This window comes from Niallia circulans NBRC 13626, assembly GCF_001591585.1.
Taxonomy (GTDB): domain Bacteria; phylum Bacillota; class Bacilli; order Bacillales; family Cytobacillaceae; genus Niallia; species Niallia circulans.
The window spans coordinates 57672-115342 of the sequence record NZ_BCVE01000007.1 but is presented as its reverse complement, the minus strand read 5'-3'; the positions used below and the strand labels follow the sequence as shown (position 1 = coordinate 115342).

The 57671-nt window shown below is 35.3% G+C and carries 48 protein-coding genes and 3 other annotated features (1 of these 51 only partly in view); of the genes, 42 read left to right on the top strand and 6 right to left on the bottom strand.

Annotation, left to right across the window (positions count from 1 at the left end):
- Positions 1-62 precede the first annotated feature (62 nt).
- Entirely contained in the window at positions 63-1238 is a 1176-nt protein-coding gene (locus BCI01S_RS11070) for an ROK family transcriptional regulator (protein WP_061798707.1), read from the bottom strand.
- Between the two features lie 307 nt (positions 1239-1545).
- Between BCI01S_RS11070 and BCI01S_RS11065 the strand changes: the two genes are divergently transcribed.
- Entirely contained in the window at positions 1546-2529 is a 984-nt protein-coding gene (locus BCI01S_RS11065; protein ID WP_061798793.1) for an aldo/keto reductase, read from the top strand.
- A 223-nt stretch (positions 2530-2752) separates the two neighbouring features.
- Here BCI01S_RS11065 and ytvI read toward each other — a convergent pair whose 3' ends face one another.
- Positions 2753-3877: a sporulation integral membrane protein YtvI gene (gene ytvI, locus BCI01S_RS11060; protein ID WP_061798705.1), complete on the bottom strand. Its 1125-nt coding sequence runs from the start codon at positions 3875-3877 to the stop codon at positions 2753-2755.
- A 191-nt stretch (positions 3878-4068) separates the two neighbouring features.
- Here ytvI and BCI01S_RS11055 point away from each other — a divergent pair, with 191 nt between their 5' ends.
- From BCI01S_RS11055 to BCI01S_RS10955, 20 genes are all read left to right on the top strand, one after another.
- Complete coding sequence (locus BCI01S_RS11055) at positions 4069-4536, top strand: DUF441 domain-containing protein (RefSeq protein ID WP_047941879.1); 468 nt, start codon at positions 4069-4071, stop codon at positions 4534-4536.
- Positions 4537-5046: 510 nt separating this feature from the next.
- Positions 5047-6162, top strand: coding sequence for a citrate synthase (gene citZ / locus BCI01S_RS11050; protein ID WP_047941881.1), 1116 nt, complete (start codon positions 5047-5049; stop codon positions 6160-6162).
- Between the two features lie 213 nt (positions 6163-6375).
- Entirely contained in the window at positions 6376-7644 is a 1269-nt protein-coding gene (gene icd / locus BCI01S_RS11045; protein WP_047941882.1) for an NADP-dependent isocitrate dehydrogenase, read from the top strand.
- A gap of 186 nt (positions 7645-7830) precedes the next feature.
- A complete protein-coding gene (mdh, locus tag BCI01S_RS11040; protein ID WP_047941883.1) occupies positions 7831-8766 on the top strand; it encodes a malate dehydrogenase in 936 nt (311 codons plus the stop codon).
- 225 nt (positions 8767-8991) lie between these two features.
- On the top strand, positions 8992-9708 hold the full coding sequence (locus BCI01S_RS11035) for a response regulator transcription factor (RefSeq protein WP_047941884.1): 717 nt from the start codon (positions 8992-8994) through the stop codon (positions 9706-9708).
- Positions 9709-11463: a two-component system histidine kinase PnpS gene (gene pnpS / locus BCI01S_RS11030; RefSeq protein WP_061798703.1), complete on the top strand. Its 1755-nt coding sequence runs from the start codon at positions 9709-9711 to the stop codon at positions 11461-11463. It begins immediately after the preceding gene.
- Between the two features lie 933 nt (positions 11464-12396).
- Positions 12397-15021 (top strand): DNA polymerase I, encoded by a 2625-nt coding sequence (gene polA, locus BCI01S_RS11025; RefSeq protein ID WP_053215650.1) that lies wholly within the window; start codon positions 12397-12399, stop codon positions 15019-15021.
- Between the two features lie 126 nt (positions 15022-15147).
- Positions 15148-15975 (top strand): DNA-formamidopyrimidine glycosylase, encoded by an 828-nt coding sequence (mutM, locus tag BCI01S_RS11020; RefSeq protein ID WP_047941888.1) that lies wholly within the window; start codon positions 15148-15150, stop codon positions 15973-15975.
- A 78-nt stretch (positions 15976-16053) separates the two neighbouring features.
- On the top strand, positions 16054-16689 hold the full coding sequence (gene ytaF, locus BCI01S_RS11015) for a sporulation membrane protein YtaF (RefSeq protein ID WP_047941889.1): 636 nt from the start codon (positions 16054-16056) through the stop codon (positions 16687-16689).
- A gap of 146 nt (positions 16690-16835) precedes the next feature.
- A complete protein-coding gene (coaE, locus tag BCI01S_RS11010; protein ID WP_047941890.1) occupies positions 16836-17441 on the top strand; it encodes a dephospho-CoA kinase in 606 nt (201 codons plus the stop codon).
- A 112-nt stretch (positions 17442-17553) separates the two neighbouring features.
- A complete protein-coding gene (nrdR, locus tag BCI01S_RS11005) occupies positions 17554-18009 on the top strand; it encodes a transcriptional regulator NrdR (RefSeq protein ID WP_047941891.1) in 456 nt (151 codons plus the stop codon).
- A gap of 105 nt (positions 18010-18114) precedes the next feature.
- Positions 18115-19521, top strand: coding sequence for a replication initiation and membrane attachment family protein (locus BCI01S_RS11000; protein WP_047941893.1), 1407 nt, complete (start codon positions 18115-18117; stop codon positions 19519-19521).
- Positions 19522-19542: 21 nt separating this feature from the next.
- A complete protein-coding gene (gene dnaI, locus BCI01S_RS10995) occupies positions 19543-20472 on the top strand; it encodes a primosomal protein DnaI (protein ID WP_047941895.1) in 930 nt (309 codons plus the stop codon).
- A 516-nt stretch (positions 20473-20988) separates the two neighbouring features.
- Positions 20989-21834 carry a sporulation protein YtxC gene (gene ytxC / locus BCI01S_RS10985; protein ID WP_047941897.1) on the top strand — a complete coding sequence of 282 codons (846 nt, stop codon included), beginning with the start codon at positions 20989-20991 and terminating at the stop codon, positions 21832-21834.
- Between the two features lie 71 nt (positions 21835-21905).
- Positions 21906-22146, top strand: a binding site (T-box leader).
- An 82-nt stretch (positions 22147-22228) separates the two neighbouring features.
- On the top strand, positions 22229-24166 hold the full coding sequence (thrS, locus tag BCI01S_RS10980; protein WP_047941898.1) for a threonine--tRNA ligase: 1938 nt from the start codon (positions 22229-22231) through the stop codon (positions 24164-24166).
- A gap of 188 nt (positions 24167-24354) precedes the next feature.
- Positions 24355-24492: a sequence feature (ribosomal protein L20 leader region), on the top strand.
- A 150-nt stretch (positions 24493-24642) separates the two neighbouring features.
- Positions 24643-25146: a translation initiation factor IF-3 gene (gene infC, locus BCI01S_RS10975; protein ID WP_016201804.1), complete on the top strand. Its 504-nt coding sequence runs from the start codon at positions 24643-24645 to the stop codon at positions 25144-25146.
- Positions 25147-25161: 15 nt separating this feature from the next.
- Positions 25162-25362 carry a 50S ribosomal protein L35 gene (rpmI, locus tag BCI01S_RS10970; protein WP_016201803.1) on the top strand — a complete coding sequence of 67 codons (201 nt, stop codon included), beginning with the start codon at positions 25162-25164 and terminating at the stop codon, positions 25360-25362.
- Between the two features lie 26 nt (positions 25363-25388).
- The gene (rplT, locus tag BCI01S_RS10965) at positions 25389-25745 is read left to right on the top strand and encodes a 50S ribosomal protein L20 (protein ID WP_031534824.1); all 357 of its coding nucleotides are present in this window, start codon (positions 25389-25391) and stop codon (positions 25743-25745) included.
- Between the two features lie 67 nt (positions 25746-25812).
- Positions 25813-26079 carry a DUF1294 domain-containing protein gene (locus BCI01S_RS10960; RefSeq protein WP_082138309.1) on the top strand — a complete coding sequence of 89 codons (267 nt, stop codon included), beginning with the start codon at positions 25813-25815 and terminating at the stop codon, positions 26077-26079.
- A gap of 68 nt (positions 26080-26147) precedes the next feature.
- The gene (locus tag BCI01S_RS10955) at positions 26148-26723 is read left to right on the top strand and encodes a TVP38/TMEM64 family protein (protein WP_047941900.1); all 576 of its coding nucleotides are present in this window, start codon (positions 26148-26150) and stop codon (positions 26721-26723) included.
- Positions 26724-26853: 130 nt separating this feature from the next.
- On the opposite strand, the gene BCI01S_RS10950 is transcribed toward BCI01S_RS10955, so the two are convergent.
- Entirely contained in the window at positions 26854-27207 is a 354-nt protein-coding gene (locus tag BCI01S_RS10950) for a hypothetical protein (protein ID WP_047941901.1), read from the bottom strand.
- Between the two features lie 281 nt (positions 27208-27488).
- On the opposite strand from BCI01S_RS10950, the gene BCI01S_RS10945 reads away from it, so the two are divergent.
- On the top strand, positions 27489-28574 hold the full coding sequence (locus BCI01S_RS10945) for a M42 family metallopeptidase (RefSeq protein WP_047941902.1): 1086 nt from the start codon (positions 27489-27491) through the stop codon (positions 28572-28574).
- A 91-nt stretch (positions 28575-28665) separates the two neighbouring features.
- On the opposite strand, the gene BCI01S_RS10940 is transcribed toward BCI01S_RS10945, so the two are convergent.
- The gene (locus BCI01S_RS10940; protein ID WP_047941903.1) at positions 28666-29778 is read right to left on the bottom strand and encodes an AI-2E family transporter; all 1113 of its coding nucleotides are present in this window, start codon (positions 29776-29778) and stop codon (positions 28666-28668) included.
- 277 nt (positions 29779-30055) lie between these two features.
- Positions 30056-31216 carry an ROK family protein gene (locus BCI01S_RS10935; protein ID WP_061798701.1) on the bottom strand — a complete coding sequence of 387 codons (1161 nt, stop codon included), beginning with the start codon at positions 31214-31216 and terminating at the stop codon, positions 30056-30058.
- Between the two features lie 275 nt (positions 31217-31491).
- On the opposite strand from BCI01S_RS10935, the gene xylA reads away from it, so the two are divergent.
- Entirely contained in the window at positions 31492-32799 is a 1308-nt protein-coding gene (xylA, locus tag BCI01S_RS10930; RefSeq protein WP_047941906.1) for a xylose isomerase, read from the top strand.
- A 182-nt stretch (positions 32800-32981) separates the two neighbouring features.
- A complete protein-coding gene (xylB, locus tag BCI01S_RS10925; RefSeq protein ID WP_047941908.1) occupies positions 32982-34481 on the top strand; it encodes a xylulokinase in 1500 nt (499 codons plus the stop codon).
- 224 nt (positions 34482-34705) lie between these two features.
- On the opposite strand, the gene sspI is transcribed toward xylB, so the two are convergent.
- Positions 34706-34912 carry a small acid-soluble spore protein SspI gene (sspI, locus tag BCI01S_RS10920; protein WP_047941909.1) on the bottom strand — a complete coding sequence of 69 codons (207 nt, stop codon included), beginning with the start codon at positions 34910-34912 and terminating at the stop codon, positions 34706-34708.
- A 185-nt stretch (positions 34913-35097) separates the two neighbouring features.
- Here sspI and BCI01S_RS10915 point away from each other — a divergent pair, with 185 nt between their 5' ends.
- From BCI01S_RS10915 to uvrC, 18 genes are all read left to right on the top strand, one after another.
- Complete coding sequence (locus BCI01S_RS10915; protein ID WP_061798699.1) at positions 35098-35844, top strand: TrmH family RNA methyltransferase; 747 nt, start codon at positions 35098-35100, stop codon at positions 35842-35844.
- Positions 35845-35924: 80 nt separating this feature from the next.
- Positions 35925-36176, top strand: a binding site (T-box leader).
- Positions 36177-36241: 65 nt separating this feature from the next.
- Complete coding sequence (gene pheS / locus BCI01S_RS10910) at positions 36242-37282, top strand: phenylalanine--tRNA ligase subunit alpha (protein WP_061798697.1); 1041 nt, start codon at positions 36242-36244, stop codon at positions 37280-37282.
- A 16-nt stretch (positions 37283-37298) separates the two neighbouring features.
- Complete coding sequence (gene pheT, locus BCI01S_RS10905; protein ID WP_047941913.1) at positions 37299-39713, top strand: phenylalanine--tRNA ligase subunit beta; 2415 nt, start codon at positions 37299-37301, stop codon at positions 39711-39713.
- Between the two features lie 687 nt (positions 39714-40400).
- Entirely contained in the window at positions 40401-41681 is a 1281-nt protein-coding gene (locus BCI01S_RS10900; RefSeq protein ID WP_047942147.1) for an ABC transporter substrate-binding protein, read from the top strand.
- A 235-nt stretch (positions 41682-41916) separates the two neighbouring features.
- Positions 41917-42900 carry a carbohydrate ABC transporter permease gene (locus BCI01S_RS10895; RefSeq protein ID WP_217275553.1) on the top strand — a complete coding sequence of 328 codons (984 nt, stop codon included), beginning with the start codon at positions 41917-41919 and terminating at the stop codon, positions 42898-42900.
- Positions 42897-43745 carry a carbohydrate ABC transporter permease gene (locus BCI01S_RS10890; protein ID WP_047941915.1) on the top strand — a complete coding sequence of 283 codons (849 nt, stop codon included), beginning with the start codon at positions 42897-42899 and terminating at the stop codon, positions 43743-43745. The genes BCI01S_RS10895 and BCI01S_RS10890 overlap by 4 nt, the downstream gene beginning before the upstream one ends.
- 93 nt (positions 43746-43838) lie before the next feature.
- On the top strand, positions 43839-44855 hold the full coding sequence (locus BCI01S_RS10885) for a LacI family DNA-binding transcriptional regulator (RefSeq protein WP_047941916.1): 1017 nt from the start codon (positions 43839-43841) through the stop codon (positions 44853-44855).
- Positions 44856-44924: 69 nt separating this feature from the next.
- Positions 44925-45884 (top strand): ROK family protein, encoded by a 960-nt coding sequence (locus BCI01S_RS10880; protein WP_144546659.1) that lies wholly within the window; start codon positions 44925-44927, stop codon positions 45882-45884.
- A 463-nt stretch (positions 45885-46347) separates the two neighbouring features.
- A complete protein-coding gene (gene zapA, locus BCI01S_RS10875) occupies positions 46348-46611 on the top strand; it encodes a cell division protein ZapA (RefSeq protein WP_047941918.1) in 264 nt (87 codons plus the stop codon).
- An 8-nt stretch (positions 46612-46619) separates the two neighbouring features.
- On the top strand, positions 46620-47162 hold the full coding sequence (locus BCI01S_RS10870) for a CvpA family protein (protein WP_047942150.1): 543 nt from the start codon (positions 46620-46622) through the stop codon (positions 47160-47162).
- A gap of 148 nt (positions 47163-47310) precedes the next feature.
- Complete coding sequence (polX, locus tag BCI01S_RS10865; protein ID WP_047941919.1) at positions 47311-49026, top strand: DNA polymerase/3'-5' exonuclease PolX; 1716 nt, start codon at positions 47311-47313, stop codon at positions 49024-49026.
- Between the two features lie 188 nt (positions 49027-49214).
- On the top strand, positions 49215-51566 hold the full coding sequence (locus tag BCI01S_RS10860; RefSeq protein WP_047941921.1) for an endonuclease MutS2: 2352 nt from the start codon (positions 49215-49217) through the stop codon (positions 51564-51566).
- A 38-nt stretch (positions 51567-51604) separates the two neighbouring features.
- A complete protein-coding gene (locus BCI01S_RS10855; protein WP_047941922.1) occupies positions 51605-52012 on the top strand; it encodes a DUF350 domain-containing protein in 408 nt (135 codons plus the stop codon).
- Between the two features lie 224 nt (positions 52013-52236).
- The gene (locus BCI01S_RS10850) at positions 52237-53919 is read left to right on the top strand and encodes a long-chain-fatty-acid--CoA ligase (protein WP_047941923.1); all 1683 of its coding nucleotides are present in this window, start codon (positions 52237-52239) and stop codon (positions 53917-53919) included.
- The gene (locus tag BCI01S_RS10845) at positions 53900-54658 is read left to right on the top strand and encodes an electron transfer flavoprotein subunit beta/FixA family protein (RefSeq protein WP_141232338.1); all 759 of its coding nucleotides are present in this window, start codon (positions 53900-53902) and stop codon (positions 54656-54658) included. Before BCI01S_RS10850 ends, BCI01S_RS10845 begins: the two co-directional genes overlap by 20 nt.
- A gap of 13 nt (positions 54659-54671) precedes the next feature.
- Entirely contained in the window at positions 54672-55631 is a 960-nt protein-coding gene (locus BCI01S_RS10840) for an electron transfer flavoprotein subunit alpha/FixB family protein (protein ID WP_047941924.1), read from the top strand.
- Positions 55632-55762: 131 nt separating this feature from the next.
- Positions 55763-56077: a thioredoxin gene (gene trxA / locus BCI01S_RS10835; RefSeq protein ID WP_047941926.1), complete on the top strand. Its 315-nt coding sequence runs from the start codon at positions 55763-55765 to the stop codon at positions 56075-56077.
- 301 nt (positions 56078-56378) lie between these two features.
- On the top strand, positions 56379-57671 hold the 5' portion of the coding sequence (uvrC, locus tag BCI01S_RS10830; RefSeq protein WP_047941927.1) for an excinuclease ABC subunit UvrC. Its footprint extends 480 nt past the window's final position; 1293 of the gene's 1773 nt are visible here — the first part of the coding sequence; it begins with the start codon at positions 56379-56381; its stop codon lies beyond the right edge, outside the window.

Genomic DNA, 57671 nt, shown 5'->3' with positions numbered 1-57671 from the left:
CGAATAATAAAGCCAGAATAACTTAATATATATATGCTTCATCTAAATCTAAAGAGGTATTATTATTCTGGATGAAGCATAAATTTTAAAAAATTCTCAGTTGAAAAGGCTGCAGCACCTAATGCAGAGGAAGCAAAATTGATATCAGAGAATTGGATAGCAAGCTGGGAATGGTGAAAGGGTAGAGTATAATTGTTAATTATTTTTTTCACTTGTGGCTCTATCCATTTTTTAGCTAGGGTAAGTCGATTGCCAATAATGATTTGCTCTGGATTGAAGATATGAATAATATTAATAATTCCAGCACCTAGATGATAGCCAACTTCATTAAATAAATGGATAGCTTGGGTATTTCCTTGGTCGGCAAGCTCAATCAAATCATTCAAATAAACCTGACCATTTATGCTTAACTTTAATTCGACAGCTTTGTTAAGTAGATATTGTTCGGAAGCATAAAGTTCCCAGCAACCTTTATTGCCGCAGCGGCATTCTAATCCATCCTTTTGAATGGTCATATGGCCGATTTCTCCAGAATATCCGAGTGCTCCTTTATACAATTCTCCATTAATGATAATTCCAGCGCCAATTCCAATGGCTGCACTTACATAGATTAAATTTTGATAAGGCTGACCTACTCCGAATTTCTTTTCTCCATAGGCCCCAGTGTTTGCTTCATTTTCAACTAACACAGGAAGATGGAATTCTTCTTCCAGCTGGCTCTTTAGTGAAACATTATTCCAACCTAAGTTTGGAGCGAGGAGAATGTCACCGTCCATATTTGTAATCCCTGGTACCCCAATCCCTATGCCAATTACTCCATAAACAGATTTAGGAGCAGCGTTTATCAAAGTAGTAATAATCTTTTTTATTGTCCGGAGTGTATCTTCATAAGATAAATTTTCATATTTTTCATTTATACGGTATATGATATTCCCTTGCAAATCAGTTAAAATTCCTAAAATGTAGTTAACACCTAAGTCAATACCAATGGAATAACCGGCCATCTCATTAAATAGCAGCATAACAGGTCGTCTTCCGCCATTAGATTCACCATGTCCTGATTCATAGATCAATTGTTCGTTAATAAGCTCTGATACTAAGGAGGAAACAGTCCCTTTTGTTAATCCTGTTTGCTGGGCAATATCTGCTCGAGAAATAGGAGCAGTGTTTTTGATTAAATTTAAACAAAGTGACTTATTTTCTTTTTTTACTAACTGCTGATTCCAAGTAATATGCATCCTGTTCGCAATCCCCTCGTATTCTATTTTTTCTGCACTTCATAGGATATCATTTCTTTCTGAAAGGTCCCTCTACTAATTGATTAATTATACTACAGTTTATCTATTAACCAAACAGAGGTGATTGATAAAGTTGGTTTGTTTATTTAATATACAAACTTATATGCAATTGATATAATTTCTATAGAAGTGGTTATCTATTTAGAGAAAAATAGGGTATTTTACTTGAGGAAATTCTAGCTTCTTTTTTATAGTGGCCATTCAAGAAAAATCAAAAATATCATAGCTGGTGGAGGTGCTAATGGAAATGAATTATAGAAATTTAGGGGATACAGCTCTAAAAATCAGTGAAGTAAGTTTCGGTACATGGGCTATTGGTGGTTCATGGGGAAAAGTCGATGATACAGAGGCATTAAAATCCTTACATATGGCGATGGAAAAAGGCGTAAATTTTTTTGATACGGCCGATGTGTATGGAGATGGACATAGCGAAGAGCTTCTTGCTAAGGCAACGAAGGGGAAAGAGAATCAAATTCATATTGCCACTAAGTTTTGTCGTGGCGGCGATATTTTCGCAAATGAGACTTATTCGGAGGAAAGGGTACGCCAGTACTGTGAAAATAGTTTGAAGCGATTAAATAGAGAAACAATCGATTTATATCAAATCCATTGTCCACCAACAGAAATTTTAAAAGATGGGAGAGTTTTTGAAGTGCTTGATAAATTACAAGAGGAAGGTAAAATTCGCCATTATGGAGTAAGTGTCGAAACAGTGGAAGAAGGACTTATATGCTTGCAGAATCCTAACGTTAAGGCTCTACAAATAATTTTTAATATTTTTCGACAAAAGCCACTTGAGTTATTGATTCCTGAAGCAAAGAGGAAGGGGGTCGGTATTCTTGTGCGCCTTCCGTTGGCTAGTGGATTGCTTACTGGGAAATTTACAAAGGAGCATACTTTTGAGAAAGATGATCATCGTAAATTTAATGAGAATGGGGAAGCTTTTAATGTAGGAGAAACATTTGCTGGACTTGGATTTGAAAAAGGCGTTGCATTAGCAGATGAGCTTGCTTGGATTGGAGAAAGTCGTCAATCAATGGCAGCGGCAGCATTACGCTGGATATTGGATCAACCGAGTATTTCTTGTGTCATTCCTGGTTTCAAAAATCGTCAGCAAATCAATGAGAATTTAAAGGCATTAGAGGAAAAACCATTTAATACAGAGGAATTACAGAGATTGAGAACATTTTATGAGGAAAAGGTCAAAAACGCTATTAGAGGTCCTTATTAAATGGTTAACATACTAAGTATAGAAAAGGTGGGGCAAAACAAAGCGGCTTAGATATAGTCCTATGAAAAGTGAAGTATATTCAGTCTGCGGCTCGTTACTACAAACCTTTTTTAATGAATAAAAAATCAAACAATTATACGAAGTGTTTTTTAGCATCTCCGTATAATTGTTCGGTATAAATTGGTTGGAATGTTAATATTCCAGCTTCTTTTTTTATATGCGTTTATTTTGGTATTTCACTATCCCCTTTAATAAATTTCCATATATCATGAAATACATTTGCTCGGTGCAGGGAAGTCACGATAACGAGGGAAACTGGACCAACAATAAGTCCGATAAAACCAAAAAGCTTAAAACCAACAAATAAGGCAATTAAAGTAGCTAATGGATCAAGTCCGATATTGGAAGAAAGGATTTTTGGCTCCATGATTTGTCTTTGAACTAAAACAATAATATATAGCACGGACAATCCAATTGCCAGCACAATCTGCCCTGTGATAATTTCGTAAATAATCCATGGAACAAAGATTAACCCTGTACCGAGATAGGGGATAATATCTACAATTCCAGTTAACAGTGCAATAGTAATAGCATAATCCACTCGAAGTATTAACAGACCAATTAGAATAATGACAGTCGTAATGGAAACAAGCGTTAATTGGGCTTTTAAAAAACCAAACAAAGCTTTTTTTAATTCAAAGAATACTGTTTTACCACTATTTAACCACTTGGAAGGAAAGAACTTTCCAATTTTTAATGATAACCGTCCCCAGTCCTTGCTGATAAAAAAAGTAGCTAATAGAGAAAAAATGAGGACGCTTGCTGCATTTGGAAACCAGGACAGGAAAATAGGAATATTAAGAAAGAAGGATTGTAAAAAATCTCCCATTACCGTTCCAACTTGTTCGCCCACTTTATCTATATTTGTCATAATGGTATCTTGTTGACCAGTACCGAGATTATTGAACGTTTGAGAAATTTTATTATATAATGGAATAATTTGCGCTGCGAACAAATCTTCTATGTATCGAATAATGATGTCTATATGTTTGGGAACAACTTCTCCAAGATAGGCAGCTCCTGCTACAATTTCAGCAATTAGTAAAGAAACCAAACCAGCAAAAACGGATAAAATGAGTAAAATACTTAAAACAACAGCAAAAGCCCTTGGTAATTTGCATTTGAATTGTAGAAAATTAACGAGTGGATTCATTAAAAAAGCAATCAGAAATCCAATAATAAAAGGATAAGTTACTTTGGATAAATAAAAAAAGCTAACAAATAATAGGAATGTAGCTGCTATCACTATGATAAACCGAATTGTTCGGTTAAGATAAGTTAAATTCAAAGTCAATCCTCCCGTTTTTAGTATAATAGAAAATGGGTCATTAGTGATTAGGAACTAGATATAGATTATATATATTCCTTTTTATTTATATTCTCTATACTTATGCTTTTTTAATCGAAATTCCTGCTTTTTAATTTAAATAAAGAAGAGAGAATTTTTAAGTCAATTGCTTTCGAAAAGGAGAGTTAGTTATGTTTTTATTTAGCCAGCCATATTTATTTCTATATTTGCTGTTAGCAATTGCTCTTATAGCTAAAAACAATTCCTTGATTATCGCAGTTATTTTCTTATTAGTGCTGAAACTAATTGGGGTAGATAGTAAGTTATTTTCATTGATTCAATCTAAAGGTATCAATTGGGGCGTAACGATTATTACGATAGCTGTTCTTGTTCCGATAGCCACTGGAGATATTGGTTTTAAAGATCTTACAGCTACCTTTAAATCACCGTATGCATGGATAGCTTTAATTTCTGGAATTATGGTTGCTCTGCTCGCAAAAGGAGGAGTTAGTTTACTAGCCGATTCTCCAGAAATTACAACAGCACTTGTTCTAGGAACTATTTTGTCTGTATCGGTTTTCAATGGAGTGGCAGTAGGACCATTGATTGGGGCGGGAATAGCGTATGCAGCCATTAAAGTAGTCGAGTGGATAACCTAATCCGCTCTCTTATTCTAATTTACCGTTGTAAGATAAAAGACAGGCTATAGGAATTTATGGTATAATTTTAAAAAGAAAGAAATATAGTGTAAAGGAGAATTAGAAAAAATTTTTTTTACTATATCTACAGTTTTTAAGTATAAAATATGAGACATTTTGAAGTTTTTTGTTTATAATGAATGTGTAGTTACAGTTTATCTCATCTATAACGTACCAAATAGTTTATTTTTTTAATTGAAAATGTAAGCATTTTCAATTAGTTTATGCTCACTTTAATTTTTGAAAAAAACTCCCTCCATCTTTTTATAAAATAAATCCGAATTACATTATTAATTGATTTTTTGGTACATATTCAGTTAATCTAACAAAATAGTAAACATTTATTTAAGATGAATTCCATTGTTTTGTTTTACAGATTTTCACAATATTGGTAACTACAACAGGGACAATACTGGGAGTTTGAATGAGTTGTACTAACTATTAAAGAAAAGTTGTAAAGGAGAGATATGTATGGCTGTTACAAAAGGGCTTGAGGGGATTATTGCTACAACATCTTCTATCAGTTCCATTATAGATGATTCACTTGCTTATGTGGGTTATGATATTGATGTGTTAGCAGAGCATTCCAGTTTTGAAGAAGTAGTGTTTTTATTATGGCATCAAAAGTTGCCAACTGATACGGAACTGGCAAAGCTAAAACAAGAATTGGCAGATAATGCTGAATTACCTGTTTCTTTGATTGAACAAATGAAGCTAATGCCATTAAATAACGTACATCCAATGGCAGTACTTCGTTCAAGTGTGTCTTTACTAGGAGCGTATGATGAACACGCCGATGCAATGGATTCTGAAGCAAACTATTTAAAAGCTGTAAGACTTCAAGCGAAAATTCCGACTATCGTAACAGCTTTTTCAAGATTAAGAAAAGGGCTGGAACCAATTTCGCCAAGAAAAGATTTAGGATTTGCTGCTAATTTCCTTTATATGCTTAATGGCAAAGAACCAGAGGCGATTGCTATTGAAGCCTTTAATAAAGCACTTGTACTTCATGCTGATCATGAATTGAATGCGTCTACATTCACTGCAAGAGTGTGTGTAGCTACATTGTCTGATGTATATTCTGGAATTACTTCAGCTATTGGGGCATTAAAAGGACCGTTGCATGGCGGGGCAAATGAGGCAGTAATGAAAATGCTGAAAGAAATCGGAAGCATTGAAAATGTGGAGCCATATATTCGAGAAAAGATGGCCAACAAAGAAAAAATAATGGGATTTGGCCATCGAGTATATCGAAAGGGCGATCCTCGTGCCAAACATTTAAAGGAAATGGCAAGAAAATTAACACAATTGACGGGTGAACCTCAATTATATGATATGAGTGTTAAGATTGAGACACTGTTAAAAGAAGAGAAAAATTTAGTTCCAAACGTAGATTTCTTTTCAGCTTCTGTTTATCATAGTTTAGGTATTGATCATGACTTATTCACCCCGATTTTTGCAGTAAGCAGAGTTTCTGGCTGGCTGGCTCACATTCTGGAGCAGTATGATAATAATCGCCTTATTCGACCTAGAGCAGATTATATTGGGCCAGAGCGTTTGGAATATATTCCAGTTCAAGAGCGATAAAAAAAGGATATAATTTCCCATAGAGTAATAGAATAATATATACTTAATGATGGGTTAATTTACTTTGCGTATTGGCGTTTTCCTTTTTTATTCGTCAGAATAGTAAATATAATTAGCTTATAAAAGCTTGTTATAATAAATTTATTTCATTCTTTTTCCAATGAACGTTGTTACATTGGAAAAGGAAACTATTTTTTACGGAGGGATAGAAACATGCAAGGAGAAAAAATTACAGTAGTAGATGGAGTATTAAATGTACCAGCAAATCCGATTGTACCTTATATTGAGGGAGATGGAATTGGACCAGATATATGGGCAGCATCATCAAGAGTTTTGGATGCAGCTGTTGAAAAAGCATACAATGGGGAAAAGAAAATTGTTTGGAAAGAAGTATTAGCTGGTGAAAAAGCATTTAATGAAACAGGGGAATGGTTACCTTCTGAAACATTGGATGTAATTAGAGAGTATTTAATTGCTATAAAAGGACCATTGACTACACCAGTTGGTGGCGGTATTCGTTCTTTAAACGTTGCCTTGCGCCAAGAATTGGATCTTTTTGTTTGTTTACGTCCAGTAAGATGGTTTGAAGGAGTTCCTTCTCCGGTAAAAAGACCTCAAGATACAGATATGGTTATCTTCCGTGAAAATACTGAAGATATTTATGCAGGAATTGAATATGAGAAGGGCTCAGAGGCTGCTTCTAAATTAATTAACTTTTTACAACAAGAGATGGGAGTTAATAAAATTAGATTCCCTGAAACATCTGGAATTGGAATTAAGCCGATATCAGAAGAAGGAACAAGTCGTTTAGTAAGAGCTGCGATTAATTATGCGATTAAAGAAGGTCGTAAATCGGTAACTCTAGTACATAAAGGAAACATTATGAAATATACAGAAGGCGCATTTAAAAACTGGGGTTATGAATTAGCTGAAAAAGAATTTGGAGATAAAGTATTTACATGGGCCCAGTATGATCGTATTAAAGAAGAACAGGGTTCTGATGCAGCAAATAAAGCGCAATCTCAAGCAGAAGCAGAAGGTAAAATCATTATTAAAGATTCTATTGCTGATATTTTCTTACAACAAATTCTTACTCGTCCAAAAGAATTTGATGTAGTTGCGACAATGAATCTAAACGGAGATTATATTTCTGATGCTTTAGCAGCACAAGTGGGTGGAATCGGTATTGCTCCTGGAGCAAATATAAATTACGAAACTGGCCATGCTATTTTTGAAGCTACACACGGAACTGCTCCTAAATATGCTGGTTTAGATAAAGTAAATCCATCTTCTGTTATTCTTTCAGGTGTTCTATTGCTTGAACATTTAGGCTGGACTGAAGCTGCACAATTAGTGATTCAATCCGTGGAAAAAACAATTGCTTCCAAAGTTGTTACATATGACTTTGCTCGTCTAATGGATGGTGCTACAGAAGTGAAATGTTCCGAGTTCGGTGATGAATTAATTAAGAACATGAATTAATAACAAATTGAAGAAGAGATTGTCTCATCTCTTCTTCCTTTTTGTCCAAAATAGAAGATTTACGGTATTGGATTAGAATGAGATAAGCTGGGAAAAGTATTTACTAAATAGAGTAAAAGGGGACTCTGCTTAGTATCTGCTTATTGGGGGCTTCATTCATTCTCGGTCTAATAAGGGGGAAATAATATGGTTAAACGTAAGAAAATTTCCATCATTGGTGGAGGCTTTACTGGGGCCACAACTGCTTTTTTGCTTGCTCAAAAAGAACTTGGTGATATCGTATTATTAGATGTTCCGCGAAATGAAAACTCCACAAAGGGAAAAGCATTGGATATGTTTGAAGCAAGTCCTGTACAAGGGTTTGATGCAAATATAACGGGAACTTCCGACTATAAAGATACAGCTGATTCTGATATTGTCGTAATAACTGCTGGTATGGCTAGAAAGCCGGGTATGAGTAGAGATGATCTTGTGCAGACAAATCAAGCAATTATGAAATCGGTAACTAAGGAAATTGTTCAATATTCGCCTAATTCTGTTATTATCGTGCTCACTAATCCTGTTGACGCTATGACATATACTGTTTATAAAGAATCGGGCTTTCCTAAAAATAGAGTAATTGGGCAGTCGGGTGTTTTAGATACAGCACGCTTTCGAAGCTTTGTGGCAATGGAGTTAAATCTTTCCGTTAAGGACATTACAGGATTTGTATTAGGCGGACATGGTGATGATATGGTTCCGCTTATACGGTATTCCTATGCAGGTGGTATTCCATTAGAAGCACTAATTCCAAAACATCGCTTGGATGAGATTATTGAAAGAACAAGAATTGGCGGAGCGGAAATTGTAAATTTACTTGGAAACGGAAGCGCTTATTATGCTCCAGCAGCTTCTGTGGTAGATATGTGTGAAGCTATAATTAAAAGTCAAAGACGTATCCTACCTACCATCGCTTATTTAGAAGGAGAATATGGCTATAACGATCTTTATCTAGGTGTACCTACAATTCTTGGCGGAAACGGAATCGAACAAATTATCGAACTGGAGTTAACAGAGGAAGAAAAGGCAGCTCTAGATAAATCTGTTCACTCCGTTCGTAGTGTATTGACAGTATTAAATTAAGTATAAAAGTCGGCAGCTCGATAAAAAAGAGCTAGCCGATTTTTTGTATTTCATTTAATCAATAAAGCTTGATGCTTTATCAGAGACGAATACGAAAAGGTTTAAGTACTATTTCCTATTTGTAAACAGGAAATAAATGTTTTTTCCATTTTTAGTGAACAATATATTATAATGAAAATAGGTATAAGGGGACTTTAGGGGAATTAACATATTTGGAGGCTGTATATGAAGAAAAAGGTTTTAGTTGTAGATGATGAACAATCTATCGTAACTCTACTTAAGTATAATTTACAACAGGCAGGTTATGATGTATTAACTGCCATGGATGGAGAAGAAGGATTGAATCTAGCACTAACTGCTAATCCAGATGTCATCTTACTAGATTTAATGCTGCCAAAAAAAGATGGGATGGATGTTTGTAAAGAATTACGCCAACAGAAAGTGTTAACTCCTATTTTAATGTTAACAGCTAAAGACGATGAGTTTGACAAAGTTTTAGGGCTTGAACTAGGTGCAGATGATTATATGACTAAACCTTTTAGCCCCCGTGAAGTCATTGCTCGAATTAAAGCTGTATTAAGACGAATTCAAATGCAAGTGCCAGCAGCCTCGGATGAAGTAGACGAAGAAGAGGACGATGGTATAAAAATAGGCGAACTAAGAGTTCTTCCTAATTATTATGAAGCATATTTCAAAGGAGACTTATTAGAGTTAACTCCGAAAGAGTTTGAGTTATTATTATATCTTGTAAAAAATAAGGGAAGAGTTCTTACAAGGGATCAACTATTAAGTGCAGTTTGGAATTATGACTTCGTCGGAGATACAAGAATTGTAGATGTACATATTAGTCACTTACGTGAAAAAATTGAAGAGAATACGAAAAAACCAATATATATTAAAACGATTCGTGGATTAGGTTATAAGTTAGAGGAACCAAAGTAAATGAAGAGCTTTAAATCTCGATTAATGGCGAGTGTTTTATTTACTATATTTATCGTGTTTTTGTTCGTAGCAATATTTATCGAATCATATAATAAAAAGACGTTTATGGACTCCTTTGACAGTCGATTGAAACGAGAAGGCACTTTAATCGCAAATCAAATAATGCAAAATGGCGAAGGGTTAGACATTAATAATCGTTTATTACAAGAATATAGCGAAGCATTAGATATACAAATTACTGTTATGGATGAAACTGGAGAGATTCTCTTCAACGAAGGAGAACTGCAGACAGATACAGAATATGAAAATCGAATGCAGAGACTGCTTTCAAATGAAAAAGCTAAAGCGGTAACTATTAATGGAAATCCTAACTTTCATTTTTATCAACAAAAGTTAACTGGTGAAGAGGGGAGATTAGGATATCTATTAATTGGTGCAAAAATCGAAGAAATAGAAAATGCTTATCAGCACATTAATTGGATTATTTTTGCTTCATTTTTCTTGTCGCTTTTAGTGATTTATTTAATTGGCTATAAATTAATTTATCGTTATATAAGACCCATTGAGTCGGCTACTAAAGTTGCTGTCGATTTAGCGAATGGTAATTATCATGCGAGAACCTATGAAGATCGAGTAGATGAAACAGGAGTACTTAGTTCTTCGCTAAATAAAGTAGCTAAAGATATGCAAGAGATGGTAAAAGCACAAGAAATTCAAGAAGATCGTTTAGGAACATTGATTGAGAGTATTAGTAGTGGATTACTATTAATTGATAGCAGAGGATATATCAATTTAATCAATAAATCCTATAAGGATATGTTCTTTGTCCGTTCTGCTGATTATCTCTATAAACAATACTACAAAGTCATTCCATACAGACAAGTGATGGATCTAGCGGAAGAAATATTTATGACTGAGCATAAGGTAATCCGAGAAATGACCCTTGAAATTAAAAATGAGAAAAAAAGTTTCCAAGTATACGGAGTGCCTATTATAGGGACGAATGACCGATGGATGGGGATTTTACTTGTTTTTAATGACATAACAGAATTGAAAAAGCTCGAGCAAATTCGTAAAGACTTTGTAGCCAATGTCTCACATGAATTAAAAACACCTATTACTTCTATTAAAGGCTTCTCGGAAACACTTCTTGACGGTGCTATGGAAGATAAAGAGACGTTAGAGGAATTTTTACGAATTATTTTAAAAGAGAGTCACCGATTACAGACGTTAATTCAAGACCTTCTCGATCTATCAAAATTGGAACAACACCATTTTGCCTTAAATAAAGAGGAGTTTAATCTGGTGGAAATTCTCAATAAAGCGACAAAAATGTTGAAAGGTAGAGCAGAAGCGAAAAATATTAAGCTATTTTTTCCTCAAGCGAATGAAATTATTCAAATTGAGGGTGATAGAAGTAGATTAACGCAAGTTTTTCTAAATCTTATAACGAATGCGGTCATCTATACCCCGAATGATGGAGAAATCACTGTCTATGTCGTGGAAAAGAAACGGAAAATCGAAGTGAAAATCCAAGATACTGGGATTGGAATAGAGCAAGAAGAAATTCCTAGAATATTTGAACGCTTTTATCGGGTGGATAAAGCGCGAAGTAGAAATTCTGGAGGTACTGGATTAGGACTGGCGATCGTGAAGCATTTAGTAGAACTTCATAGAGGAACCATTCAAGTAGAGAGTAAAATGGGAGAAGGAACGACCTTCACTGTTATTTTCCATAAGGAATTTCCATTTTAGGAAATAGACTGGAGATTAAGTTTTTTAACCAAATATAATCCCAAACGATTATACGTAAAGTGCTGAAAATTTCGTATAATTGTTTGGGGTTTTAATTATTTTCAGAAAGAAGATTATCCTTTATCTCAGTCGATAGTCTCCAGTTTGTACACCGATAAACATCCTCCTCCGCTTTTCTACTTGTCTAGCTCTAGGTACCAGCGCCAGCTAAACTTCACGATTATCCCTACGATAAGTCAACATCCATTCACTAGCGTTCATGGTGTATCCTTTATCTTGAGAGAATCGCTCCAGTTTACAAGGCGCTAAACGGTACCTTCCGCTTTTCATTGTCTAGCTGCGGAGCCTATCGGTTAGCAAACTTCCGACGATCTCCCTACGATAAGTCAACATCGACTCTCTATCGTTCGTCGTGTATCCTTTATCTCAGTCGATAGTCTCCAGTTTGTACACCAATAAACAGCCTCCTCCACTTTTCTACCTCCTTTACATTGTTTTTACATTTGGTTTATGGTGGGTTTACACTTTGTTGGTACAATTATTTTTGAAGTCCCCCTTATCCATTTGGTTAAGGACTTAAGCTGAAAGCTACCCCGCTTTTGGCTTCCCCTTTTAATAGTGGGTATGGCAGGAAAGGAATCGTAAATGATTGGTGGTAGAATTGTGATCCTCTAATCCATGCCAGTGTCGATATACCTAAATTGTTTTTTTCTTCTGTAAAAATAGCGGAGTTTGTTGTTAAAAGATGTGTACTGCACGCATATTTCCTTGTAGGGTGAAATATGCACGTGTCTAGTAAGACCTCTTTTATCACAATCTCTGCTTTTTTACATTTATGAATATGTCATGTAAAATAAATAGTATTGAGTCGTGTAATAATCCCCGTTTATATACGAGAAAATATACCTTATTAAAAGGATGGAGGAGGATTTCTTGAAAAAGAAATTAATCTTAATTGACGGTAATAGTATTGCGTATCGAGCGTTTTTTGCTTTGCCTCTATTAAACAATGATAAAGGTGTGCACACTAATGCTGTTTATGGTTTTACTATGATGCTTATGAAAATTATCGAAGAAGAAAAGCCAACACATGCTCTTGTTGCCTTTGATGCAGGGAAAACAACTTTCCGTCATAAAACGTTTAGTGAATATAAGGGGGGGCGTCAAAAAACGCCACCAGAATTATCGGAGCAATTCCCTTATATTAGAGAGTTGTTGAAATCCTATGGTATCCATCATTACGAATTAGAAAATTATGAAGCTGATGATATTATCGGAACACTTTCTCTTCAAGGAGAAAAAGATGGTTTTGAAGTGGTTGTTATTTCTGGAGATAAAGATTTAACCCAATTAAGTTCGGATAAGACAACTGTCTATATCACCAGAAAAGGAATTACAGATATGGAGTCCTATACTCCAAGCCATATCCAAGAAAAATATGGACTGACACCTGACCGAATTATTGATATGAAAGGTCTAATGGGGGATAGCTCAGATAATATTCCGGGTGTTCCTGGTGTTGGTGAAAAAACAGCTATCAAACTGCTGAAGGAATTTGATTCCTTAGAAAATTTAGTCCAATCTATTGACAAAGTAAGTGGTAAAAAGCTGAAGGAAAAGTTAGAAGAATTTAAGGACCAAGCTTTAATGAGTAAAGAACTTGCTACTATTTTCAGAGAAGCTCCTTTAACCATAACATTAGAAGATACAGAATTTCCGGGCATGCAAATAGAGAAATTAAAGGAGATTTTTAAAGAACTTGGCTTTAATTCTCTTCTTGAAAAATTAGGAGATGCACCAGAAAAAGAAGAACTTGTATTAGAAGATATCGAATTTAAAACAGTGGAAAATATCACAGAGGATATTTTTTCTGATAGAAATATGATGTATGTTGAAGTACTAGAAGATAATTATCATTATGCACCTATTCTGGGAATTTCTCTTTTAAATGATAACGGCGCATACTATCTTCCAATTGACCATGCTTTAAAGTCGTCTGCTTTTAAAAATTGGGCAGAAGATGAAAAGAAAGAAAAGATTGTTTATGATGCTAAAAGATCGGAAGTATCGTTACGTCATCAAGGAATTCATTTAAAAGGAATTACATTTGATGTTCTTATCGCAGCATATTTAGCGGATCCTTCTGCAACCATTGAAGATGTTGCCTCTGTTGCTAAAAAATATGATTTTACTAATTTGCAATCAGATGAAGTATTTTATGGAAAAGGAGCAAAAAGAAAGGTTCCCGAACAAGAAATATTAGCAGACCATCTCGTGAGAAAAGCATTCGCTTTGAAGGCTATTCAAGAGAAAATGGAAGATGAATTGAGAAAGAACGATCAAGAAGCTTTATTTTACGATTTAGAAATGCCTTTAAGCTTGGTACTTGCTGATATGGAATCAACTGGAGTAAAGGTGGATGTATCTCGACTAAAAGCAATGGGGCAAGAGCTTTCCGAAAGGTTGAAAGAAATTGAAGGTCGAATTTATGAGCTGGCTGGTGAAACCTTTAATATTAATTCTCCGAAGCAACTTGGTGTGATTTTATTTGAAAAACTTGGATTGCCAGTTGTCAAGAAAACGAAGACAGGCTATTCCACATCTGCTGATGTATTAGAGCAACTTGCTAGTTCACATGAAGTAATTAGAGAAATATTAGAATATAGACAGCTGGGGAAATTGCAATCAACCTATATAGAAGGCTTGCAAAAAGTGGTCCATAATGGAAGAATTCATACAAGATTTAACCAGGTACTAACACAAACAGGTCGCTTAAGCTCGATTGATCCTAATTTGCAAAATATCCCGATTCGTTTAGAAGAAGGAAGAAAAATAAGACAAGCGTTTGTTCCGACAGAAGAGGATTGGGTTATTTTTGCGGCTGACTATAGTCAAATAGAGTTACGGGTACTTGCTCATATCGCTAATGATGAGAAATTAATCGAAGCATTTAGAGAAGATCATGATATTCATACAGAAACAGCTATGTCTGTTTTCCATGTAGAAGCTGACGAAGTAACCTCCAATATGCGGAGACACGCTAAAGCAGTTAACTTTGGTATTGTATATGGTATTAGTGATTATGGTCTTTCCCAAAGTCTGCATATTACAAGAAAAGAAGCGGCGAAATTTATTGAGCGTTACTTAGAAAGTTATCCAGGAGTAAGAAATTATATGGAAGAAATAGTAGCAGATGCAAAGCAAAAAGGCTATGTCTCCACTTTGCTTCAGAGAAGAAGATATTTAGCTGATATCACGAGCAGAAACTTTAATCTTCGCAGTTTTGCAGAGAGAACGGCGATGAATACACCAATCCAAGGAAGTGCAGCTGATATCATCAAAAAGGCGATGATTGATATGGCAAAGCGCTTGGAAGTAGAAGGTTTGAAAGCAAAACTATTGCTGCAGGTTCACGATGAATTGATTTTTGAAGCTCCTAAAGACGAAATAGACAAGCTAAAAGAAATTGTTCCAGATGTAATGGAACATGCAGTTGAATTAAGTGTGCCTTTAAAAGTGGACTATTCTTACGGCCCAACTTGGTATGATGCGAAATAATAAAGTCTTGTTTTCCAAAAGATTACTATTTTTTCAATGGTAATAATTAGGCGATGGTTTAAAGTAACAAATTTTACGAACCATAAAATACAAAAGAAATTTTTTACAAGAAAGGAGGAGATAGAAGTGCCAGAATTACCAGAAGTTGAAACGGTACGTAAAACGCTGAAACAGCTGACGCAAAATAAAATAATAAAAGAAGTGGTTGTATCATGGGCAAAAATGATTAAAAAACCAGAAAATGTGGAAGAATTTTCAGATGCATTGGTTGGTCAAACCATTTTAGATGTTAAAAGACGTGGGAAATTTATATTAATTGAAACAAATGATTTTACCATCGTCTCCCATTTGCGAATGGAAGGTAAATATGGAGTTTTTCAAGCGCAAGAGCCAGTTGATAAGCACACACATGTTATTTTCTTTTTTGAAGATGGTTCAGAGCTAAGATATAAAGATGTCCGGAAATTCGGTACTATGCATTTATTTAAAAAAGGGGAAGAATTAAACGCCATGCCCCTTTCCCAATTAGGACCTGAACCTTTTGCTGCTGACTTTACGATAGCGAATTTTTCAGAGCGTTTATCCAAAACGAATCGCAGTATCAAAACAGCATTGTTGGACCAAAAGATTGTGGTTGGGTTAGGAAATATATATGTAGATGAATCTTTATTCCGGAGTGGCATTCATCCGGAGAGAGTAGCAAGTTCTCTAGAAGAGAAAGAAATAGAAAAATTATATAAAGAAATCATTGCTACTTTATCTGAAGCGGTTGAAAAAGGTGGTAGTACGATCCGCTCTTATGTAAACACCCAAGGACAAATTGGAATGTTCCAGCTTGAACTATATGTATATGGTCGTAAAGGCCAAGAGTGCAAAGTATGTGGCCATACTTTAGAAAGAATTATAGTCGGTGGAAGAGGAACCGTTTTTTGTCCTAATTGCCAAAAAAAATAAAACAATAATCCTGAATTAACATTGGATGGGCTCTTTCCATATAGTATATTACTATTGATTTGGAAGGAGCTTATCTTTATGGTCCAGGTGTTTTCTCTTTTATTATTAGCAATCGCTGTTAGCATCGATAGCTTTAGTGTTGGTTTTACGTACGGACTTCGAAAAATGAAAATGCCCCTAAATTCTATTTTGATTATCGCCTGTTGTTCCGGTTTGACACTTCTGATTGCGATGTTAGTTGGTCATGTTATCTCAAGGATATTCTCCCCTTCGTTTGCAGAGAGTATAGGTGGGATTATTTTAATCCTATTAGGTGGTTGGATTCTTTATCAATATTTTAAGCCAAGCAAGGAAAAAGAAATACTAACAGAAGAAAAGAATATTATTAATTTTGAAATAAAATCTTTAGGGATTGTCATCAATATTTTAAAGAAGCCATTAACAGCCGATTTTGATAAATCAGGAACAATTACTGGGCTAGAAGCAGTTGTGTTAGGTTTCGCCTTGTCTTTGGATGCATTTGGAGCTGGAATTGGTGCTTCTATGCTAGGATTTCCTCCATTACTTTTAACGCTTGCTGTGATTTTTATGAGTACTTCCTTTGTTTTATTAGGGATTTATCTAGGGAGATTTCTTTCAGAGAAAAGTTATATGGATAAATTCTCCTTTATTCCTGGGATTATCCTAATCATTATTGGCATCTTTAAACTTTAATTTTTTATTTATGAAATTGGTTTTTTTAAGGCGGTGAACCTCCTTGGCTAATCGCCTTTAGAATTATCTATCTTCTTTCCTTTAAAAAGAGAAGGCTTTTTTCTCGATTTTGTTACATACTAAAAATCAATAAGGTAGGTATTTTTATGACGTTAATAGTTGGATTAACGGGAGGAATTGCGAGTGGAAAATCAACAATTTCCTCTTATTATCAATCACTAAATATTCCGATTATCGATGCGGACATTGAATCAAGACTCGCTGTGGAAAAAGGAGAACCAGCATATATAAAAATAGCGGCTCATTTTGGTAAGGAAGTTTTACATTCAGATGGAACGCTAAATCGCCAAAAGCTGGGAGAAATTATTTTTTCAAATGAAGAGGAACGGCGTGTGCTTAATAGTATTGTGCATCCTGATGTTAGAAGAAGGATGGAGGAGAAGCAGAGACAAGCAGTGGAAGCTGGCGAAAAAGTGGTGATTTTAGATATTCCCTTGCTGTTTGAAAATAAATTAAATCATACAGTTGATCGAACAATCTTAGTATATGTAGATCAGGATACTCAAATTGCGCGATTAATGAAAAGAAACGATTTAAGTTATGAGCAAGCGCTTAAAAGAATAAACGCTCAAATGCCGTTACAGGAGAAACTTGCACTTGCTGATGAAGTAATTAATAATAATGGATCGATGGAAGAGTCAATCCACCAAGCAAATAGAATTTTAAAAAAATGGGGAGTTTCCCCTCGCTGAATTTCATCTTTTAATAGAGAATTTTAGATAATTACTTGTACAAGCTTGTAATTTTATATAATATGAAGATAAGTATATACATGGAACAAAGAATTCGGAGCTGATAATAGAGATGAGATGTCCTACCTGTCAACATAATAACACCCGCGTTCTTGATTCACGACCAGTTGATGAGTATAAATCGATTCGAAGAAGAAGAGAATGTGAAGCTTGTGGGAATCGATTTACTACTTTTGAAAAGGTAGAAGAAATTCCTTTGATTGTAGTGAAGAAGGAAGGGACGCGTGAAGAATTTAGCAGGGATAAAATATTGCGCGGCTTAATAAGAGCTTGTGAGAAGAGACCGGTAGCTTTAAAACAATTAGAGGAAATAACAGCAGAAGTAGAGAAAGAACTTCGCAGTAATGCTGCTTCCGAAATAAAAAGTGAAGCAATCGGTGAGATGGTAATGGATCGACTGGCGAAAATCGATGAAGTAGCGTATGTACGTTTTGCATCTGTATATCGCCAATTTAAAGATATTAATGTGTTTATTGATGAATTGAAAGAATTAATTAAAAAAGATTAAAAAGTTACATGGAAAAGATTACTAAGGGAGCTAAAGATTTCTTTGGCTCTTTTTTGCCTTTCCTCCCTGTGGCGGAAAGGATTGAAATAGAAAGGAAGGATGAGTATGTCTCAGCATTGGCAAGACCTGCTTCCCGTCGATAGATATCGAGTAGCGGTGAATGGACTGTTGAGTGATTATGATCGAAAGACAATCACCTTCTTATATCAACCATTAATTGGGACAAAGTGTTTAGCTTTATACATGACCTTATGGGCAGAAGTGGAAGAAAATCGCTTGTGGTCTCTGACAAATACACATCATAGCTTAATGAATTTTATGAGTTGTGGTTTAAATGATATATATGAAGCAAGATTAAAGTTAGAAGGAATAGGTCTTTTAAAAACATATTTAAAGAAAGAAGATGGCAATCGGTCGTTTATCTATGAACTACAGCCGCCTTTATCACCAGCTCAGTATTTTCTTGATGGAATGTTAAATGTTTATTTATATAGAAAAATTGGAAAAGCACAGTATAGCAGATTGAAAAAATTCTTTTCGGATGAAAAAATCGTGGATCCTAGTTTTCAGCCCATAACGAAAGCCTTCCAAGAGGTGTTTGTGTCTGATCATAGTGGAGCTGTTCGAGCAATGCATGAATTAGAGGAAGAAGAGACTGCTGATCAAACCTATATGGGAAGAGAAGAACAAGTTGGAATACAAATTACTAAGAGCGATTTTGACTTTGAATTGTTATATGCAGGAATACACGATTCTTTATTATCGAAAAAGGCATTTACGAAAAAGGTGAAGGAAGCAATCCATAATCTTGCCTTTATTTATGGAATTGATCCGATTCAAATGAAGAATATTGTCATTAGTGCGATTAACCAACAGGATGAGATTGATATTGAAGAACTGAGAATAGCTGCTCGTGATTGGTATCAATTTCAACATAATGACTTGCTGCCGATGTTAGTGGATCGGAAACAGCCGCAAAAGGATTATTCATCAACTGATGCGCCAAAATCACAAGAGGAAGAATTAATCTATTATTTAGATCATACCTCCCCGCGTCAAGTGTTGAAGGACGTTTCAGGAGGGGCAGAACCTTCCAAAACAGATTTGCAAATAATCGAAGAAATAATGTTTTCGCAGAAGCTGCTTCCAGGTGTAATCAATGTACTAATTCAATATGTTATGCTAAAAACAGATATGAAATTGACAAAGGGATATATGGAGAAGATTGCTGGCCAATGGGTTAGAAAGAATATCCGTACAGTAAAAGAGGCAATGGCTCTAGCCAAAAAAGAGCATAAGCAATATATGGAATGGGCTCAAGGTAAAAAAAATCCACAGTCGAAGTCAACCCGAAAAGTTATTCGGACAGAAAAAATTCCCGAATGGTTTGGGCAAAATCAGGATAACGAAGGAACGAAGAAAACGGAGGGAAATACTTCTTCTAAGGAAGCAAACGATCAAGATTTGGAACAAAAAAAGCGTGAGCTGGAAGAACGCATAAAAAAATTATAATATCAGGTGGTGGAGTAAACGGTGGAAAGAATTAACGATACCTTAAAGAAATTTGGTGCGGGTAATAATTTTCAGGAACGATACCGTGCTATGAAGCAGGAAGTGCTTGCACATCCTGATGTAAGAGCCTTTCTACGAGAGCATGAGGATGAGCTTACTTCCAATGCGGTTGATGTTGGCATGATAAAGCTATATGAATATGCCAATCAAAGCAAAGCTTGTAATAAATGCCCTAGTCTTCAGGAATGTGTAAATATGATGCAGGGATACCATCCTAGTCTAGTAATAGTCAGAGGGAATATAGAGATTCAGTATGACCGTTGTCCCCGTAAGTTGACGGAAGATAATCAGAAGAAAAAAGAGAAGCTGATTAAAAGCTTATATGTACCAAAGGATATTCTAGAGGCTTCCTTTAATACCATTGATCTTGACGGAGAGAGAATGGAGGCAGTGGAAGCGGCTATCCGATTTGTAGAAGATTATAAACCTGGTGAAAGACATAAAGGGATCTATTTTTATGGAGAGTTTGGTGTAGGAAAATCGTATATTTTAGGAGCAATTGCTAATAAGCTTTCACAAAAGCAAATTTCCTCTATGATTGTATATGTTCCTGAATTATTTAGAGAAATGAAGAGCTCCATTGCTGATAGTACATTAAATGATAAAATCGAAAGTATAAAACGTGAGCCTATTTTAATGCTGGACGATATCGGAGCAGAAACAATGTCTAGTTGGATTCGAGATGAGGTGCTTGGGCCGATTTTGCAGTTCAGAATGTTAGAGAATTTACCAACGTTATTTACGTCCAATTTTGACTTTAGTGGCTTAGAGCATCATCTTACTTATTCGCAAAGAGGAGAAGAGGAAAAGATGAAAGCGATGAGAGTAATGGAGAGAATTCGTTATTTATCTACACCTATTCGCGTCAAAGGGAAAAATAAGCGACTATAATAAGTTAAAAAGTTTCAATTTCTATGAAGGAGAAATGTGTGTTGACGGAAATTTCAAATGCGGAAAAATTAGCAATAAAGCGATATAATCAGTTTCTTTTCTTTGTATCAATAACGATATTGTTATTGTTAATTCCCTTTTTTCTATCTTTTTACAGCCCGGGAATCTATAAGATAATCCTAGCGTTATTAGTATTTGGTTTAACCTATACGTATATAACAAAGAATAGAAGATTACTTGCATATATTAGAACTCGATGCGAAAAGCGTTCTATTTCGTTTCAAAAATTGTATATAGGATATATTATTTTGTATGCTCTCGTATTAGGAGCTATCCTATTTTTTTTATGATTGGTTTATAAAGTGGTGAGGACAGACTAAGTGGATAGTCTGTCTTTTTTGTTTTTTAACTATTTTTTATAATCGTCCATTAATCTGCATACATATTTTAAGTCTATTTTCTACCTCCCCCCCATATATATGAAATCGAGGACTTCTTTATAAAGGGGGGATACGGTTGATTGAAATTCAATTTCATGATCAAAAAGATGCTTTGAGATTTTTGCGCATACTGAAGAAACAGGTAAAATATGTGGAGTCGTTTGACAGAGTGGACGACGACAATAAGTGTATAGTCGTTAAAACAGATGGAAGCAGTCAGGAGATAAAGAAATGCTTAACCGCTTTTATCTTGCATATAAAAACAGATGATTGGGCGAGAGAAATATTAAAAAATCGTTATTTCTATATGGATGAACTAGAACAGCGGAGTATATTAGAAATACTTCACAGTTTAGTGGAGGAAGAGCGGGAAGGACTTACCACTTTAATAAAAGAGATAAACATAAAGAGTTGTCTTTCAGAGTGTATGAATAACTTCATAATAGAACAACATAAAGAATTTTCCTTTGATTCCTTTGTGACCTTTCGATTAAAGTCTTTTATTGGAAAGTTGATAAAATACATAGAATTATCGATTGATGAGTACAAAATGGAACAAGAATATCAGGTGTTTATTCATACTTTGCGAAATTCCCTTTCCAAAAAGGCTGCAAAAGTGAATCATATTCATGTGTTAATTGATCTAGAAATACAATTTTTTGATACAGAATACCGGGAAATTCCCCAGCAAGAGCTAATGATGCTGTATGATCAAAAAAATGTTGTTTCTTCTACCCATTATATCGATCCCTATTCTCTAGGACCATTGCTTGCGATCGCACCGAAAACTATCTTTTTGTATACAGAGGATAGAGAATTACCTATTGTGCGAACTATTTTAAATATTTTTGAAGAACGAGTACAACTTTTAGATAAAGAACAGTTTTTTCTAAGAATAAGCACACAGACAGAAATGAAGTAAGTTTCCCTTTAATTCCCTTGATTTTATGTCTAGAAAAGCATATAATAACGTACATAAATTAACTATAACTTATACATGTAATGATAAGGACAATAGTTTTCTTGTACGGTTTCAAGAGAGGGAAGGATGCTGGGAACTTCCTAACACGATAAGATTGCTTACCACCTTTAAACTTCAGTCAGGAACGGGATTATCCTCAGTAATGACTGGCGGTTTCAGCAGCCGTTATCTGTTTAAACTAAAGCCAGACATTTTCATTGTTTGGGAATTAGGGTGGAACCACGTGTTTTTACTATAAAACTCGTCCCTTCGCATAGGGATGGGTTTTTTTGCGTTTTAATCGGTTCTTATCGTACAAGAAAAGCTTAATGGCAAAAATAAAGGAGGAAGTTTCATGTCAGAATTAATTAAGATTACATTTCCAGACGGAGCGGTAAAGGAGTTTCCAGAAGGGACTACAACAGAAGATATTGCGGGTTCCATTAGCCCAGGCTTAAGAAAAAAAGCACTAGCAGGGAAAATTAATGGCTCTTTATATGATTTGAAAAGACCTATACTAGAGGATGCTTCTTTTGAAATCATTACACCGGATAGCCCAGATGCTTTAGAAATCTTACGCCATAGCTCTGCGCACTTAATGGCACAAGCTATTAAACGAATTTATGGAAATGTTAAGCTCGGTGTAGGGCCAGTTATCGAAAATGGATTTTACTATGATATTGATTTAGAGCAATCGTTAACACCTGAAGATTTACCGGCTATTGAAAAAGAAATGAAAAAAATTATTAACGAAAATCTGGAGATTGTCCGCAAAGAAGTAAGTCGCGCAGAAGCGATTGAGCTTTTTAAAGAAATGGATGATGAATATAAACTAGAGTTAATCGATGCAATTCCTGAAGACGAGACAGTAACATTATACCAACAAGGAGAATTTATTGATCTTTGTCGCGGTGTTCACGTACCATCTACTGGAAAACTAAAAGAGTTTAAATTGCTGAACATTGCAGGTGCATACTGGAGAGGGAACAGCGATAATAAAATGCTTCAACGTATTTATGGAACTGCCTTTTTTAAGAAGAATGAGTTAGAAGAGCACTTACGCTTTTTAGAAGAGGCAAAAGAAAGAGATCATCGCAAAATCGGAAAAGAATTAGATTTATTTATGACTTCTCAAAAAGTCGGACAAGGCTTGCCGCTATGGCTGCCAAAAGGCGCAACAATCAGACGCATTGTAGAACGTTATATTGTAGATAAAGAAGAGCGATTAGGGTATAACCATGTGTATACACCAATCATGGGAAGTGTTGATTTATATAAAACATCTGGACACTGGGATCACTATCAAGAAGATATGTTCCCTGTGATGGAAATGGATAATGAGCAGCTAGTTCTTCGTCCGATGAATTGTCCGCATCATATGGTTGTATACAAAAATGATATTCACAGCTACCGCGAGTTACCAATCCGTATCGCAGAGCTTGGCACAATGCATCGTTACGAAATGTCTGGTGCTTTATCTGGATTACAGCGTGTTCGTGGAATGACTCTAAATGATGCCCATATTTTTGTAAGACCAGACCAAATTAAAGATGAATTTAAGCGTGTTGTAAACTTAGTGCTAGAAGTATATAAAGACTTTAATATTACAGATTACTCGTTCCGTTTATCTTATCGTGATCCTGCAGATACAGAGAAATACTTTGATGACGATGCGATGTGGAATAAAGCACAAAGCATGCTGAAAGAAGCAATGGACGATCTAGGTCTAGATTACTTTGAAGCAGAAGGAGAAGCAGCATTCTACGGTCCGAAATTAGATGTGCAAGTGAAGACTGCCTTAGGAAAGGATGAAACACTTTCTACTGTCCAATTGGACTTTTTATTACCAGAACGCTTTGACTTAACATATGTTGGAGAAGATGGAAAGCAGCATCGTCCAGTAGTTATCCATAGAGGTGTAGTGTCAACAATGGAGCGTTTCATTGCATTCTTGATTGAAGAATACAAAGGAGCATTCCCTACTTGGTTATCACCAGTACAAGTACAAGTTATTCCAGTATCACCTTCTGTACATTTTGAATATGCAAAAAAGGTGCAAGAAAACTTACAAAGACACGGTTTCCGCGTTGAGCTGGATGAGCGCGACGAAAAAATCGGCTATAAAATTCGTGAAGCACAAATGAAAAAAATTCCATACATGCTAGTAGTGGGAGACAATGAAGTAGAAGACAAAGCCGTAAATGTCCGCAAATACGGAGAACAAAAATCAGAAACAGTTTCTTATGTAGATTTCTTAGAAAATTTAACACAAGAAGTGAAATTATCCAATTAAATGAGTTGTATTTCCAAGCCGGAATTTCTGATTTTCAACCTATATTCCGAGCTTTTCTGAATTTATGTATAAAAAGTATTGCATTGAATCCATTATTTTGATAAAATTTTTCTCGTTGTGATATTTCTTTCGTTGACTTATAGATATCAATTGTGATATAGTTACTAAGGTAAATTGAATACGAGTTTGAGGAAAAGAAGAAGCACCCGCTTCTCACCTGATTGACACAGATTCCAAGTAGTTAACAGGTATTACGTAAAACATTTTAGGTATTACTTTTGTTTCGTAAGTGTGGGTGAATTGATCATCCACACTTTTTTATTTGGATGATAAAGATTACAAAGCCTACGATGTCAACTTGGGAGTCAAGTGTCAATTAGTATCTAATCTAGAGAAGGTGACCTAGAATAGATTATTCTTGACCCGAACGTTGTATTCGTCATTAACCTTGGAGGTGTTTAACTATTAGCAAAGATATGATTTTAAATGAAGGCATTCGTGCTAGAGAAGTTCGTCTTATTGACCAAAATGGAGAACAGCTTGGGATTAAAACGAAATTTGAAGCTCTTGAAATTGCAACACGTGTTAATCTTGATGTGGTTCTTGTTGCTCCAAACGCAAAGCCGCCAGTAGCTCGAATCATGGACTACGGTAAATACAAGTTTGAACAGCAAAAGAAAGAAAAAGAAGCACGTAAAAATCAAAAAATCATTAATATTAAAGAGGTTCGCCTTAGTCCAACTATAGATGAGCATGACTTTAATACAAAGCTTCGTAATGCTATTAAGTTCCTAGAAAAAGGCGATAAAGTAAAAGCATCCATCCGTTTTAAGGGACGTGCTATTACACATAAGGAAATCGGTCAACGTGTACTTGTTCGTTTTGCAGAAGCTTGTGCAGAAGTTGCCACTGTGGAATCACATCCGAAAATGGACGGTCGAAGCATGTTCATGACTTTAGCGCCTAAAAACGACAAGTAAGAGGAGGAATACCAAATGCCAAAAATGAAAACTCACCGCGGAGCTGCTAAACGTTTCAAAAAGACAGGCTCTGGTAAATTAAAACGCTCAAAAGCTTATACTAGTCACTTATTTGCTAACAAATCTACTAAGCAAAAACGTAAACTTCGCAAAGCTGGATTAGTATCCAAAGGCGATTTCAAACGCATTCGTCATTTATTAGACAACATTAAGTAATTTTTTCAATATAGGAGGGAAATAATATGCCACGTGTTAAAGGCGGTACAGTTACACGCAAACGTCGTAAAAAAGTTCTTAAATTAGCTAAAGGTTATTATGGTTCAAAACATACATTATACAAAGTTGCAAACCAACAAGTAATGAAATCATTAATGTATGCATACAGAGATCGTCGTCAAAAGAAACGTGATTTCCGTAAATTATGGATTACTCGTATCAATGCAGCTGCTCGTATTAACGGTCTTTCTTATAGCCGTTTAATGCACGGATTAAAATTAGCTGGTATCGAAGTAAACCGCAAAATGCTTGCTGAACTTGCTGTAAGTGATGAAAAAGCATTTGCTGAATTAGCAACAGTTGCAAAACAAAACTTAAAATAAGTTTTTTAAAAAGAAGGTACCTTATACCTTCTTTTTTTCTATACTTTTTTGCGAAAGGGGAGAACATGTGATTACATATGTATTAATCTATTTGGCAGTCGTGAATATATTCGCTTACTCTCTAATGGGGATAGATAAAAAAAGAGCAATTAAGCATCAGTATCGGATAAGTGAAAAAACATTGTGGATTACTGCTATTCTATTTGGAGCGCTGGGTTTATTTATTGGAATGAAAAAGTTTCGTCATAAAACAAAGCATGTTTCTTTCAAATATGGTTTACCTCTCTTGACATTACTAGAAGCTGGGATTGTACTTTATGTACTAAATGTTTAGGCATATTCTCATCTCTTTTCTTATACACTGTAATAACAACATGATTCTTTAGAGCAGAAGGTGATAAGATGGAAGAGCAGTTATCAGTCCTATTTGTAATGGTAGAAGTTAGTGGGATATTAGCACCGATTATTTTTATTTTATTCCATACACTTCGGCAATTTTTGTTTATTCCTCCTATTCTAGTCTGTATTGCGGGAGGAGTTTTATTTGGAGTGACGCTTGGTACCATCTATTCTATTATCGGCTTAACCATTAATTGTCTCTTATTCTATGCGGTCATTCACCGCTTGCCAAAAACTCATAACAAACTATCTCATCTAAAAAAAAGATGGTTTGGTGAATATCGTAATTTAACACTCGGACAAATCTCCGTTTTAAGATTGATCCCTGTGTTTCATTATCATTTATTAAATTTCTGCTTGTTGGAAAAAAGAAAAAGTTTAAAGGAATATAGTAAAACTTCTTTTATAAGCAATATTCCTTTAGCATTTTTCTATACTATTTTTGGCCAATTTATCAGTCAATTCTCGTTGACAATGGTTGTGATCATTTTGTTTGCGTTAGCGATACTTGTTTATATCTTACGGGAAAAAATTACGGTAATAAAATGGAGAGAATTTTTTAAAGAGGCCCATGAATAAAAAGGAGAATTTAAGACCTTCTTTCTTAAATGAATATAACCCCTGAACCATTATACGAAGCTTTCTTGTATGCATGTATAATGGTTCAGGGGTTTATTTGGTTGATTACGGAAGTTCGAGCTTCCGTTATTTACGACTTTTTAAACCGTGTCCATTCGATTTTTGCCTTTGGATAGATAGACAATAGTGACTGTTCTATATCGGCTTTATCTTGAGTGGACAACTTTGTATTATAAGGATTTGTAGGAAAGAGTAAAATGTGATCCACTTCTTCAGCAGCAGCGTATTTTTCCCCCTCAAGCAAATGACCTTTATATGTTAGTAAGAGATTCATTCTTATATTATCTTTTTTATCAAACAAATAAAATGTTCCACGCTTTTGCGCGAATGTTAATCTTCGCTGCGGATTCGTTAAGAAAGAAGTGAGTCGAAATAACCCATAAATAAGAAATGAGAGAAGAACGATTAACAAAAGCCATTTCATAAAAGAGCCTCCAGTAACTTAAATTTTCAGGATTAACTAATAGAATACGAAAGAGAACATAAAAGGTTTCATTTTTAGAAAAATATTTTAAAAAAGAAATAAAAATAAATAGAAACAAAGAATTGATACATAATATAAGCAAGTGTTCTTTTCTATACCCGTAAGACGAAGGAGTAACCTCTTTTGAATAAAGCTATACTTAAGAAGTATCTTATACTTTGTACTATAATTATTTTCTAGTATAATGATGAAGAATATATTATATTGAGGGAGTCGAAATAATGGCGAAATTAGATGAAACATTAACAATGCTTAAAGACCTTACTGATGCAAAAGGGATTCCAGGAAATGAAAAAGAACCCAGAGAGGTCATGAAAAAGTACATAGCAGAATATGCAGACGAGGTAACAACAGATAATTTAGGAAGCTTAATTGCTAAGAAAGTTGGCCAAGCAAATGGACCGAAAATAATGGTTGCAGGTCATCTTGATGAAATTGGTTTTATGATAACCCGTATTGATGATAAAGGTTTTCTCTATTTTCAAACAGTAGGCGGCTGGTGGTCACAAGTAATGTTAGCCCAACGAGTAACAATTGTGACAAGCAAAGGAGAGATCACTGGTATTACAGGATCAAAACCACCTCATGTAATAAGTCCAGAAGCAAGAAAGAAACCAATCGACCTAAAAGATATCTTTATTGATATTGGCGCATCTTCTAAAGAGGAAGCAATGGAGTGGGGCGTAAAACCGGGCGATATGGTCGTTCCATATTTTGAGTTTACGGTTATGAATAATGAAAAAATGCTGCTTGCAAAAGCATGGGATAATCGTATTGGCTGTGCTATTGCGATAGATGTATTAAAGAATTTAAAAGACAGCAATCACCCTAATATAGTCTATGGTGTGGGCACAGTTCAGGAAGAGGTTGGCCTTCGTGGAGCGAAAACAGCTGCAAACTTTATTGAGCCGGACATTGGTTTTGGCGTAGATGTTGGTATTGCTGGTGATACACCAGGAGTAACAGAAAAAGAAGCATTAAGTAAAATGGGCAAAGGTCCTCAGATTATTTTATATGATGCTTCCATGGTGTCTCATAAAGGACTACGTGACTTAGTTACAGATACTGCTGATGAGTTAAATATTCCTTATCAATTTGACAGTGTGCCAGCAGGTGGAACAGACTCAGGCTCCATTCATTTAACGCATAAGGGAGTGCCGGCTTTATCTATCACGATTGCAACTCGCTATATTCATTCACACGCTGCAATGCTGCACCGTGATGATTATGAAAATGCTGTTAAGTTAATCGTTGAGGTAATTAAAAAATTAGATCGTGAAACAGTAAATTCATTAACATTTGCATAATTAAAAGGGAATTTGATTTTTTAATCAAATTCCCTTTTTTAAGAAGCTTTATCAACAAGTCATATATCTTATCCTAATAACCACATGATTTTTATTCTAGTGGAGGTATCTTAGTATTCAAGATCGCTGCCTTCCTTGCTTTGAGCAGACGGTTAATATTGATTACAATCGTTTTAACAGCAGCGTAAGTTGGTACTGCAAGAATCATTCCTAAAATACCTGCTAAATTTCCGGCTACTAATAACAGAATAATAATGGTTGCTGGATGTGTATCCAATCTTTTTCCAAGAATTAAAGGAGATAGAATATTTCCTTCAATCTGTTGAGCAATGGTAATGACGATAATAACTAGTAAGGCTTGTGTTGGTGATGTGAAAATAGCGATAATAACAGCAGGCGCACCACCGATTAATGGTCCAACATATGGAATCATGTTTGTTACAGCCACAAGTAAAGCCATTACAAGCGCATAATCAAGACCGATTATTAAATAACCAATCAAAGCCAAGGTTCCTACAAATAGAGCTACAATAACTTGTCCTTGTATGTAGGCAGCAATTGTTTCGCTTGTATCTTTGATAATATGTAATCCTTCTTTACGATAAGACGCAGGGAAAAATTTAGAGAGTGCCTCCGGAAATTTGCTGCCATCTTTTAAACAATAGAAAAGTAAAAATGGAACTGTAACAATTGTAATGGTGATATTAGTCATAGTACTAATGATTTTACCGATTCCATTTGTTATATTGCTTGGAATTGTTTGAGCATAGGCCTTTAGGTTTTCTGTTATATCTTCAATTTTTACATATTCTTGATTCATAATCCATTTGTACTGTTTTGTATCATTTAAGTATTGGAAATATTGCACTGCTTCATCAGCATATTTAGGTATATTTTTAAATAACTCACTAAATTCTTTGCTGATCATAGGTACGATACTGCCAATAACCAAAATCAAAATTCCGATAACACCAACATATAGAATAATAATGGCAAGTGTCTTTGGAATTTTATTTTTTTGCAAAAACTTAACGATTGGATTAAGTAAAAAGTATAAGAAACCAGTAATGATAATGGGAACAAAAAGAGTTGAAAATAACACTGCCACTGGTTTAAATAAAAATGAAATTTTTGTGCATAGATAAACAATCGCAACAATGATAAGAACTTGTAATAACCAATAATGAAACTTCTTTTTTGTCAAAATTTTTCACCTTTTTCATATTTTGTATAGCAAGTATAGCATATTCGCTCTATTTCTTGTAATGATAGTTATGCATTATATAAAACGATTATAGCACCCTATAAATCCATCATGATATTAACGAAATAGCTGGGAAAAAAGTTTCAAAAAAATATAAAAAATAATGGTATTTTGGGAAGGATATAGGTAGAAACAAAAAGAAATGATACAATCCACTCCAATTTGTTGAAAGGAGCAAAGGATTGTATCATCCTTTAACTTAAGCAAAAAAGCCGTGTTACTCAACATTGATAATTTTTAAATGGGAAATATTTAAGAAATTACGAATGTTTAAAGCGGTAGCGCCGAATAAAGATGCCTTAGAACCAAGACGTGAATTTTCAATGACAATATCTTTATTAAAAGAACTTTCTAGGTTATCACGAATGAATGAAAGTATATCAGGGACTCTTCGAATGACAGAACTATTCATGTATATAATCTTTGGAGCAAAAGAAGTCATTATATTATTTAACCCTTTTGAAAGATTATAGCAATGTTGCTGAATCAGTTCTTGTACTGCTAAATCATTAGCATAGTAATGCTCAGCTAATAAATCTGGCGTAACATCGGATAATTGTTTTAACTCTTTAAACTGCTCAAGAAGAACCTTATCGGAACAATATTGCTCTAAGCAGCCTTTATTTCCACAAGGGCAAGTTCTGCCATCTGGATAAAGAATAGAATGACCAACTTCACCAGCTCTTCCGTCTAAACCTGTAAACAATTGCCCATCAATAATAATTCCAGCACCAATACCACTATGGATACTTAAACTAATTAAGTTATTAAATTCTGTTGAAAAAGTAGACTCTCCAATGGCAGTTAAATTAGCTTCGTTTTCAATATGAATAGGATACTGATACAGTTTCGTTAACTCTTCATAAAGTTCTATTTTCTCTAAATCATAATAAGGAGTAAATAAAATATTATTTTTATTAACAATACCATGTATAGCAATCCCAATCCCAACGATACCATAGGTTGTCAGATTACTTATTTTTTCATATTTTTCAATAATATCAGAAATATGGGAAAGAACATTTTCTTTCTTAATAAACGTACCCCTTTCTTTATTATAAAAAACCACCTCTCCATCTAAATAAGTAACCATTGTAGAAATAAAGTCATAGCCAAGCTCTATGGCAATCGAAAGACCAGCTTTCTTATTTAGTTGTAAAAGAATTGGCTTTCTTCCCCCAGAGTGACTACTTTCGCCAATTCCGATTTCTTCTATTAGTTTCTCTTCAAGTAACTTCTTTGTTATATCAGAAACAGTTGCTTTATTTAACCCAATATTAGCCGAAAGGGTTGCCCGAGAGATAGGGGCATGCTGAACAATTTGCTCCATAACAAGAGAAGCATTTTGTTCTCTAATTACATATTTGTCTGTGACCATTATTTTCCTCCAAACAGTTTATCACCTAGTAACGATGTATGTATTGTTAGGTTACCATACTAATTATAATTCTTCTATCAAATTTGTTAATAAATTAACAAATTTGATATTGTAAGCGCTTGACAAAAAACGAAGTTAGATTTATGATGAATTCAGTTAGTATATTGAACTAACAAATAGAAAGTAAATTAAATAGATTTGTAGAAAATAGTTGAGAAAAGAAAAAGTAAGTTAAAGATGATCATGATTTTTATAACAAATAGGAGGGAATTAGAATGGAATTTTTTCCAATGATTAAAAAAGTAAAATATGAAGGACCAAAAACAGAGAATATTTATGCATACCGTCATTATAATCCAGAAGAAGTTGTATTAGGAAAAACGATGAAAGAACATTTGCGTTTCAGTATGGCATGGTGGCATACATTAACGCAGGATGGTTCTGATCCATTTGGTGCTGCTACAAATGTTCGTAACTGGTTTGGCGAAACACCAATGGAAACAGCAAAAAATCGTGTAGAAGCTGGATTTGAATTAATGGAAAAAATGGGTTTTGAATTCTTCTGCTTTCATGATGTGGATATTGCTCCAGAGGGCGATACGCTTCAAGAGTTCTTCGATAATTTAGATGTAATCACAGATTTAATTAAAGAAAAAATGGATCAAACAGGGATTAAATTACTGTGGAATACAGCTAATATGTTTACAAACCCTCGCTTTGTACACGGGGCTGCTTCTTCATCCAATGCAGAAGTTTTTGCGTATGCTGCAGCACAGGTGAAAAAAGGCTTAGAAATCAGTAAGAAGCTTGGCGGCAAAAACTATGTATTCTGGGGTGGACGTGAAGGATATGAGTCTTTATTAAACACAGATTTACAATTAGAACAAGATAATATGGCTCGCTTCTTCCATATGGCAGTTGATTATGCCAAAGAATTAAACCATGAAGTTCAGTTTTTAATTGAACCAAAACCAATGGAGCCATCCAAACACCAATACGATTTTGACGCTGCTACGGCAATGGCCTTCTTGCAAAAATACAATCTTGATAAACACTTTAAACTAAACCTAGAAGCAAACCATGCTACATTAGCAGGACATACTTTTGAACATGAAATGGCCGTTGCGAGAAGCTACAATGCACTTGGATCCTTAGATGCGAACCAAGGAGATGTAATGCTTGGATGGGATACAGATGAGTTCCCAACTAATATCTATGATACAACTCTGGCAATGTATCAAGTACTTGAAAATGGAGGAATTGCTCCAGGGGGTATTAACTTTGATGCGAAAGTTCGCCGTTCTTCATTCTCTATGGAAGATTTAGTGCTTGCACATATTGCTGGTATGGATACATTTGCACGCGGACTTAAATCAGCTGCAAAACTAAAAGAAGATGGTTTCTTCGATAAAGAAATTGAACGCAGATATAAGAGCTATACAACTGGAATTGGTAAATCTATTGTAGACGGAAAAGAAAATCTGAAAACATTAACTGAATATGCATTACAGCATGATCAAATTGAAAATGAGCCAAATCATCTAGAATTCTTAAAATCTCGTTTGAATGATTATTTAGTATAATACAAATAGAAAAACAAGTAGAATAACATCAATAAAAGGGGTGTCTCAAATAGAAGGAGTTGGCATCACAAGTTTATTAGTAGTAGCTCATTGAAAAAATCTACTAGAAATACTTGTGAAGGTCGAAATTTCTATGAATGAGACATCCCTTTGCATTGGTCTTCAGGAGGGAGCGTTTATAAATGTCATATGTAATAGGGATTGATTTAGGAACAAGTTCCTTAAAGGGATTGTTAGTGGATAAAGAAGGGAAGGTTCTTATCACAAAGAGCTCTGAGTATGAGCTTTTAACTCCACAGCCGAAGTATAGTGAGCAAAATCCAAATGTTTGGATAGAAGCATTAGACATTGTGCTAAAAGAAATTATTGAAGCATTTCCAGAAGCAGCATCCAAAACAGAAGGAATTAGTTTTTCTGGACAAATGCATAGCTTAGTTTTATTAGATGCAAATGGAACTCCCCTCAGAAATGCTATCTTATGGAATGATGTAAGAACAAGTAAGCAATGTCAGGAGATAATGGATAAGGCAGGACAAGAAGTTATTAGCATCACAAAGAACAAAGCACTAGAAGGATTTACCTTGCCTAAGCTGTTATGGGTAAAAGAAAATGAACCGACTATATGGGAACAAGCAAAGCACTTTCTATTGCCTAAAGATTTTTTAGGATTTTATTTAACCGGTAATAAGCAAATGGAGTATTCAGATGCTGCTGGAACATTAATGCTGAATGTAGAAGAAAAGATGTGGAGTGAATCAATTGCTGAATTATTTGATCTTCCTTTAGGTATTTTTCCTAAGCTTGTTGAGTCCTCTGACAAAATAGGCATAATGAAAGAAGAGCTTGCAAAAAAGTATGGCTTTACAAATGATATTGCTGTATTTTCTGGGGGAGCAGATAATGCCTGTGCAGCAGTTGGCGCAGGCATTGTTAAAGAAGGTATGGGATTAGCTAGTATCGGAACATCAGGTGTATTTCTTTCCTATGAACAAGATGGTAAAGAAGATTATGCAGGGAAAGTTCATTATTTCAATCATGCAATAAAAAACAGTTTTTATTCCATGGGGGTAACATTATCTGCTGGTTATAGTTTAAATTGGTTTAAAAATACGTTTGCAGCAGAGAAAAGTTATGATGAATTACTTGGAAATATTGATAATATTCCAATCGGTTCAGATGGATTAGTGTTTACTCCTTATATAATGGGAGAAAGAACACCCTATACAGATAGCCAAATAAGAGGCAGTTTTATTGGCATGGATGCAAGGCATACACTAGATAACTTTGCACGCGCTGTTGTTGAAGGTATTACTTTTTCATTGAATGATAGTAAGATTTTGATGGAGGAAAATGCGAATAAGCAGTTTGCACGCATTGTTTCCGTAGGCGGAGGAGCAAAAAACAGCAAGTGGCTACAAATTCAAGCAGATATTTTTAATACGCCAGTTGTTAATTTAACAGTGGAACAAGGACCAGGTTTAGGTGCGGCGATGGTTGCTGCAGTTGGATTAGGGTGGTTTGCAACGATGAATGAGTGTGTAGAAAAGTTCGTTCAATATAAAGAAGAATTTCAGCCTATTCCAGAAAATGTGAAAAAATACGAACAAGTATATAATATTTATAAAGAAGTTTATGCAGCGACGAAAGAAACTTCGCATAGACTACAAGCGTTAATGGAATAGTTTTTTGTTAAAAGGCTAAGCTGACATTTCTATAAGAAAAATCTTTATTAGGAAAAAACACGTAGCCTCCTCCTATGGGAGGCTCAGTGCTCGCCAGATGAAAGTGAAGTGTATTCAGTCTAACCTTCTATTCTAATGAATAAAAACCCGAATAATTATGAGAAAATCCTATTATATTGGCATTTCCCAATAATCGTTCGGGTTTATAATTGGAATAGTTGTTTTTACTTTAGTCCATTTTCTAATGTCTGCAGCATTTCTACTTTATCTTCTTCAGAAGAATTTTTCCAAATTACTTCGAATAAAACGCCTAAACCAGGCAGCATTTTTTCTTCTCCGTTTTGGATAGCATCCACGATTGTATCTTTTAATTCATCTTGAGAATTGCCAGAAACATTATGGATTATTGCATTACGTAAATTTAAATTCATAATAAGCACCCTTCTTTCTCATTGTTACCTATCCATATCCATTCACCTTATTGAATAATATGGAATAGAGTTTTTGTAAAACATATCTATTTTTAGCATTTCACTAATGGCGTTTATTATGTATTTTATTTACGCTATAATAAAAGCAATAGAGAATAATTGGTGATTGTGAAGGAGAATAGCAAGTGAAACACATACTTTCGGTAAAAAATCCACAAATTAAAGAATGGAAAAAACGATTAACAAAAAAGGAAAGAGATAAGACGGAAACGTTTTTGGTGGAAGGCTTTCATCTTGTGGAAGAAGCATTCAAAGCAAATTCTATTATTGATTTAATCGTTTCAGAGGAGATAGATGTACCTGCTTGGGATTATGGAGATACTCCGATAACGATCGTTACAAAAGAGATTATTAAAGAACTTTCAGATACAGAAACACCCCAAGGTATTCTGGCCTTATGTAAGCAGCAAAGCCATTTAGAAACTTTGTCTACTGCTCAAACCTTTATTGCGATTGATCAAGTTCAAGATCCCGGTAATTTGGGAACGATTATCCGCACAGCTGATGCAGCAGGGATCGATGCAGTCATTATCGGAGAAGGAACGGTTGATATATATAATCCAAAGGTAGTTCGATCAGGCCAAGGAAGTCATTTTCACTTGCCAATTATAAAAACAAATTTAGCATCGTTTATGGATGAATTAAAAGAAAGGAATATTCCCATTTATGGGACTGCCCTTGAAAATGGCAGGGATTATCGGGAGATAGAAAAAACAGCCTCATTTTGTTTAATTGTTGGGAATGAAGGCAATGGTGTAAGGAAAGAAGTATTAAGTAAGACTGATACAAACTTATATATACCAATTTACGGGAAAAGTGAATCATTAAATGTGGCAGTGGCAGCAGGTATTTTAATGTATTATTTTAAATAATGTGTTAGTTACAACCAAAAGCAAAAAAGGCATTTGAAAACTAATTAGATATATATTATAATTAAAATCAAATTACATGAATAAAGACATTGATGGAGAAAAGTAATTGATGATTTTTAATTAAGGGAGAAAATGCCGCAGACTGTAAGCATTTTTATTAAAAACATGAATGAAGTTCACCTCCTGAGTCGGCATCGGGACCATTTTTCTTGTTTTAGAAAGATGTAAAGATGTACCGGTATAGACTACCGTTATCCAAATGAAGTGAACTTGTTTTTATTATACATACAAGTTAATTAGGGTGGTACCGCGACAATAACCTCGTCCCTTTTTGGGGATGGGGTTTTTTTATGCCAATTTTCATGCGAGAACAAACCATATATAAGGAGGAAATGTAATGGAGGATAAATTAAAAGAATTGCAAGCTGAAGCACTAACACGCATTGAAAGCAGTAACGATATGAAAGAATTAAATGAAATTCGTATCGCATATTTAGGAAAAAAAGGCCCAATTACAGAAGTATTAAAAGGAATGGGCAAACTATCTGCTGAAGAAAGACCAAAGATGGGGGCGTTAGTCAACGTTGTTCGTGACGAAATTACTAGCCGCATTGAGGCTAAACAAAAGGCGTTAGAAGAAGCGCTCGTTCAAGAAAAAATTGCTTCTGAAACAATTGATATAACTCTACCTGGTCGTCCTGTTTCTACAGGTAATCACCATCCTCTAACAAGAGTCGTAGAAGAAATTGAAGATTTATTTATTGGAATGGGCTATACCATTGAAGAGGGTCCAGAAGTGGAAAATGATTACTATAATTTCGAAGCATTGAATCTGCCTAAGGATCACCCAGCAAGGGATATGCAAGATTCATTCTATATTACAGAAGAAACGTTACTTCGAACGCAAACATCACCAATGCAAGCAAGAACATTAGAGAAACATAAAGGGAAAGGACCAGTGAAGATTATTTGTCCTGGTAAAGTATATCGTCGTGATAATGATGACGCGACACACTCCCATCAATTTATGCAGATTGAAGGACTTGTGGTTGATGAAAACATTCGTATGAGTGATTTAATTGGTACGCTTGAAGTTTTTGCAAAGAAAATGTTTGGAGAAGATAGAGAAATCCGTTTACGTCCAAGCTTTTTCCCATTCACAGAGCCTTCTGTTGAAGTGGACATTTCTTGTTTTATCTGTAAAGGTGCTGGCTGCAGTGTGTGTAAAAAAACAGGCTGGATTGAAATTTTAGGAGCTGGAATGGTTCATCCAAATGTATTGGAAATGTCCGGTTTTGACTCTAAGAAATATTCTGGGTTTGCCTTTGGAATGGGGCCAGAGCGAATTGCGATGTTGAAATATGGAATTGATGATATTCGTCATTTCTATACAAATGATGTACGTTTCTTAAAACAATTTTCAGTACCGGAATATTAAGGGTGGAGGAGAAAAAATGTTAGTATCCTATAATTGGTTAAATGAATATGTAGATTTAAATGGCATAAGTCCTAATGAATTAGCAGAAAAAATTACAAAGAGTGGTATCGAGGTAGAAGGCGTCGAGGTTCTTGATGAAGGAATTAAAAATGTAGTAATCGGTTATGTTGTCGAGCGTGAACAACATCCGAATGCAGACAAATTAAATAAATGTTTAGTCGATGTTGGCGAGGGAGACCCAATCCAAATTATCTGTGGCGCTCCTAATGTAGATAAAGGCCAAAAGGTAGCTGTAGCAAAGGTTGGCGCAGTTCTTCCAGGTAACTTCAAAATTAAAAAAGCGAAGCTGCGTGGGGAAGAATCAAACGGGATGATTTGTTCCCTGCAAGAGCTTGGTATCGAAGGGAAAATTGTCGCAAAAGACTATGCACAAGGCATTTTTGTTTTTCCAAGTGATGTAGAGGTCGGAAAAAATGCATTAGAATATTTGCAACGAAATGATGCCGTACTAGAACTGGGGTTAACTCCAAACCGTGCTGATTGCTTAAGCATGCTTGGAGTAGCGTATGAAGTAGCTGCCATTTTAGAAAAAGAAGTAAAATTACCTAATACAGAATATCCAACAATTAACGAAAAAGCATCTGATTATATTAAAGTTTCAGTAGAAGAGAATGCAGATGTACCATTATATACAGCAAGAGTAATTAAGAATATCAAAATCTCTCCATCTCCATTATGGATGCAAGGAAAATTAATGGCTGCAGGAATCCGCCCACATAACAATGTGGTCGATATTACGAACTATATTTTACTAGAATATGGTCAACCGCTGCATGCCTTTGATTATGATAAAATTGGCTCAAAGGAAATTCTTGTAAGAAGAGCACAAAGTGGCGAAAAAATTACGACACTTGATGAAACGGATAGAACATTATCAGAAGATAATCTGCTTATTACGAACGGAAAAGAAGGAATAGCTGTTGCTGGTGTAATGGGTGGTGCGAATTCTGAAGTTCAAGCTGACACTACTACTGTTTTATTAGAATCTGCTTATTTTGACAGTAAAGTAATTCGCAGATCTTCTAAAGTAATTGGTTTAAGAAGTGAAGCAAGCGCAAGATATGAAAAAGGAATTGATCCAAATCGAGTACGTAAAGCTGCAGATAGAGCTTGTCAATTATTACAATTATATGCTGGCGGAGAAGTGCTTGAAGGGGAAGTCGCAGTTGATACACTCACTGCTGAGCCAAAAGTAGTTTCGATTACGCTCGGAAAAATCAATCAAACATTAGGAACAACATTAAAGACGGATGCAGTAACGGCTATTTTTGATAGTCTTCAATTTGCAACACAAATGGAAGGTGACACATTCACGGTAACTGTGCCAACAAGAAGAAATGATATTGTTATCGAGGCAGATTTAATCGAAGAGGTTGCCCGTCTTTATGGCTATGATAACCTGCCGAAAACATTGCCAATAGGTGCGGCTACACCAGGTTCTTTAACTGCTTATCAGAAAAAACGTCGTATGGCACGCAGATATTTAGAGTCAGCTGGATTATATCAAGCAATTACCTATTCATTAACAAATGAAGCGAAAGTGCATAGCTTTGCTTTAGAGAAAAGAAACCCAATCAAACTTGCAATGCCAATGAGTGAAGAACGTGCATTATTACGTCAAAGCATCGTGCCGCAGCTGTTAGAGGTGCTTAAATACAATGCAGCAAGACAAAATGAAAACATAGCTGTTTATGAAACAGGGGTTGTCTTCTTAGCGAATGGAGAACAGGAGCTTCCCGAGGAAAAAGAACATTTAGCTGGTGCAGTTACAGGCATTTGGAGTATGCATCCATGGCAAGGAGAGAAGAAAACTGTTGATTTCTTTGTTGTAAAAGGGGTATTAGAAGGGTTATTCCAAAAGTTAGGTGTTCATGAGCAAATTACATTTGCTAGAGCGGAATTGGATGGAATGCATCCAGGAAGAACAGCTGAAATCGTCCTTAATGGGGAGATCATTGGATTTGTCGGCCAAGTGCATCCGCAAATGCAAAATGATTTAGATTTAAAAGAAACGTATTGTTTCGAACTAGACCTAAGTAAGTTATTTGCTGTAGAAGTAGAAGCATTACATTATACGTCCATCCCTCGTTTCCCGTATGTAACAAGAGATATAGCACTTGTTGTAGAGAAGGACGTGTTAGCTGGTAGTCTTCAAGAAATTATTATTGAAGCTGGTGGAAAGTTACTAAAAGATGTTCAAGTGTTTGATTTATATGAGGGTGAAAAAATGGAAGCAGGCAAAAAATCGATTGCATTCTCCTTAACATATTTTGATCCAGAACAAACATTAACAGATGAAATGATTAGCAAGACTCATGATAAAGTACTTGCTGCAGTAGAAGAAAAAGCTGGTGCTTCGCTAAGAGGCTGAGGCGGATAAAAAACATCCCAGAGTTCAATTCTGGGATGTTTTTTAATTGAAGCTGGGACATAAGTATTTTCAACTAAATAACCCCGAACAATAATACGTACACATTAAAAAATATTCGATAATTGTTTAGGAATTTATATTTATTTTATTAAAGAAAATTTGGGTTATCACCCGCAAGACTAATAAACTTCGCTTTACAAGGGGCGAGCGCCCAACCTTCTCGGCGTATCGTGTGTCTGTAGTGTATGGGAACGAAATTGCTTCGACACTCAATTAGAGATCGTTCGTTTTTATCCATTTGTCCTAGCTTCTTTTGCGTTATTAAAATTTGTTACTTTATTTGCATTTTCGTAGCGGATGTAAGAGATAACAGTATATTATTGCGAAAACGGTTTCGAATAGTAATTCTTGTGAAGTCACTATTTATGGCGGGAATATTGAATAAATAAATTAAAACCACATATTTTTTAAAAAAAATTCTGTAAATTGGTTATTTTTATGTTGATTTTTGGAAGTAATGATATTATTATATGTTTTGTAAGCGATTTCTTTAATTGTTTACGAAACCGATTTCGTTGAAATTGAAATCTATCATTTTTGGGGGTGTTCATTTCTTTATAGAAATCTCATATTTGTGAAAAACTATTAAAATATTAAATAATTTGGGGGGTTATGATTTTGAAAAGAATGAAAAAGTTTGCTGCCTTAGGTTTATCGTCATTGCTTGCACTGTCTTTAACTGCTTGTAGTGGGAATGATACATCAAGTAAAACGAGTGGTAAAGATGAAAAAATCACGTTGGATTTTTGGACATTTGGCTCGACTGGTTATGAGGATTTAGCAAAAGAATACGAGAAAGAAAACCCAAATATTAAAATTAAAGTAAAAGCATCTGAAACAGCTGATCATCATGATGCGCTTTTTACCGCATTATCTGCTGGTAGCGGTGCACCTGATATTACAATGTTAGAGATTGACCAATTTGACCGTTTTAAAGTGGCTCAAGATCGTTTCGAAAATTTATATGATCTTGGTGCGAAAGATGTGAAAGACCAGTACTTGGATTGGAAATGGAAGAGTGGGGAAAACCAGGACGGAGATTTCTTATTTGGTCTTCCTACAGATATTGGACCTAAAGGGTTGTACTACCGAACAGACGTATTTGAAAAAGCGGGACTTCCAACTGATCCACAGGAAGTAGCCAATCTGATTAATTCACCTGAAGCATTTGAAAAAGCTGGATTACAAGTTAAAGAGAAAACAAAATTGCCATTTGTTGATAGTATTGAAATGGCATATAGAGCTTATCTAGATTCTGCCGAAACAGCTTACTTGACTACTGATAATAAATTAAATTTAGGAGCAGACAGTGACGTGAAAAAAGCATATGACTATGCTATTCGCTTAAATGAACTTGGAATCATAGGTAAATATGATATGTGGACTCCAGAGTGGGCAAATGCCGTTAACAAAGGTGAATTTGCGGCAGAGTTAGGAGCAGGATGGTTAAAAGGATGGATGGAAGGAAATGCTCCTGATGCTGTAGGAAAATGGAGAGTTGCTACATTACCAACTGAGTTTGCTGCAAACTGGGGTGGTTCATACATTGCTGTACCATCTGAAACAAAACATTCCCAAGAAGCTTATGATTTTATTGAATGGCTTGTATCACCAGAAAATCAATTAAAATCATTCCAAAGCCATGGATTATTCCCATCTGCCCAATCTGTATATGATATGGAAGAATTTAAGACGAATGCAGATGAATTCTTTGGTGGTCAAGCAACAGCTCCAGTATTTGCAGAAGCTGCAAAGGACATTAGTGGCATAGGATATAAAGGTGAAAAATATGCTTCCATCCACAGCGAAGTATTGAATGCGCTTAAGAATGTCCAAAATAAAGGAGCAGATCCAGAAAAAGAATGGAAAGCTGCAGTGAAGCGCGCAGAAGATTTATTAAGCCGTTAATCTAATATTTGTTCTATAAAAAACAGGGTCACTAAAATCTACTTACTTTTAAATAATACGAAAAAATCGGTCGGCTTACACATACGAGCCTCTAGCGAGAAAAAGGTTTGTGGTAGGCCGGCGATTCTTCACATATTGGTTTTTTTGTGAGGAAAAAGAATAGTGATTGATAGATAGGGAAGTTTGGACGTTTATATGGTACCATGCTCCCTTGAATATGAAAAGAGGTGGGGAAATGAATCCTATCAGTAATAAGGAAACTGTGAACACTATCAGTAAGAAGCAGCCTATTCATAAAAAGCAGAAAAAATTTAGGTCTGAGCAAAAAAAGGATATGCTGTCAGGATATTTATATATAGCGCCTTTCTTCATAATTTTTGCAGTTATCGGCCTATATCCTATGCTTTTTAGTATTTACCTAGCCTTTCAAAAATGGAATGGCTTAAGCCCGATGACATTTAACGGACTGGCTAATTTTGAGACTGTACTAACAGATCCTCTATTTTGGAAATCAGTTTATAATACGATAATTATAGGAATTATGGGAACAGCTCCACAGTTAGTCGTCGGCCTTATTTTAGCTTATTTGTTGAATATGGCTTTTCTTAAGTTTAAAAGTTTCTTTCGTGTAACAATTTTTATGCCCTATTTAACTTCAATGGTTGCTGTAGCCCTTATCTTTAGTGTGTTATTCAGTAATCATGAATCTTCTTTAGCCAATTATGTATTAACTCATTTCTTTGGACTTGACCCAATCCATTGGGCAGCCTCTGAATGGGGAACGAAAATTGCGATATCCATTATGGTGTTCTGGCGGTGGGTAGGATATAACACGATTATCTATCTAGCTGGAATTCAAGGTATACCAAATGATTTATACGAGGCAGCTACCATTGATGGTGCCAATAAATTTCATCAGCTTTTTTACATTACCATCCCAATGATGAAACCATTTATTATCCTAACGGTATTCACTTCAACAGTTGGTGCCATGCAGTTATTCTCTGAACCGACTGTATTTTTAGGAACTGATGCTTTCACAAGGGACGAAGCTATGACAATTGTTATGTACTTGTATAGAGATGCATTTAAATTGCAGTCATTTGGAACAGCATCCGCAACTGCAATCATTCTATTGGTTATCATTTCATTATTTGCTGTCATAAACTTAAGTTTAACGCAAGGATTTGGAAGAAAAAAGAGAGGTGTGGATAAATGAGTAAACATGACAAAAGAAAACGGAAAAAGTTTTCCATAGGCAGATTATCCATTTACTTATTTTTATTTATTGCTGCTATCGTTTCGTTGTTTCCATTTTACTGGATGTTTGTCATGGCAACAAGACCGAGTGCTGCCTACAATTCAATCCCGCCAACTTTAACACCAGGAAATATGCTGGTTGAAAACTTTAAAAAGGTATTAAGTCAAATTGATTTTTTTGGTGGGATGTGGAATTCATTTATACTGTGTTTGGTTGTAACAATCATAGTACTACTCATTAGTTCATTAGCAGGCTTTGCTTTTGCTAAATTTAGATTCCCGGGAAGAAACATATTTTTTATTGCGATTTTGGTAACCATGATTATTCCACCGCAATTAGGGTTAATCCCACAATACTTCTTAATTTCTAAAATAGGACTTCTAGATACCTTACAAGGAGTTATGATTGTATCCTTTTTAAATCCTTTAGGGATATTTCTAATGCGCCAATATATATCCGAGGGTGTTCCTGATGAATTAATAGAAGCAGCGAAATTAGATGGGTGTTCGAATTTCCGTATCTATTGGGGAATTGTATTACCGATTATCTTACCAGCGTTTGCTACTCTTGGGATTATTGTATTTACTGCTGTTTGGGGAGAGTTCTTATGGCAGTTTACGGTTTTAAGAGATCCGGAAATGTATACTATTCAAGTTGCATTGGCACAGTTGGGCAATACTCATAATATTGATTTCGGTATGATTTTATCTGGTGTGTTCTGGGCAACTGTTCCATTATTAGTCATTTTCTTATTATTTAACCGATTATTTATATCAAGTATTACGGAAGGGTCTGTGAAATAAAGACTATTTCCTGCCGTGCTATTGTTTCATTCTCCAACTTTTATTAATCTAATATTAGGAATGAATTTAGACGGAAATAGAAGGGATAAAACGATGAGTTTAACAATAAAGGACATTGCACAATTGGCAGGGGTATCACCATCAACCGTTTCGAAAGTATTAAATAATTATGGCGAAATAAGTGAGATGACTAGAAAAAAGGTCATGACAGTTATTAATGAAATGGGCTACGCACCAAATTTTTCGGCTCGGTCACTGGCAACGAAAAAATCAAGTCTCATTGGACTTATCTATGCAGGTAAAATCAATGTAGACATGACTCATCCATATTTTAATGAAGTTATTTCGACTTTTAAGAAAAATATTGGATTGCTTGGATACGATATCTTAATGTTTTCTAATGAACAATTTCAAGGAAGTTATTTAGCAAGATGCAAGCACTTTAATTTGGATGGTTGTTTGATAATTGCAGGTGAAGAAGTGGAGGATGCTACATTTGAACTTGCTGAGAGCGGTTTTCCTTGTATTGGAATTGATATTGAATTAGTTGGTCCAAAAGCGAGCTACGTCATGACGGACAATGTAAATTTATCAAGGAAGGTAGTAGAACATTTTTATTTGAATTCTCTTAGAAAAATTGGTTATATCGGCGGGATGAGTGAATCCGTCATTTCTAATCTAAGGTTAAAGGGGTTCAAGGATGCGATGAATCAGTTTGGCCTTGAAATCAGGGAAGATTGGATTCAATATGGAGATTACCATGAAGAAAGTGGTTATATCGCAATGAAGAGAATACTTGAGTTGAAAGATTATCCAGAAGCTATTTTTGCTGCATCCGACTTAATGGCTTTAGGTGCACTAAGTGCTATTAAGGAAGCTGGACTTCATACACCTAGAAATATCCGAATTGTAGGATGTGATGATATTGCTGCTTCCCGCTATAGCGATCCTAAATTGACCACGGTCAAACAGGATAAGGAGAAAATCGGTAAATTATCTGCTTTTATGCTAAATGACTTGATAGAAGGAAAATCAAAATTAAAGCCAGTGTATACCGACTCTGAAATTATTGTAAGGGAAACGTGTGGGACGAACAAAGCCTTTAGGTGAGTTCAGGACTGATTTAGGAGCTTTCTTACATGAATAATAAGACTTGGATGGATGTTAGGAGGTTTTTTGGTGAACTATTATGCAGTATTTGATGTGGGAGGCTCCGCAATAAAATTTTCGCTTATGGATGAATTGGGAAACTTTATAGAAAAGTCTTCTGTTCCAACTCCCAAAGACGGAATTGATTCTTTCGTGGATACAATCGAAACTGTGGTGAAGAATTTTCAAGAAAAGAATGAGATAATCGGCATCGCCTTAAGTATGCCAGGAGCAGTAGATGTAGAAACAGGATTTATTAAAGGAACCTCAGCTCTTCCTTATATTCATGGGCCAAATATAAGGAATGTCATCCAAGAACGGACAAAATTACTTGTTGAGCTTGAAAATGATGCTAATTGTGCAGGGTTAGCGGAGGGATGGATGGGTGCTGCAAAAGAAGTCGATGATTATATATGTATTGTAATTGGGACTGGTATTGGTGGTTCTATTTTTCTAGATAAGAAAATTCGTCATGGCAGCCATCTTTTTGGAGCAGAATTTGGTTACATGATTTTAGAGGATTATCTGAATCAGCCGCTAGGGGAATCATGGAGTTCTCTTGCAGCAACTGGAGGTTTAATTAAGCAAGTTGCGAAACGGAAAAATTTGGATCCGATTACTCTGGACGGGCAAATTGTATTTAAGATGGCAGACGAAGGTGACTGGGAAGTACAGGAAGAAATAGAGAAATTTATTAAGCGCTTAGCTGTAGGAATTTATAATTTACAATACATTATTGATCCGGCAAAAATTCTAATCGGAGGAGCAATCAGTAAACGCGAAGGGCTTATTGAACAGATTAACGAAAAGCTAAAAATTATGAAACCAACTGAAGAGTGTTTAAACATCCAAGTTCAGCCATGCCGATTTGGAAATGACTCGAACTTAATTGGAGCTCTATACCATTTCTTACAAAGAACATCTAGTCCGTTAAGTGGTGTAACTGAAGGGGAAATGAATATATCTTCTTTAAAAACTATTTCTAGTTAAGCACGAATAGAAATTGGATTATGGATTCTGTTGTAAGGTTTAAACATAGGGGATAATTGCTTTTTAGTATTTTTTCTCATTCTCATTCACTTCTAGAGCTGGAAGGAATGTCATTTACGTGTTATAAGTTCCAGTAGTAATTATTTGATTGCACATAAAATCATCCTTTCTTTTAATGTTGTGTGGTAACTTCATTTTACTAAAAAAGGATGATTTTTTTGTGCGTTTATTCAGAAATATATATGAAAGGGAGTCCAAAAAATTAGCTTTCACTCACATTTTGGACAGCCCCCCTTCTTACTATTTGAAGCTAGTTTTGTTCCAGCCTCTTATTTTATCAAGTGAATTATAATTCCTGCCCTTTATTAAAAGTCTTAAGATAGAATCTATTCGAATGACTTCCCTAGCAAGAATAATTCATGATATGATAGAAACTAGGATTCTTTAGAATGGAGGCATGGGCGTGTCAAATACCCCTAAAAATCGTACAAATGTTGATATATATGGAACACAATATACAATAATAGGGAAAGAACCTTCTAACCATGTTAGACTGGTTGCCTCCATAGTTGATGAAAAAATGCGTGAAATTCATGTTTTGAATCCCTCACTTGATACCAATAAACTTGCAGTACTTACCGCAGTAAATATAGTAAACGACTATGTAAAGCTAGAAGATCGAGTGAAAGAATTAGAGGAAGAATTAAAAAGAAGAGAAAAGGACTGACAATGTTCATGTTAGATATTATTTTGGTTATATTGCTGCTTTTTGGTCTTCTTAGAGGACTAAAAAGAGGATTTATTATGCAAATTATACACTTAACAGGATTTATTGTTGCGTTTATTGTTGCTAATAAATATTACATCCCGCTATCGCAAAAATTAACACTATGGATTCCATATCCAAATATAGGAGAAAGTAGTTTGCTGCAATCTTTTATTCAAACGGCAAATATAGAAGACGTCTTTTACAGAGGGTTCTCCTTTGTTGTGATATTTTTTGTGGTGAAAATCGTTTGGCAAATTATTGGAAGTATGATAGATTTTGTTGCTAGTATTCCAATCTTAAAACAGTTAAATACATGGGCTGGAGCGGTCCTAGGATTTGTCGAAACGTATTTGCTATTATTCCTTCTATTATTTATTTCTATTTTAATCCCGGTTGATTTTATTCAAGCTCAATTAAATGAATCCTCGGTTGCCGCATGGATGATAGAAAACACTCCATATTTTTCAGAGAAAATAAAAGATTTATGGTTTGATTATATGGCTTCATAGAAAGAGGAAACTCTTCTAGCTTTATATGTAGCTAGAGAGTTTTTTTGTTTAGTTTAAACAGGTACTACATAATTATTGAATTTATATAGTTCATGGTATGATAGGTAGATGAGAAGAAGAGTTATTTTACATATGTGGGTGATAAAGGATGATTACAAATAAAGATATTATTCGATTATTAGAGCAAATTGCGATATATATGGAGCTGAAAGGAGAAAATCCATTTAAAATCTCTGCCTTTCGAAAAGCGGCCAATACGATTGAAACAAGTGAATTGAACTTAACCGACATAACCGATCTAACGGAACTGCCGGGAATAGGAAAGGGAACAGCTGCTGTTATAGAAGAATATCTAAAAGAAGGCAAGTCGTCTGTTTTACAAGAGTTAAAAGACGAAGTTCCAAAAGGATTAATACCATTGCTGCAGCTGCCAGGTCTCGGTGGGAAAAAAATCGCAAAATTATATAAAGAGTTGTCTGTCGAAAATGCAGAGGATTTAAAAAATGCATGCTTAAAAGGAGAAGTGCAAGCATTAAAAGGTTTTGGCAAAAAGACAGAAGAAAAAATTATGGAAGCCCTTCAAAATGCCGGATCTCGCCCAGAGCGACTGCCAATTGCATTTATGATTCCGATAGCAGTCTCCATTGAGGAACAACTAGCTAAGATGGAAGGGGTTGTGCAATACTCTAGAGCCGGAAGTTTAAGAAGAGTTAGGGAGACGATTAAAGATTTAGATTTTATTGTCGCCACAAATGCTCCTGATCAGGTGAAAGAGCAATTGCTTCAGCTTCCGTCTATAAAAGAAGTAATAGGAGCAGGATTGACAAAAGTTAGTGTAATACTAGGGCTGGATTATGACGTTTCTATCGACTTTCGGTTAGTGAAACCAGAGGAATTTGCAACAACCTTACATCATTTCACAGGTTCAAAAGAACATAATGTGCGAATGAGACAGCTAGCTAAGGAACGCGGAGAAAAAATAAGCGAGTATGGCGTTGAAAATAATGAAACAGGCGAAATAAAAACCTTTAAGACAGAAGAAGCGTTTTATCATTATTTCGAACTGCCCTTTATTCCTCCTGAAATAAGAGAAGATGGAAAAGAGGTAGAAAATTATTCAGATGATAGTGAGCTTATTTCCTTGGAAGATATTAAAGGAGATTTGCATATGCATACCACTGCAAGCGATGGTGCACATACATTAGAAGAAATGATAGAAGCAAATCGAAAATTAGGCTATCAATACATGGCTATTACAGACCATTCTCAATATTTAAAGGTTGCCAATGGATTAACACCAGATAGAGTGAGAAAGCAAATAAAAGAAATTAAAAGGTTAAATGCTAAATATGAAGATATAACTATTTTAGCTGGTGCTGAGATGGATATATTACCAGATGGCACACTAGATTATGATGATGAATTATTGAAAGAATTAGATATTGTGATTGCCTCTATCCATTCTGCTTTTTCACAATCGAAAGATAAGATAATGAATAGATTAAAAGCTGCCATGGAAAACAAATATGTTGATATCATTGCACACCCAACTGGTAGGAAAATTGGCAAAAGAGATGGTTATGATGTTGACATGGAAATGCTCATTCAATTAGCGAAAGAAACGAATACTGTCTTGGAATTGAATAGTAATCCTAACCGCTTAGATTTAAATGCAGCACATGTCAAAATGGCACAGGATGCTGGCGTAAAGATTGTCATAAATACAGATGCTCATTATAAGCATGAGCTTAATAATATGGCCATCGGAGTATCCACCGCGAAAAAGGGCTGGATAAAAAAATCTACTGTATTGAATGCTATGTCCAAAGAGGAATTATTAGCCTTCTTATATAAAGGTAATTAAGTATGCTTGGATGAGAATGGGGGAATCTGCAAGGTATAGCTGTTTTCGCCTCCGTCCAAGTCATGACGTGAAAAGCATTCTCTCTGTTGAAAAGGGATAGCTTAATGGAAAAGAACGCTCTAAAAGTCAGAAGAACCAATAAAAAATATGATTAAACCCGAAATGGGGATAGCAAAGGAGATTACTCCATGCAGGAAAGAGTATTTAAAACGTTAGAATTTGATAAAATTAAAGATCAATTAATCGAGCATGCATCTTCTTCATTGGGAAGAAATAAAGTGGAGGAATTAGTTCCATCTACTGATTATAATGAAGTTGTAAGCTGGCAAGAAGAAACAGATGAAGCTGCTAAGGTATATCGCATGCGTGGATCCATCCCTCTTGATGGAATCTATGATATCCGCGCCCATGTGAAAAGATCCTCTATTGGCGGTATGCTTAGTCCAGCTGAATTAAATCAGATTGCCAGTACCGTTCATGCTAGTAGACAAATGAAACGATTTATTGAAGAATTTCATGAAGAAGAGCCTATTCCGATACTGTTTACTTTAACAGACAGTATCATGGTGCTTGTCGAAGTAGAAGAAGAAATCAAGATGGCTATTGATGAACAAGGTGCAGTGATGGATAGTGCAAGTGATGCCCTTAGAACATTAAGAAATCAGCTGCGTAGAAATGAATCAAAAGTACGAGAGAAACTAGAAAGTATGATTCGTTCTTCAAGTGCCCAAAAAATGCTGTCTGACAGTATTATTACAATCAGAAATGATCGGTATGTTATCCCGGTTAAGCAAGAATATCGAGGCAATTATGGGGGGATTGTTCATGATCAAAGTGCCTCTGGGCAAACCCTCTTTATTGAACCACAGTCTGTAGTGACACTAAATAATGAACTTCAAGCTATTCGGGTCAAAGAACAACAAGAAATTGATCGTATCTTAACGCAATTAACGGCACTCGTAGCACAATATGAAGAAGAGCTATTGCATATTGTCACTGTATTAGCAGAAATTGATTTTATGTTTACAAAAGCAAAATATGCTCATCGGTTAAAAGCATCCAAACCAAAAATTAATAATGAAGGAAAGATTGTTCTGCTTAAAGCGAAGCATCCACTTATACCGCCAGAGGTTGTGGTGGCGAATGATATTATTCTTGGGGATTCCTATACATCTATCGTTATTACCGGACCAAATACGGGCGGTAAAACAGTAACTTTAAAAACAGTAGGTCTATGTACTTTAATGGCACAAGCAGGCCTGCAGATTCCAGTATTAGACGGTTCGGAAATGGGCGTTTTTAAATCTGTATACGCAGATATAGGGGATGAACAATCCATTGAACAGTCTTTAAGTACGTTCTCTTCCCATATGGTTAATATTGTTAGTATTCTTGAAAAAGTAGATCATGAAAGTCTTGTTTTATTTGATGAGTTAGGAGCTGGAACAGATCCTCAAGAAGGAGCAGCTCTAGCTATTTCGATTCTCGATGAAGTAAACAAACGCGGAGCAAGAGTTATTGCGACTACTCATTATCCAGAGTTAAAGGCTTATGGATATAATCGCGAAGGCGTTGTAAATGCAAGTGTGGAATTTGATATTGAAACATTAAGCCCGACATATCGATTACTTATTGGAGTACCGGGAAGAAGTAATGCCTTTGAAATTAGTAAGCGGTTGGGCTTAAAGGAAGATGTGATTAATACAGCTCGGTCACATGTAAGCGAGGATAGCAATAAAATCGAGAATATGATTGCCTCCCTGGAGAATAGTCGTAAGCAAGCGGAAAGAGAGCATGAAGAAGCGAAAGATTTATTAAAACAAGCGGAAATGCTACATCGTGATTTACAGAAACAAGTAATGGAATATTACGAGAAGAAAGAAACACTGCAAGAAAAAGCAAAAAGAGAAGCGAAAGAAATTATCGAAAATGCTAAAAAAGAGGCCGAAGCTGTTATTGGCGATTTACGAAAAATGCAGCTCGAAAAACGAGCAGAAGTAAAAGAACATGAACTAATTGATGCAAGAAAACGTTTAGAGGATGCAACACCACAAATAGAAAGACAAAAACAACCAGCTGCGTCGAAGACGAACCATGTTTATCAGCCTGGCGATGAAGTAAAGGTTCTAACCTTTAATCAAAAAGGACAATTACTAGAAAAAGTTTCCGATAAAGAATGGCAAGTCCAAATTGGTATTATGAAAATGAAGGTCAAAGAAAAAGATCTTGAATTCATCAAAGCACCAAAGGTGGTAGAAACAAAACCACTAACCACGATAAAAGGAAAGGATTATCACGTTAGCTTGGAGTTAGATTTACGTGGCGAGAGATTCGAAAATGCTCTTGCTCGAGTAGAAAAGTATATAGATGATAGTCTGCTTGCTGGCTATCCACGAGTCTCCATTATTCATGGAAAAGGAACAGGAGCCCTTCGTTCAGGTGTTCAAGAGTATTTGAAAAATCATCGGGCTGTAAAAAGGATTCGTTTTGGAGAAGCAGGAGAAGGCGGCAGTGGTGTAACGGTTGTCGAATTTAAATAAACTTTCTTTTGGGAGAATAAAGGTAGAGGAGAAACCTTATGGCACAATTTTGGGAAAATGAATATGTAAAAACGGCCGGCGATTATAGTGTTGTTATTTTAAGCCTTGTTGTATTTTTAGCTATATTTGAACTTGTAACAAAATATAATAATTGGGATGAAATAAAAAATGGGAATCTAGCAGTTGCGATGGCGACAGGCGGGAAAATCTTTGGAATAGCGAATGTTTTCAGCCATTCGATTATGCAAAATGATTCTTTACTGAAAATGATTATCTGGGGTGTATATGGTTTTGTCCTATTGTTAATTGGTTATTTCATCTTTGAATTTTTAACCCCTAAATTTAATATTGACGATGAAATAAAAAATGATAATCGAGCAGTCGGCTTTATTTCTATGATTATTTCTGTTGGTTTATCTTTTGTAATTGGGGCAGGTATCTCTTAATAAATATAGTATTTTAAAGGGAGCTAGGACATAAAAATTCCAGCTAAAAAGCCAAACAAATCACATTCGCATGATTGTTTGGCTTTTTTAGTTACATTTAAAAAGGCTGTTTTTTATGCGGAATTGTGTCAATTAAGGGGAAAGTAGGCTTATACATAATCCAATGAATATGTTCCTCCATATAATAAGCTAGTACAACAATAGAATTAAATGGAGGAATTGTGTTGGAAACAGAGAAAAGATGGTTAAAACTTTATCCTGATCAAATTGCCAAAAATGTTTATTATCGTGCAGATACTCTCCCACAATTATTAAAATACGCGGCAAATGAGTATCCAAAACATAAAGCTATTCATTTTATGGGAAAAGAAATGACGTTTAAAACACTTTATAAGAAAACATTGCAATTTGCAGCATATTTGCAGCACTTAGGTGTAAAAAAAGGGGACAGGGTTGCAGTAATGCTGCCGAATATTCCACAAACAGTTATTAGTTTCTATGCAATCTTGCAGGCGGGAGCTATTGCTGTACCAGTAAATCCGCTTTATCAAGAGCGAGAAATAGAATTTATTATGAAAGATTCAGGGGCGAAAGTAATTATAACATTAGATATGCTCTACAACAGAGTGGAAAGAGTAATGAAGCAAACAGATCTTGAACATATTATTGTTACATCTATTAAAGATTATCTCCCATTTCCCAAAAATATTGTCTATCCATTCATTCAAGCGAAAGAGCAAGGAAAACCTCCAACAATTACATCATCAAACTCTACTCATCTATATACCCAAACATTAAAGTCCAAAGAATCAGTCCTAAAGGAAGTACCGATAAATTTTGAAGAAGATATAGCGATTCTACAATACACTGGCGGAACGACAGGTTTTCCAAAGGGAGTTATTCTCACCCATCAAAATTTAGTAGCCAATACTTCTATGTGCAGACAATGGCTATATAAGATGGAAAAGGGAAAAGAAAAAATGCTTGCCGTCATGCCATTATTTCATGTGTATGGACTTATGACAGTTCTTGTATTATCAGTAATGGAAGTATATAAAATGATTCTTGTTCCGAAATTTGATGCGAGTGGTTTGTTAAAAACAATCCATAAACAAAAGCCAACTGTCTTTCCAGGAGCACCTACTATCTACATTGGTTTAATGAATCATCCAGACATAAGCCAATACGATCTTTCCTCGATTAAAGGAGCGATTAGTGGTTCTGCTCCATTACCAGTTGAGGTTATTGAGAAATTTGAGGAAAAGACAGGCGGGAAAATAGTAGAGGGCTATGGATTAACGGAAACATCTCCTGTTACCCACGTGAATTTTCTTTGGGACAATGAAATTGTAAAAGGAAGTATTGGTGTTCCTTGGCCAGGGACTGATGCAGCTATTTTTTCATTAGAGTCAGGTGAAATATTGCCAGTGGGAGAAGTTGGGGAGCTTGCAATTAAGGGGCCGCAAGTGATGAAAGGATATTGGAACAATGATGAAGAAACCAATAAGGTTTTAAAAGATGGCTGGTTACTAACTGGTGATATCGCATATATGGATGAGAAAGGGTATTTTTATATCGTCGATCGGAAAAAGGACATTATCATTGCAGGCGGCTTTAATATCTATCCTCGTGAAATTGAAGAAGTTTTGTATGAGCACCCAGCTGTCATGGAAGCATCAGTTGTGGGAGTGAAGGATCCTTATAGGGGAGAGACAGTGAAAGCATTTATTGTATTGCGCGAAGGAATGACGGTTACAGAAGAAGAACTGAATCAGTTTATGCGTAGGAAATTGGCATCTTTTAAAGTACCTCGTATTTATGAATTTAGAGAAGAACTTCCGAAAACAGCAGTAGGAAAAGTATTAAGAAGACAATTGAAGAAAGAAAGTGAAGAAGAAAATGAGTAATGAATCATTGCAGATTGTGGTTTTATTATCGAGAACCGTTTCTCCTGAGGCTACCCTCGTACTTGAAGAAGAACAAGTACTGGTAGAGGAAAAAGAGTTTATCATCAATCCACCAGATGCGATAAGTTTAGAAGAAGCCCTACAATTAAAAGAAAAATATGGTGGGCATATAACGGTGCTGATGGTAAGTAAAAAAGAAGGAGAAAAGCAATTGAGAACAGCTTTAGCTATGGGAGCAGATCAAGCTGTTTTAATAGAATCTAATCCTGATGAAGATCATCCAGCTCATATAGCTAAAAAGATACAAGAATATTTGCAAAATATAGACTACGATGTTCTATTAGCAGGAGATTTTTCTACAGATGGAGCAACAAGTCAAGTAGGTCCTAGGGTTGCTGCTTTATTAGATATTCCCTACTTTGTGAAAGCAATTCGAATCGAACAAGAGGAAAAACATGCAAAAATTAAAAGAAATGCAGATGGAGACATCGAAACATATCAAGTTCCGTTTCCTTTTTTAGCTACCATTCCACAAAGTTTACACGTTCCAAGATTGCCATCACTTGCTGGGATCATGAAAGCAAAAAAGAAGCCTTTTCGATTTATCCAGGTAAAGGAAAACCACGCAAAAACGCTCAGCCACTATTCATATCCACAATTAAATCGTAAAAAAATGATGTTGCAAGGGGAAATAAAAGATCAAGTTGCTTCCTTATCCAAATTATTAAAGTCATTGTAATGGAGGAGTTAATATGAAGGGAAAAATCGTTGTGGTGGGAGAACATCAAGAAGGAAAAATTGCCTCCATTACCCTTGAGTGTATTTCAGCAGCAAAGGAATTAAAAACGGAGGCAGAAACAATTCTCTTGCTAATGGGAGAGGATATGAGAACGAACGCATCTGAATGGAATGAAACGGATGTCGATCAAATCATTATCGTGGAACACCCTTTGTTAGCTAGATTTTCGAATGAATCATATATAAAAGCCCTCTTATCTGTTTGGGAACAACTTGAACCCTCTATTCTTTTATGTGGACACAATGATATCGGCAGATCCATCTTCCCGTATTTAAGTGAGAAATGGAATCTACCCTTACTTTCAAATATAGAGAGTTTTGTCCTTCATGATAACAAACTGTCTATAACTCGGTCTGCTTATTCTGGTAAATTAACGGAACGAACAGAAGTGGAAGGTTCTTCTTTTCTTATAACAATAAAGCCTAAAAAATGGAAGCCTCTCCCAAAGAAGGAGAAAACAAAACCAGCTGTCCATTCTTTGAAAGTAAATATCGATAAGCCAGTAGCTACTTTAATTGGACTCGAACAAAAAAGAGAAAAGGCAGCTGGCTTAGTGGATGCAAAAATTATCGTGGGCGCTGGAAGAGGTATTCAAAATGAAGAGGGATTTGCACTAGTGAAGAAATTAGCTGACACTCTTGGAGGAACAGTCGGTGTTTCCAGAGGTGCAGTAGAATTAGGAGTATGTGATGCTTCCATTCAGCTTGGACAGACAGGAAAAACCGTGGCTCCAGATATATACATCGCCTGCGGAATTTCAGGGGCTATTCAACATCTTGTTGGCGTTACGTCTGCCAAAACCATTATTGCTATTAATAAAGATCCAAATGCTCCAATTTTTGAAGTAGCTGATTATGGGATTGTGGGAGATATTTTTGAAATAATACCTTCTTTATTAAAAGAATGGGAATGATCTAATTATAGGTGAATGTATTAGCTGATAGTAGGGGAAAATGATATTTGAAACATATTATTAGTATCATCAAAGAAACCATGGTATACTTTCGATATTGTTAGTTTATCAAATAAGGAGGCAAATTATAAATGGCCATTACACATGCAACAGATCAAACATTCCAAGAAGAAACAGGTTCAGGTGTAGTATTAGTAGATTTCTGGGCACCATGGTGCGGACCTTGTAAAATGATCGCTCCAGTTCTTGAAGAACTTGACGGCGAAATGGGAGATAGCGTAAAAATCGTTAAAGTAGATGTAGACGAAAACCAAGGATCAGCATCTAAATTTGGCGTAATGAGCATCCCAACTTTACTTGTTCTTAAAGACGGTGAAGTAGTAGATAAAGTAGTTGGATTCCAACCAAAAGAAGCTCTTTCTGAACTATTAGCTAAACATGTTTAATGAACTCTTTCTTTTTTTGAAAGAGAAAGACCTGTAGACACTCCTAGTGTCTGCAGGTTTTTTGATGGAGAAAATAAACTTGTGGTATAAAAGTGAAGCATAAGAATAATCCGATAAAAGCAGATCAAGTTATCAACATTACATCGCAATAAAATCCTAATTCTTCATGTAAGCATAAACCGTTTTCCCTAAAATATTCCCATTCCATACTTTTTCCTTGATGAATCGATGAAATTCTCTATAATTAGAGAAGATAGTATATATGTTCGTTTATAAGGTTTGTGAGCTGGGAGGGAAAATTGTGAACGACATCATTAAAAATAAATTAATGATCTTACCTGATCAGCCTGGATGTTATTTGATGAAGGACCGACAAGGTACCATTATTTATGTAGGAAAAGCAAAGGTATTAAAAAATCGAGTTCGCTCCTACTTTACAGGCTCTCATGATGGTAAGACATTAAGACTAGTCAATGAAATTGAAGATTTTGAATACATCATAACCTCTTCCAATATTGAAGCATTAATATTAGAAATAAATTTAATTAAGAAGCATGATCCAAAATATAATATTATGCTGAAGGATGATAAAAGCTATCCATTTATTAAATTGACGGCTGAAAGGCATCCAAGGCTGATTACAACTCGAAATGTAAAGAAAGATAAGGGCAAGTACTTTGGCCCATATCCAAACGTCCAAGCAGCAAATGAAACGAAAAAACTTCTTGATCGTATTTACCCTTTACGTAAGTGCAATGTGCTGCCAGATAGAGTTTGTTTATATTATCATTTAGGACAATGTTTAGCTCCTTGTGTAAATGAGGTTACCGAACAAGAATACAAGAAGATGACTGATGATATCACCAAGTTCTTAAATGGTGGATATAAAGATATTAAAAAAGAACTATCTGAAAAAATGATGGCAGCATCAGAAGAATTAGACTTTGAGCGCGCCAAGGAATACCGCGACCAAATCGCTCATATCGAGGCAACAATGGAAAAGCAAAAAATGATGATGACGGATTTAATAGACAGAGATATTTTTGGCTATTCCTATGATAAAGGCTGGATGTGTGTTCAAGTATTTTTTGTTCGTCAAGGAAAGTTAATTGAACGCGATGTAAGTACGTTTCCAATTTATCAAGAGCCTGAAGAGGAAATGCTAACATATCTAGGTCAGTTTTATGAGAAAGCCAATCATTTTAAACCAAAGGAAATTTATCTTCCAGACGAGATCCAAGGAGATATTGTCGAAGAATTATTAAATGTAAAAGTGATAAAGCCACAGAGAGGGCAAAAAAAGGAACTTGTATTATTAGCTAATAAAAATGCGAAGAATGCTTTAACAGAGAAGTTTGCATTAATCGAACGTGATGAGGAGCGTACGATAAAAGCAGTGGAAAACCTAGGCAGACAAATGGGGATTTACACACCTCTGCGGATTGAAGCATTTGATAACAGTAATATTCAAGGGACGAATCCGGTTTCAGCGATGATTGTCTTTATCGATGGAAAACCAGCGAAACGAGAATACCGCAAGTATAAAATCAAATCGGTAAAAGGACCAGATGATTATGAATCCATGCGGGAAGTA

Excerpts from the sequence above, each read along its gene's own strand:
- BCI01S_RS10895 (WP_217275553.1), top strand. The coding sequence starts at position 41,917 with ATGAATCCTATCAGTAATAAGGAAACTGTGAACACTATCAGTAAGAAG.
- thrS (WP_047941898.1), top strand. The coding sequence starts at position 22,229 with ATGTCAGAATTAATTAAGATTACATTTCCAGACGGAGCGGTAAAGGAG.
- trxA (WP_047941926.1), top strand. The coding sequence starts at position 55,763 with ATGGCCATTACACATGCAACAGATCAAACATTCCAAGAAGAAACAGGT.
- BCI01S_RS10855 (WP_047941922.1), top strand. The coding sequence starts at position 51,605 with ATGGCACAATTTTGGGAAAATGAATATGTAAAAACGGCCGGCGATTAT.
- BCI01S_RS10935 (WP_061798701.1), bottom strand. The coding sequence starts at position 31,216 with ATGGTCACAGACAAATATGTAATTAGAGAACAAAATGCTTCTCTTGTT.
- infC (WP_016201804.1), top strand. The coding sequence starts at position 24,643 with ATGATTTTAAATGAAGGCATTCGTGCTAGAGAAGTTCGTCTTATTGAC.
- BCI01S_RS10840 (WP_047941924.1), top strand. The coding sequence starts at position 54,672 with ATGAAGGGAAAAATCGTTGTGGTGGGAGAACATCAAGAAGGAAAAATT.
- nrdR (WP_047941891.1), top strand. The coding sequence starts at position 17,554 with ATGAGATGTCCTACCTGTCAACATAATAACACCCGCGTTCTTGATTCA.
- sspI (WP_047941909.1), bottom strand. The coding sequence starts at position 34,912 with ATGAATTTAAATTTACGTAATGCAATAATCCATAATGTTTCTGGCAAT.
- xylB (WP_047941908.1), top strand. The coding sequence starts at position 32,982 with ATGTCATATGTAATAGGGATTGATTTAGGAACAAGTTCCTTAAAGGGA.
- pheT (WP_047941913.1), top strand. The coding sequence starts at position 37,299 with ATGTTAGTATCCTATAATTGGTTAAATGAATATGTAGATTTAAATGGC.
- BCI01S_RS11065 (WP_061798793.1), top strand. The coding sequence starts at position 1,546 with ATGAATTATAGAAATTTAGGGGATACAGCTCTAAAAATCAGTGAAGTA.
- BCI01S_RS10950 (WP_047941901.1), bottom strand. The coding sequence starts at position 27,207 with ATGAAATGGCTTTTGTTAATCGTTCTTCTCTCATTTCTTATTTATGGG.
- rpmI (WP_016201803.1), top strand. The coding sequence starts at position 25,162 with ATGCCAAAAATGAAAACTCACCGCGGAGCTGCTAAACGTTTCAAAAAG.
- polX (WP_047941919.1), top strand. The coding sequence starts at position 47,311 with ATGATTACAAATAAAGATATTATTCGATTATTAGAGCAAATTGCGATA.
- citZ (WP_047941881.1), top strand. The coding sequence starts at position 5,047 with ATGGCTGTTACAAAAGGGCTTGAGGGGATTATTGCTACAACATCTTCT.
- BCI01S_RS10900 (WP_047942147.1), top strand. The coding sequence starts at position 40,401 with ATGAAAAAGTTTGCTGCCTTAGGTTTATCGTCATTGCTTGCACTGTCT.
- BCI01S_RS10955 (WP_047941900.1), top strand. The coding sequence starts at position 26,148 with ATGGAAGAGCAGTTATCAGTCCTATTTGTAATGGTAGAAGTTAGTGGG.
- BCI01S_RS10860 (WP_047941921.1), top strand. The coding sequence starts at position 49,215 with ATGCAGGAAAGAGTATTTAAAACGTTAGAATTTGATAAAATTAAAGAT.
- BCI01S_RS11035 (WP_047941884.1), top strand. The coding sequence starts at position 8,992 with ATGAAGAAAAAGGTTTTAGTTGTAGATGATGAACAATCTATCGTAACT.
- BCI01S_RS10945 (WP_047941902.1), top strand. The coding sequence starts at position 27,489 with ATGGCGAAATTAGATGAAACATTAACAATGCTTAAAGACCTTACTGAT.
- pnpS (WP_061798703.1), top strand. The coding sequence starts at position 9,709 with ATGAAGAGCTTTAAATCTCGATTAATGGCGAGTGTTTTATTTACTATA.
- coaE (WP_047941890.1), top strand. The coding sequence starts at position 16,836 with ATGACGTTAATAGTTGGATTAACGGGAGGAATTGCGAGTGGAAAATCA.
- rplT (WP_031534824.1), top strand. The coding sequence starts at position 25,389 with ATGCCACGTGTTAAAGGCGGTACAGTTACACGCAAACGTCGTAAAAAA.
- BCI01S_RS10885 (WP_047941916.1), top strand. The coding sequence starts at position 43,839 with ATGAGTTTAACAATAAAGGACATTGCACAATTGGCAGGGGTATCACCA.
- BCI01S_RS11055 (WP_047941879.1), top strand. The coding sequence starts at position 4,069 with ATGTTTTTATTTAGCCAGCCATATTTATTTCTATATTTGCTGTTAGCA.
- xylA (WP_047941906.1), top strand. The coding sequence starts at position 31,492 with ATGGAATTTTTTCCAATGATTAAAAAAGTAAAATATGAAGGACCAAAA.
- ytaF (WP_047941889.1), top strand. The coding sequence starts at position 16,054 with ATGGTCCAGGTGTTTTCTCTTTTATTATTAGCAATCGCTGTTAGCATC.
- BCI01S_RS10870 (WP_047942150.1), top strand. The coding sequence starts at position 46,620 with ATGTTAGATATTATTTTGGTTATATTGCTGCTTTTTGGTCTTCTTAGA.
- pheS (WP_061798697.1), top strand. The coding sequence starts at position 36,242 with ATGGAGGATAAATTAAAAGAATTGCAAGCTGAAGCACTAACACGCATT.
- mdh (WP_047941883.1), top strand. The coding sequence starts at position 7,831 with ATGGTTAAACGTAAGAAAATTTCCATCATTGGTGGAGGCTTTACTGGG.
- BCI01S_RS11000 (WP_047941893.1), top strand. The coding sequence starts at position 18,115 with ATGTCTCAGCATTGGCAAGACCTGCTTCCCGTCGATAGATATCGAGTA.
- BCI01S_RS11070 (WP_061798707.1), bottom strand. The coding sequence starts at position 1,238 with ATGCATATTACTTGGAATCAGCAGTTAGTAAAAAAAGAAAATAAGTCA.
- icd (WP_047941882.1), top strand. The coding sequence starts at position 6,376 with ATGCAAGGAGAAAAAATTACAGTAGTAGATGGAGTATTAAATGTACCA.
- BCI01S_RS10890 (WP_047941915.1), top strand. The coding sequence starts at position 42,897 with ATGAGTAAACATGACAAAAGAAAACGGAAAAAGTTTTCCATAGGCAGA.